This is a genomic window from Virgibacillus sp. Bac332, from assembly GCF_003667785.1.
GTDB lineage: Bacteria > Bacillota > Bacilli > Bacillales > Amphibacillaceae > Virgibacillus > Virgibacillus salarius.
Map to the genome: position 1 here is coordinate 3,113,186 of NZ_CP033046.1, position 57,671 is coordinate 3,170,856.

Genomic DNA, 57,671 nt, shown 5'->3' on the forward strand with positions numbered 1-57,671 from the left:
AATCAAAGCATGCATGAGGTGTCAGAATGAATGAATATACGTTACCAATTCTATTTGGTGTCATCATAGGAACTGTAGCAAGAATACTAATGCTACGTACCGATTATCGTCAATACCCTACATATCTTCATGGAAAGGTAATTCATGTATCATTGGGCTTTATTGCAGCTGCATTAGGGTCGGTAGCTATTCCGGCAATCATGGAGTTGGAATTTACTGCAGTTACATTTTTAACTGTTGCAGCAACCCAGTTTAGAGAAGTAAGAAATATGGAGCGGAATACCTTAACCGAAGTAGATAGTTTTGAATTAGTACCAAGAGGAAAAACATATATTGAAGGGATAGCTATATCATTCGAAAGTAGAAATTACTTAGTTATTATCACTTCCTTTATAAGCACACTTGTTTTTCTTGTATGGAACGTGTACTATGCAATGATTGCAGCAATTGCTTGTTTAATAATAAGCAGAATATTAATGAGTGGATCGACGATAAAGGATATTGTCGACATAAAACATCATCAACTCCATTTTGAAGGAGCCGGTCTCTATGTCGATAACATCTATATTATGAATATCGGGCTTCCAGAAAGACAGGAAGAAATATTGAAGTATGGTATGGGGTTTGTCTTAACCCCTAAGAATATGAATGTCATTACGACAATTGCAAATCTAGGGCAACGACAAGCAATATTACATGATGTATCTGTAACCCTTGGCGTTTTCCGTGATTCCGGCACACCAGCACTTACACCTTTGATTAAAAGGGATTTAGATGATGGTCGAATAGGCGTATTCATTTTGCCACAAATTCGTGAGGTTGATAAGGCAATTAAGGTTATTGGAGCAGTACCAGTATTAGAGAATGCAATTCGCATGCCTTCAGAATCAGGTTCGGTGAAAAAGGGAGGAAATTCATAAATGCAAATTGAAAAGGCGATTTTGGCTGTTATTACTACGAATAGATCAGCTATTGATGGTGGTGCTCCTATTTTCATCTGCAAGAATAGAAAGGAAGCTGAGGATACAGCTGCTAATCTAGAAGCAATCACCGATGGAATTGCCCATGAGCTAAGTGAAGAGTTATTTATTATCGTCAGGCATTAACGATTTTGAATTTCATTGTTAATATGTACTACTTTTGCTATTATAGAAATTGTTCAAAGGTCATAGAGCAGTGACGATAAATATAGAAATAACATTTCAATGATTGCAATATATAATTATCGATACGACAATATCGCTTATTTGGACAATAAAAAATGGTATAACATTAAAATTGAACGTAAAGAGAAAGGATGTTCCTTTCATGAGGAAATCTGTTGTAGCAATTGTAGGAAGACCAAATGTTGGAAAATCAACTATTTTTAATAGATTAGTTGGCGAAAGGATATCCATCGTAGAAGATATTCCTGGAGTAACAAGAGATCGAATTTATGCACAAGTTGAATGGTTAGCAACTACCTTTAACATCATTGATACCGGTGGTATTGAAATGGGAGATGAACCGCTACTTGTTCAGATGTGTCAGCAAGCTGAAATTGCAATTGATGAAGCAGACGTCATTATATTTCTTGTAAATGGACGAGAAGGTATAACTGGTGCAGATGAAGAGGTAGCTAAATTATTATATAAATCAAATAAACCAGTTGTACTTGCGGTAAATAAAATTGATAACCCTGAGATGCGTGAATCAATTTATGAATACTATTCGCTTGGATTTGGCGAGCCTTATCCTATCTCTGGTTCACATGGTCTGGGATTAGGTGATTTATTAGATGCAGTTGTTGACTACTTTCCTGAAAGGGAAGATAACGATGAGGACGAGGACACAATATATTTTAGTTTGATTGGAAGACCAAATGTTGGAAAATCGTCATTAGTAAACGCGTTAGTAAATGAAGAAAGGGTTATTGTTAGTGAGATAGAAGGTACGACGAGAGATGCCATTGATACGAAGCTCCATAAGGATGACCAAGACTTTGTAATTATTGACACTGCCGGTATGCGAAAACGTGGGAAAGTTTATGAAACTACAGAAAAGTACAGTGTTTTGCGGGCATTGAAAGCCATTGAAAGATCTGATGTTGTATTGGTTTTAATTGATGCTGAAACAGGGATCAGAGAACAGGACAAAAAAATTGCCGGCTATGCTCATGAGGCGGGACGGGCTATCGTAATTGTTGTTAATAAATGGGACACGGTTGAGGCAAACGAAAAATCCATGAAAGAATTTGAAGCAAACGTACGGGCTCATTTTCAATATTTGGATTACGCACCAATTGTATTTTTATCCGCAATGACAAAAAAACGTCTACATACGCTTATTCCTGCGATTAAATTGGCTAGTGAGAATCACGCGAAGCGGATCCCGACAAATGTGCTAAACGATGTGATTATGGACGCAATTGCAATGAATCCTACACCAACTTTAAAAGGGAAACGATTAAAAGTTTTATATACTACACAGGTGGCTGTAAAACCACCTAGCTTTGTTGTATTTGTGAATGATCCAGAACTCATGCATTTCTCATATGAACGATTTCTAGAAAATAAAATTAGAGAAGCATTTGGATTTGTTGGAACACCAATTAAGTTATTTGCGAGAAGAAGACAATAGAGGAGGAGAATTTTGTGACGAAGATTGCTGTATTGGGAGCTGGAAGCTGGGGAACAGCTTTAAGTATTGTATTAGCTGATAATGGACATGAGGTAAACTTATGGACGCATCGAAAAGACCAAGCTGCTATAATCAATGAAACAAGAAGAAATGACAAATATTTAGATGTTGAAATTCCAAGCAATATTAAGGCATATGATATATTAACTGAAGCAATAGATGGCGTTACAGCGGTTGTTATAGTAGTACCAACCAAGGCAATTCGAGAAGTTTGTAAGTCATTGAATGATGTGCTTAATCATGATGTAACAATCATCCATGCGTCAAAGGGAATTGAGCCGGTGACGTTAAAACGTGTATCACAAATGATTGCTGAGGAGCTAGAAAATTATAAGGAAGAAGATATTGTTGTATTATCTGGTCCTAGCCACGCTGAGGAGGTTGCTTTACGTCAACCAACAACTGTTACAGTTTCTTCAGTTCAGATGGATAATGCTAAGATTGCGCAAGATTTGTTTATTAATGAATCATTTCGCGTCTATACCAGCCCAGATATTTTAGGGATTGAATTAGGTGGTGCTCTAAAAAATATTATTGCACTTGGTGCAGGTATTTCTGATGGTTTAGGCTATGGAGATAACGCGAAGGCAGCATTAATTACAAGAGGGTTAGCAGAAATTGCGAGATTGGGGACCTCACTAGGAGCAAATCCGTTAAGCTTTTTAGGATTACCAGGGGTTGGCGATTTAATTGTTACCTGTACTAGTGTTCATAGCCGTAATTGGCGAGCAGGCAACCTGTTAGGTAAAGGACATAAATTAGATGATGTGCTTGAACAGATGGGCATGGTAGTTGAAGGAGTTCGTACGGTGAAAGCTGCATATCAATTTGCTGAAGAACAACAGGTAGAGATGCCAATTACGAAGGGAATTTATCAAGTTTTATTTGAAGAGAAGGATCCGAAGGACATTGTAGAGCAGCTTATGAATCGAACGAAAAGAGAGGAAATGGACGATCTAGCTAAATTATTAATGGAGAGGTATTCCTGATAACACGTAAACTCCTTCCTGCATATAATGTGTTGAGTTAACTTAGCAGGGAGGCGAGTACGTGAATAATTTCCAAAAAGGTCTTTTTGACAAAATACAGCAAAAGGCAAATATTAATCCTGATGACGTATACAAAGTTGCTGATTCGGTTAAACATGCTAATTTTAAAGACGAGAAAACAGTTAGAAAGCTAGTTCGTCATTTAAGTAAATTAGCTAATAAGCCTATATCAAAGGAAAAAGAAGATAAAATTGTACAGTCTATTGTCAAAAATGATGTACCAATGGATATGAATTCGTTAAACCAATTATTTAAAAAATAAGCGTACTTGGGCAAGTGAGGATACATTCAGCCGTATACTCGCATAAAATAAATCGCACAAGCATTCATGGATAGAGTTGCTGTGGATAATTATTTAGTCAAACCGAGATGGAGTAAGCCCCCTTCATCTCGGATTTTTATGGTACAAATGAAAATGTCTGTAGCATCGACGAAATATTTTGAATACGTATTTTTTGGACGAGTGTATATGTCTTTGTGTTATAATACGTGTTGCAATGATATTGTTCAGTTTGTTTGTATAGGAGTGGTGTCATGTCGGAATCAATGCTAAAAATGTATATTTCATTTGCAGGTATGGTATTACTGCTAGTAGCAATTGGTCTTATTCTGTTATCTCGATATAAGCTAAAAGGTGTTTTGGCCGGAATAGTTGCAATTTTTGCCTATTTATCATTAATTACCGGTGGCTTAATTATCTTTTACATTGTTTTTAGCGGTCCTACAGTGTAAGGCAAGGAGGCTTTATAGTGAAGTATACATATGGAAAGATGTTAATCGTGTTAGTAGTTACCATCCTACTTACTGGGTGTTTATACCCGCAGAATCAGCTATCCAAAAATCAAGCACCAAATCAAGATCAATTGGAAACGGTTCAATCAGCGGTCGATCAGTTTAAGGAGAAGACACAGGGATTGGTTCCAATAAGAACAAAGGGTAGTGATACACCAATTTTCGAAAAATACTTAGTTGATTTTTCAAAGCTAAAGGAAGAAAATATTTTAACTGAAATTCCTGGTAATGCGTATGAAAATGGTGGGATATATCAGTATACACTAATTACACCTGATAATAACCCACGTGTGAAGTTAATTGATTTACAAGTTACTGAAGCAATACGAAGTATAAATGTTAAGTTAGATATATACCGAAATGAACATATTTATCCGCCGTTTGGTGAAGAAATCGAAGAAGGCGTGTATTCTATTGATTATGAAAAACTAGGTTTAGATAAGTCGCCAACGGTTGTTAGTCCATATTCTAATCAGCATATACCAATCATCATGGATGTAGAGGGTAATCTCTATGTTGACTATCGAATAGACTTAAATAATGCATTAAATAAGTATGAGCATGGTTTTAAACCTGGTGATGATATAAGGTATATACTAGCTGATAACACGCCGTTTGTACCTGTATATTCGTTCCCTTATACAATAAAAAATGGTGAACCAGTATTTCAACTTGAAAATAAATAAAAATATATCATATTAAAACCCTTGTAACATATATTGTTTCAAGGGTTTATTTGTCTTTTCTTTTACGAACAGGTTGAACGTTTATGTTTTTTAATCTTTTGCACATATTTAAGGCATATTTTGATAGGACAACATCATAGACTTGTAATGTCAATTATTCGTAGTTTGTTCGTAATGAAAAAGAACGGAGATCGGGAGGGGATCTTTTGGAAAGAGTTGATATTTTTAAAGATATTTCGAAACGGACGAATGGAGATATTTATCTTGGAATTGTAGGAGCAGTCCGTACAGGAAAATCCACCTTTATTAAGAAATTTATGGAGTTGGTAGTCCTGCCTAACATTGAAGAAGAGAGTGAAAGGGCTCGGGCGCATGATGAATTACCGCAGAGTGCAGCTGGGAAAACCATCATGACAACAGAACCAAAATTTGTTCCCAATCAAGCAGTATCAGTCAATGTGGATGAGGGGCTTGATGTCAATGTGCGCCTAGTCGATTGTGTCGGATATGCGGTTGAAGGAGCGAAAGGATTTGAGGACGAGAACGGTCCGAGAATGATTCATACACCTTGGTATGAAGAACCTATTCCTTTTCATGATGCGGCGGAGATTGGCACGCGTAAGGTTATTCAGGAGCACTCAACAATCGGTGTAGTTGTAACCTCCGATGGATCATTTGGAGAAATAGAACGAAATGATTATGTTGATGCAGAAGCTAGAGTAGTTGATGAGTTAAAGGAAGTTGGAAAACCGTTCATCATGGTTGTAAATTCTCAAAGACCAAGTAGTCAGGAGACAGAGCTGTTACGGCAAGAGCTATCGGATAAATATGATATTCCTGTACTTTCTATGAGTATTGAATCAATGACAGAGCATGATGTTAACAATGTTTTACGTGAGGCGCTTTATGAATTTCCGGTCCTAGAAGTTAATGTTAACTTACCTAGCTGGGTAATGGTTCTTAATGAAGATCATTGGTTAAGAAGAAATTATCAAGACGCCATTCAAGACACAGTTAAAAATATCAAACGATTACGAGATGTAGATCATATTGTTGGAGAATTTTCTGAATTCGAATATATTGATCAGGCTCGTCTGGCTGGAATGGAAATGGGAGAAGGGGTAGCAGAGATTGACTTACATGCTCCTGATCATTTGTATGATGAAGTATTAAAAGAAATTGTTGGTGAAGAAATTAGAGGAAAAGATCACCTCTTGCAGCTGATGCAGGATTTCGCTCATGCCAAACGTGAATATGATCAGGTTTCAGGAGCTTTACAAATGGTCAAGCAAACTGGATATGGCATAGCTGCACCTGCATTAGAAGACATGATTCTGGATGAGCCGGAAATAATAAGACAAGGGTCTAGATTTGGAGTGCGACTAAAGGCAGTAGCGCCCTCCATTCATATGATAAAAGTAGAAGTAGAATCGGAATTCTCCCCAATCATTGGGACCGAGAAACAAAGCGAAGAGCTCGTTCGATATTTAATGCAGGATTTCGAGGAGGACCCTTTATCCATTTGGGAATCAGATATTTTTGGAAGGTCATTAAGCTCTATTGTAAGGGAAGGTATTCAAGCAAAAATAGCACTAATGCCAGAAAATGCAAGATATAAATTAAAAGATACACTTGAACGGATAATTAACGAAGGTTCAGGTGGACTTATAGCGATTATACTGTAGCAGCTGATCAAAGGCTGCTTTTTTATTTGTCTAGGAAATTATGAAATTGGAACCTATGGATAGATATGGGCATGTTGAGCCGTTTCCAGCTCCAGCGCCCAGAAACGATGCGACTTCACGAATCTCATCATCGGCTCCGCAAGCACACCGTGATTCCTTTTTCTCCGTTGACTCGCTCCAGTCGCTAAGTTTCTAATCTGGCGCTTGTGTTCTTTGCCTCATAGGTTGGATTAATGAGAATAGCAAAGCTACATCAGATGGTATAATTATCTCACTTAAATAGACTAATTTATGCTACCTTCTATTTCACTTGGTTATTAGTTATTCTAGCAAAATCGTCAATTTCTAAAAAAAATTTTTTCCAACAGCAGGATATTTCTATTAGGTGTCGTATATCTTTATTAAAGCCGAAATGTATTGCTGGCAATGAATAGAACAGTTTTAATTTTTTTGGTATTAATTACCAATTTTACTGTAAAATCTAGTTAAATCATAAAGAAATAAGTAAAAATTGGGTGCTAACTGTTGAATTTTGCTGCAAACTCGGTTAATATAAGCCTTGTCACTAAAGAAACATGTGACATGAAGTATAAAAACTGGCAAAATGGTGAACAAATGATGATAGTTTCATTTTTGTTCCAATGTCGATTGATGATTAATGGGAGGAGGTGAATGTCATGAACAAAACAGACTTAGTGAATGCTGTAGCTGAAAAAAGCGAACTTTCTAAAAAGGATGCAACTAAAGCGGTTGATGCAGTTTTCGATTCTGTCATGGATTCACTACAAAAAGGTGAAAAAGTACAGTTAATCGGATTTGGTAACTTTGAAGTACGTGAGCGTTCAGCTCGTAAAGGTCGTAATCCTCAAACAGGAGAAGAGATCGAAATTCCAGCAAGTAAAGTTCCTGCATTTAAACCAGGAAAAGCCCTAAAAGATAGCGTAAAATAATATTTTACATAGGGCGAAGGGGCTGGGACAAAACCCAGTAAAATAAAAAGTGGTACTCGCCAATAATTTGGTGAGTACCACTTTTTTGAGATTTATGTACGCAAAAGGGATACCTTCTGGTAAAGTTAAAGTAATCACACCCAAACAGAACCGGAGGTATCCCTTATGTTTAAACATTATACCATGAATCAAGTCATTTTACCTTTAGATTTTGAAATGAAATTACAAGAAAATGATATCGCCTATGCAGTTAACCATATTGTAGAACATATCCCAGAAGAATCATTTGTGGGATTTTTGCGCGAAACAGGTTGTCCTGCATACCATCCTCGAATGATGATGAAGATTATCTTATGTGCCTATACCCAATCTGTTTTTTCTGGCAGAAAAATAGAAGGCTTACTTAAAGATAGTGTACGGATGATGTGGTTAGCACAGGGTTATGAGCCGAGCTATCGTACCATCAATCGATTCCGTGTTCATCCCGAAGTAAAAGAGTTACTACGCCAATGTTTTGTCCTATTTCGCTGTCAACTTGTTGAAGAGAAGGCAATTGAAGAAGAGGCCATTTTTATTGACGGCACGAAATTAGAAGCGAATGCCAATAAGTTCACTTTTGTATGGAAAAAATCCATTGAAAAATACAGCTCCGATTTAGTAGAGAAGTCGAATCAAATGTATGCGGAGCTACTGGAAAAAGAAATTATCCCCGAAATAGAAAGAGAAAGTTCTGATGAAATTTCAACGGAAGAACTCAATGAAGTAGTAAAAAAACTAGATGAAAAAGTGAAGAAATACGATCAAGAAATCGAGGAAAGTGAAAAAGCAAAAGATCGCAAACAACTCCGTTCTATGCGAAAAGAACCCAAGCAATACCGTAAACAATTCCAAGACTATGTAATTCGTAAACAGAAATATCAAAATGATATGGAGATCTTTGGCAACCGCAATAGTTATTCTAAGACGGATCATGATGCCACTTTTATGAGAATGAAAGATGACTATATGAAAAATGGTCAACTTAAGGCGGGTTATAATGTACAAATTGCGACCGAAGGCCAGTACACATTAGCTTATGATGTATTTCCAAATCCTACGGATACTCGCACGTTTATTCCTTTTCTCAATAATATTGAAGAAAGGTACTTCAAGTTACCCAAGTATATTGTCGCTGACGCCGGTTATGGTAGTGAACAAAATTATAGTGAGGTATTACACCGAAATAGAACTCCACTCATTACGTATAATACCTATCGGAAAGAAAAGAAAAAGAAATATAAAGAAAATCTTTTTTATGTGTCAAACTGGGACTATGATTCAGACAACGACTTCTTTACTTGCCCAAACGGAAAGAAGGTACCTTTTCAATATCTATCGAACCGAACAGATAAAGCCGGATTTAAACGAACCTTTCGTGTCTATGAATGCGAAGATTGTTCGGGATGTCCATTACGCGTTCATTGTACCAAAGCAAAAGGAAATCGTAAGATTTTCTACAATGCCCATTGGGAACAGCAAAAAGCATATATAAGAGAGCAGCTTTCAAAAGAAGAAACGGGAGAAATCTATGGAAAACGTAAAATAGATGTAGAACCTGTCTTCGGATTTTTGAAGGCTAATTTGCGTTTCACTCGTATGTCAGTGAGAGGCAAATCGAAAGTGGAAAATGAATTAGGATTCGCCTTTATGGCGGTGAATTTAAGAAAGTACACCGCCTTCAGGCAAAATACAAGCCTAAATTATAACAAAAAAGATTCCAGCTATCATTTTTTGATAACTGGAATCTTTTTTAACTTCATAAGGGCTAATTATGTCCCAGCCCCTTTTTTTCTTGTCTATTTAGTGATAATTGCTTGATTGACATTGTCCCATATATAATTCATTATTTATTAAGAGATTACTAAGGAGGACGCATAATGGATAAAACGAGTGTGACATCAGATTTTTTTGTAATAAAAGCATTAGAAGACGGTGTTAATGTGATTGGTTTAACACGTGGTACAGATACAAGATTCCATCATTCTGAAAAGCTAGATAAAGGGGAGGTAATGATTGCGCAATTTACAGAACATACGTCTGCTGTAAAAGTTCGCGGTAAAGCAATAATTCAAACAAGCCATGGTCAAATTGAAAATGAATAGTTCGTTTTATAACAGAATGCTTGATTAACGATGCTACATAAATTATGCTATAATAGCTAAAGCATGATGAGAATGGATGAAAGGGCTAAGGTGATTTCTTTGAATACATCTGGATTAGACGTAAACAAACTCAAAGCACGCATAGAAGATGAGTTACAGCACACATTTTTAGAAACATATATAAACAAGCCCGTCATCGACGAAGAAAAATTAAGGTTATTGAACGAAATCATAAATGCTACATCACTATCCGAATACCAGAAGGAAAGATATATTGTAACGACAATGCTTGTTCAAGTAGCTTTAGATACACATGATCTTGTTCCAAGTAAAACAGAACAGGATGAAAGTCCAGCTGTGAAACTGCAAAAGCAATTACGTGTTTTAGCTGGCGATTATTATAGTGGACTATACTATTTGCTCTTAGCCGAAATCGATGATTTTGATTTAATCCATCAATTAGCAACAGCAATTAAGGAAATCAATGAATATAAAATGGATCTATATTACCAAGAAGCTTTATCGTTCGAAGAATATATGAAATTAACGAAACGGATAGACGCCTTACTTATTGTGCGTATTGCAGCGTATTTACAGGTTCCTACAGTGGAACAACTTGCGGAAGATTGGTTAATTGTAGGAAATATTGTTGAAGATATAAAACGGTTAAAAAACGGGAAGTCTTCTTCTTTAATTAAAAATTGGGCTAATGGTGACAGTGATTCAACATTGCTTATAAGTTATTTAGATAAGTATTTGCAAAAGAAAATATGTCATGTTAACCAGAAAGTAAAAAATCTTACAAGTAACCAGCAACTAGCTGTGCATATCAGAAAACAATTGACTGAGGTGTTTCATACGAAGACATCTATTGCGGAAAAGGGGTAAAGGTATGTCAGAGCAATCAAAAGAAGAGCGTGTCCATCACGTTTTCGAAAAAGTTTATTCCAAATATGATTCCATGAATTCGATTATTTCATTTCAACGTCACAAGGCATGGCGAAAAGATGTCATGAAGCGAATGAATGTAGAAGCTGGATCTAAAGCTCTAGACATTTGTTGTGGAACGGGAGATTGGTCCTTAGCTATTGCTCAAGAAACTGGTCCTACTGGAGAAGTTTTAGGGCTTGATTTTAGTAAGAATATGTTGTCTGTTGCCGAAGAGAAGAAACAGCAAGCACAAATAAGTCAGCTGCGTTTTATGCAAGGAAATGCAATGGACTTACCATTTGAAGACAATTCTTTTGAATATGTGACCATTGGCTTTGGACTTCGAAATGTGGAGAATTACATGACTGTCTTACAAGAAATGTATCGTGTATTAAAGCCTGGCGGTATAGCAGTATGTTTAGAAACCTCCCAACCTTCCATACCTATTTATCGGCAATTATATTATTTTTATTTTAGTTATATGATGCCATTGATTGGTAAGCTATTTGCAAAAAGCTATAAGGAGTATGCATGGCTACAAGAGTCTGCCAAGGAATTTCCTGGAAAGAAAAAATTAAAGCAAATGTTCTTAGCTGCGGGATTTTCTGAAGTACAGGTTAAAAGTTATACTGGTGGTGTAGCGGCAATGCATATGGCTTTCAAATGATAACTGTTGAATAAGTAAAAAAGGTGACATACATGAAATTAGCTAAAGCTTATGGATATTTAAGAAAAGATTTAGAAGATATAGAAGCAACCATAAATCAAGTCATACAAGCAGATCACTCCGTGTTGCGCGAAGCATCAACAGAATTGCTTAAAGCTGGTGGTAAACGAATACGCCCCGTATTTGTCTTACTATCAGGTCAAGTAGGTACGTATGATCTAACAAAATTGAAGACAGTAGCAGTTTCTTTAGAACTCATTCATATGGCAACGTTAGTCCATGATGATGTTATTGATGATGCAGAAATTCGTCGTGGAAAACCAACGATTAGACAGCTATATGGTAATCGTGTTGCCATGTACACGGGAGATTATATTCTAGCTCGAGCACTAGAAGAGATAACTATGCTACGGGATCCAAAAATTCACCAACTTTTATCCAAGACAATTGTAGAGGTGTGCAGGGGAGAAATAGAACAAATTCGAGACAAGTTTAACTTGAATCAAGACTTACGTAATTATTTACGGAGGATTAAAAGGAAAACGGCATTATTAATTGCTACCAGCTGTAAAATGGGAGCGATAGCTTCAGGTGTTAATGAGAGAGATGCACATCGCCTCTATCAATATGGTTATAATATTGGGATGTCTTATCAAATCATTGATGATATTCTTGATTTTACAGCATCACCAAAACAACTAGGAAAACCAGCTGGAAATGATCTTTTACAAGGAAATCTAACATTACCAGTGTTTTTAGCGATGAAAAATAAAACATTTCATGATAAAATAGAGCATTTATTTAATCATTCAGAGGCGATTAATGAGGAAAAGATTCAAGAAATTGTTCAAGATGTCCGAAATTCAGATGCAATTGAGGAGTCTTATGCATTAAGCAACCGTTATTTAAATAAAGCCTTGCAAAAACTTAGCGAGCTTCCGGATAGCAGATCAAAAAATACGTTGATGGATATTGGAAAATATATTGGGAAGCGACGATCATAATAACCTTGTCCCGTTGTAATTTTTACATAATTTTGATAGAATTTTATCGGTTAGACAAATACAAAATACATAATTGATGAGGTGTGTAGCATGGAAAAAACATTTTTAATGGTTAAACCGGATGGTGTTCAACGTAATTTAGTTGGAGAAATTGTAAATCGCTTTGAATCAAAAGGGTTTAAATTAGTGGGTGCAAAATTAATGGTTATACCAAATGAGTTGGCTGAACAACATTATGGTGAACACAAAGAGCGGCCATTTTTTGGAGAATTAGTAGATTTCATTACTTCCGGCCCAGTCTTTGCCATGGCTTGGGAAGGTGAAAATGTAATCGCAATCGCTCGTGAGATGATGGGTAAAACCAATCCTGTGGACGCAGCTCCTGGAACGATTCGTGGTGACTATGGTATGACAGTAGGTAAAAATGTCATTCACGGTTCAGATTCTCCGGAAAGTGCAGAACGAGAACTCGGACTATTTTTTGAAAAGAAAGAGCTTACTTCCTATACAAAACAGGATAGTGACTGGGTATACTAATGACACACCATTACCTCCGTTACAGACGGAGGTTTTATTATATGATTCTTAATTAGGTGAAAGAGGCGGGAGAAGGTGGAACAAGACTATAAGGAGTTTATTGCCAACGTAAAAAACATGGCAGGCATTGACTTGAATTTATATAAAGAAACACAAATGAAGAGAAGGCTAACCTCATTAAGAAATAAACGAGGATATTCGAGCTTTTCAAAATACTTTACGGCGATGCGAAATGATGAACATCTATTAGAGGAACTACTAGATCGTATAACGATTAATGTTTCGGAGTTCTATCGAAATCCAAAGAGGTGGGAGGTATTAAAAACCTCCATTATTCCTCAGCTTTTGGAAAGGAATTCCCTCACGATTTGGAGTGCTGCTTGTTCAACAGGAGAAGAACCATATAGTGTTGCCATCATGCTTAAGGAGTACTTTCCAAGTATAAACTATCGAATCATTGCTACTGATATCGACAATGCTGTATTAGGAAAAGCAAAACAAGCTGTATATCAAGAACAAGCACTTAAAGAATTACCATCAGGGCTTGTAAATAAATATTTCACGCAAGAACACGGCTTGTACTATGTAAAAGATGAATTAAAAAATTCGATTACTTTTGAAAAACATAATTTATTAGCAGATAGGTATCCAGCAAATGTAGATTTAATTATTTGTAGAAACGTACTGATCTATTTTACCGACCAGGCGAAAGAAATGATTTATCGCAATTTTAGTAGAGCTTTAACGAATAACGGTGTTTTGTTCGTAGGAAGTACAGAGCAGATATTTAGTCCTGATAATTATGATCTGCAATTATTGGATACCTTTTTTTACCAAAAAAAGGACGAAGATAAACTCTTATCGATTTGATAAGAGTTTATTTTTCATTCTTTCTTAGATATTTTATGCTTTTTCTCAAATTTATTTCCAAAAACACAATAAGTTATGATATAGTAATTAGAAAAATTCATAAAGGAGAATGTAATGTGCGCTATTTAACTGCAGGAGAATCGCATGGAAAACAGCTAACGACCATTATAGAAGGCGTACCCGCCCAAATGCCACTGTTAAAAGATGATATAAACAGCTCCCTTTTAAGAAGACAAAAGGGATATGGTAGAGGTAAACGAATGCAAATCGAGAAAGATCTTGTGGAAATTACAAGTGGTGTAAGACATGGATATACACTTGGTTCCCCTTTATCACTCGTTATACATAATGATGATTATAAACATTGGATAGACATTATGGGAGAAGACCCAATCGAAGCTGATACAAAAATCAGAAGAGTGGTTACACGACCAAGACCTGGTCATGCAGATTTAAATGGTGCTTTAAAATATGGACATAGGGATATTCGAAACATTTTAGAGCGTTCCTCAGCTCGTGAAACTGCAGCACGTGTTGCGGCAGGAGCCGTAGCTAAAACGCTGTTAAAGCATCTTGGTATAGAAATTGTAGGTTATGTGAAAGAAATAGCCGGTATTGAAGCAGTGGAGCAAGCGAATTATACTGCAAAAGAACGACAACAGATCTCTGAAGATTCCCCTGTAAGAGTATTAGATAAACAGGTTGAAGAGAATATGATGCATGCTATTGATGTAGCAAAACAAGAAGGAGACTCTATTGGTGGAGTTGTTGAGGTATATGTCGAAGGGATGCCTGCTGGGATTGGTTCATATGTTCATTATGATCGTAAATTAGATAGCAGAATTGCAGGAAGTGTTGTTAGTATTAATGCATTTAAAGGTGTGGAATTTGGAATCGGTTTTGAAGCAGCGAAGCGAAATGGTAGTGATGTGCATGACGAAATAGCTTGGGATCAAGACAAAGGATATTATCGAAAGACAAATCGACTTGGCGGCTTTGAAGGTGGTATGACAACCGGCATGCCAATAATTGTTAAAGGTGTTATGAAGCCTATTCCAACTTTAATGAAGCGACCATTAACAAGTGTCGATATTGAAACAAAAGAGCCATTCAAAGCAACTGTCGAACGCTCAGACGCATGTGCTGTACCTGCGGCAGCGGTTGTTATGGAACATGTTGTAGCTTTTGAATTAGCAAAGGCTCTTACAGAACAATTCTCAAGCGATCAATTTCCACAGTTACAACAAGCTGTTGAAGCGTATCGAGAAGAAATCAGGTGCTTTTAGTATGGAAACAGATGAAATCATCGTCCATTCTAGCTCGCATGACTACCCTATTATTATAGGTGAAGGTATTCGTTATGAAGTACAATCTTTTCTTAAAAAAGATTATACTTCCATATTAATTGTTACGGATGAGCAAGTGGGTAAATTGTATTTAAGGGATGTTCTAAGCGGACTTTCCACGGAGAATGTGTTTCATTCGATCATTCCGTCAGGTGAAAAAACAAAAAGTATCGAGTATTTTTATCAACTTCAAACAGAAGCGATAAGGTATGGTCTTGATCGGGAGTCATTAATGATTGCCTTAGGCGGAGGAGTCATTGGAGATTTGACTGGATTTGTAGCTTCTACATTCATGCGTGGTATTGATTTTGTACAAATACCAACTACTATCTTGGCTCATGATAGTAGTGTAGGTGGAAAAGTAGCTATTAACCATCAAATGGGGAAGAATCTGATTGGCAGCTTTTACCCTCCTAAAAGTGTTATCTATGATGTGGAAACATTGCGGACATTAAATCAAAAAGAGATACGCTCTGGTTATGCAGAGTTAATAAAAGAAGCATTGATCTCTGATGAGTTCACTTTTCGTTCTTTTTTAAAAACGAATTTGCTTGCATTATCTTCAGAGGAACTTCAAGAGCATTTGCGCATAGGTATACAAATAAAGGCTAGGATTGTAGAGTCCGATGAAAAGGAGTCAGGCATTCGCAAATTTTTAAACTTAGGTCATACGCTTGGTCATGCCATTGAAGCTGAATTAGGCTATGGCTCGCTAGCACATGGTGAAGCTGTTGCAATCGGTCTATTATTTTCGCTACATGTAAGTGAAGATCTATTTTCAAGCAATCTACCGTATCAAGCACTTTTCCAATGGCTACAACAAAATAATTACCCACTGAACTTTCAGTATGAGGATATGCAATCAATTATTACGAAAATGAAAAAAGATAAAAAGAACGTGAAAAACATGATTCAGATGATACTTCTTGAAGAAATAGGAAAACCAATTGTAAAAGAAGTAACGGATCAGCAAGTGGAGCATTATTTAAAATCTTTTGTAGGAAAGCTGGTGGCTAAGTGACAAGAGGAGTTAGAGGGGCGACAACGGTTCCAAAAAATGAGGCGACTGTTATTATTGAAAACACAAAAATATTAATAGAGGAAATGGTTAGCAAAAACGGGATCGATCCCTCAGAGGTATCTCATGTTTTTATCTCTGTAACAAAGGATATAACTGCTACGTTTCCTGCAAAAGCACTAAGAAAATTAACTGGATGGACTTATGTACCAGTTATGTGCATGACAGAGATTGATGTTCCAAATAGTTTAAAGCTTTGTATACGTATCATGATGGTTGTAAATACCGATACACCACAACATAAAATTGATCATGTATTTCACAATCAAGCAGTCAACTTACGTCCAGATTTAACAGAAAAGGTAGGAGAGTAAAAGAATGAAAGGTAAAGCGGCACTTGAGTTATTAGAACCATATCAACAAGGTAAACAGATACAGGATATCAAAGATCAATACGGAATAGATCGAATTGTAAAACTATCATCCAATGAAAATCCGTATGGTTATTCGAGTAAAATCGATGCATTTCTATTGGAACATAGACTAGGCTTCGATATGTACCCAGACGGTTACACTGCTGAATTACGCACTGCTCTTGCTCTAAAGTTAAAGGTGGAAGAATCTGAGATTGTTTTTGGAAGTGGTTCTGAAGAGATTGTTCAAATGATTTGTCGCGCGTTTTTATATCCGGGAGTAAATACGGTTATGCCTAAGCCAACTTTTCCACAGTACAAGCATAATGCCGTGATTGAAGGGGCGGAAATAAAAGAAATTCCAACAAAAGGTGGCTATCTTGACTTAGCATCAATACTTGCTGCTGTCGATGATGATACACAGGTTGTTTGGCTTTGTTCACCAAATAATCCCACAGGTAATGCAATGGCAAAACAAGACTTTTATGATTTTATAACAAGGTGCCCTGAGCATGTGCTTGTAGTTCTCGATGAGGCATATTATGAATATTTAGATCCAGTAAGAGACTTAGAAAGTATAAAACAACTGCCCAATTTTAAGAACTTAATTATTTTACGTACGTTTTCAAAGGCATATGGGCTCGCTGGACTACGGATTGGCTATGGCTTAGCAGCTGAGCAAATTATCACTAAATTAAATGTCGTTCGAGGCCCTTTTAATACAACTTCCATTGCCCAGAAATTAGCATTAATTGCATGGAAAGATGGTGAATTTTTAAACCAAACGATATCGAATAACAATCGTGTTAAGCGATCCTTTCAATACTTTTTGGATCAAATTGGTTGGGAATATTATCCATCGGAAACCAATTTTCTGCTCGTTTGCACACCTAAGAGTGGAATAGATTTATTTGAGTATTTAATAAAGCATGGATTTATTGTAAGACCAGGCGAGCTATTAGGTATCCCTAATACGATTCGCTTAACATTAGGGTTAGAAAAGGATATGGAACAGTTACAGCAACTACTTTTAACTTATAACAATGAGGAGACATAATGTGAAACGAAGAATAGTTATAGCAGGTCTTGGCCTGATCGGAGCATCCATAGCAAAAGGATTGGCTAGGGTAGCTGATCATCATATTATTGGTTACGACATCAATACAGCCACTCTAGAATATGCCAAGCAAAACAATATTGTTCATGAAGTAATAACAGAATTCCCTATGGATGCCATCAATGCCGATTATATTATCCTAGCAGCACCTATATCGGAAACAATAGCTTTATTGCAAAAGCTAGATGAAGTACCTTTTCCAAATAGAGTTATTATAAGTGATGTTTCATCAGTCAAGCAATCAGTTATCCATACAGCAAATCAGTTAAAAAATAAGAAGATCGTCTTTATTGGCGGCCATCCAATGGCAGGTTCACATAAAAAAGGAATTGAAGCAGCTAAATCCCATTTATTTGAAAATGCAATCTATGTTTTAACACCTACTGTCAATAGTACAAATAATGAGGTAGAAGAGCTGAAAGAAATATTACTTCCAACCAAAAGTAAATTTATTACGTTAAATGCTGAAGAGCATGACGAGATGACCGGTGTCGTATCCCATTTTCCGCATTTAATTGCATCCTCTTTAGTGCATCAAGCAGAACATTGGGCTAAAACGCATAGCTATCTTCCCAATCTTGCCGCTGGTGGGTTTCGTGATATTACGCGAATAGCTTCAAGTAATCCGACACTTTGGCAGGATATTTTTTATCACAATCGTAAGAAAATGTCACAGCTTTTGGAGGAATGGATAACAGAAATGCAATTTCTCAAAAATCTTGTGGATACTAGCAGTAAAAAAGAAATGATTCAATACTTAGATCGTGCTAAAAATTATCGAGATGGATTGGGTACTTCTGATAAAGGGATTATTCCGTCGTATTATGATTTATATGTCGATATTCGTGATCAGACTGGGGCGTTAGCAGAGGTAACGCAATTGCTTGCCGACGAAAGTATAAGTATCAATAATATACAAATCCTGGAGATCCGTGAAGGTATCATGGGAGCATTGCGGTTAAGTTTTGCTACTCAGCAGTTACAAAAATCAAGTGAACATATTTTAAAACAGCAAGGATATGAAACGATGATTGAAAAGTAATCAGAAGTTAAAGAAAAGGATGTGAGAATGATTGAAGGAGCAAAAACTACTTCCTACTGAAAATCCGCTACGTGGAGAAATAGAGGTACCTGGAGATAAGTCAATCTCTCATCGTTCCGTTATTTTTGGAGCTTTAGCAAATGGAGTGACAAGGGTAAGTCATTTTCTAGATAGTGAAGATTGTATGCGCACAGTTACTGCTTTTCGTGAAATGGGTGTTTCTATTGAAAAGCAAGGAAATTCTTTATTGATTGATGGGAAAGGTCCTGAAGCGTTAATCGAGCCGAAGGAACCTTTATATTTTGGAAACTCTGGTACAACGGCAAGACTCATGATAGGTGTCTTAGCGGGGCTTCCTTTCTTTACAACGGCATACGGTGATGTATCTCTAACAAACAGACCAATGAATCGTGTGGTTGATCCTTTACGATTAATGGGAGCCATTATTGATGGTAGATTAGAAGGGAGTAAACTTCCATTAGCCATAAGAGGAAATGGTTTAACAGGAATTGAGTACCGTTTACCTGTAAAAAGTGCACAAGTCAAATCAGCAGTATTGTTAGCAGGACTACTTGCAGACGGGAAAACAACTGTAGAGGAATCGACGGTTTCGCGAAATCATACAGAAACAATGCTTCAAGCCTTTGGAGCGTCAATACTAATTGAAGGTAGTACCGTTTCACTACAAGGAAAACAACCGCTTACTGCTACCGATATATATGTACCAGGGGACATTTCTTCTGCTGCATTTTTCCTTGTGGCAGCTGCGATTGTTCCAGGAAGTAATGTGACATTACTAAATGTAGGTTTAAACGAGAGCAGGACAGGCATTATAGATGTATTAAAAGCAATGGGAGCGGCTGTCGAAGTGGGAAATATCCATAGAAAAGGTGGAGAATTATTAGGAAATATCTCAATCACTTATCAGGATTTACACGCTACGACTATCGAAGGTGATATGATTCCACGATTAATCGATGAGATACCAGTAATTGCACTACTAGCAACGCAGGCAAAGGGAAGAACAATAATTAAAGATGCGAAAGAACTTCGAGTAAAGGAAACAGATCGAATTAAAGCAGTTACAGAAGTTTTAACAAGCTTAGGAGCTAGGATTGAGGAAAGAGAAGATGGACTAATTGTTGAAGGTAAGTCAAAGCTAACCGGTAATAAAGTAGCATCTTATCACGATCATCGGATGGCTATGATGGCGACCATTGCCTCATTAATAACAGATGGTGAAGTAGTGATTGATGATATCTCCCCGGTTTCAACTTCTTATCCTAGGTTCTTTCAAGATTTACAACAAATGAAGTAAGACGATGTATTTATATATGTGCAGGTAGCTAGACTGTCGAGGAACTTTCTCGGCAGTTATTTTTTGTAAGTTAAGAAAGTATAAAATCAGTGCAATGACTGCGTTAAGCCAAGTAGTTATTTTGAAATGTTAGATGTATATTGGCAATGCTCCGACTAATTACTTCGCTTTCCGTGGGCACGGCCTCAACTAACTTTGCAAAGAAGAACACGTTGCAAAGTGGATTTTCGGCTCGCGCTAATCCCGCAGGAGTCTACGTAATTCGTCTCCGCTATGAGAAGGTGCAACAATTCTTGTCATAAGTAATAGGTTGACTTTTTTTACAATGGGTAAAGTGAAAATCGCTATCCGTGAGTATAAAAGCAGCTGTGTTACTTCATGCTAGCGTTGTAGAGCCTGATAATAGCGAAGGCCGGCCACTTCAACTCCTGTGGGAAATGTTTGACCTGAAGATCCACTTTTTTGAGCGGGTTTTGCTAAAAAAGTTAGCAGAAGGACAAACCCCACGGAAAGGGAAGTGGGCAGCCGGAGTGGTGGTCAAGCAAGCAGTAGCTATTATTCCATAATAGCTACTAGAGAAAGCGTAAATCTGAGCATTTAGTGATAAGGACTGAGCGAATTTTGCTCCGTTTTTCTTATAATAGAAAAGGGATTTCACGCCAAGCTATTGTTCAGTTGGTATACGTTAGTTATCCAACGTGCTATTTTCAGCTGTTTCTTTCCCTCTAGACTACCAGTCGTTTTGAAGCAACTAATTGCTTCAGATGATAAGTGAAATCAAAATAATAGCTAAAGATGAGAAGCTCGCATATGGAGAAATCTCAAGTAAACAAGTGACTATATAGAGGCTTCGTTATGAGAGGAGTACGGTGATATTGGATGTCTGTATCGGTGGTAATATCTCCGAAGTCATGCTTTTATTTTGAACATCATTCCTATTTTCGTTATGATAAAGTGTACTACTAAATTTTCACACACGGATGGAATCATTTGATTTATATATACAAAAGGAGCGTTTAATGTGGAAACAATAATGGAAGCTGTTCATTTAATGGAAGCAAAGCAGAGTGAAAAAGCGATCGAGCTTTTAGAGAATTATCTGCCCATGGCTGATGAGGAAGAGAAATATACGATTGCTGAATTGTACATCCAATGGGGATATCTTCAAGAAGCAAGTGTATTACTACAAGCATTAATACAACAGTTTCCTGCAGAAGGAGAACTAAAGGTAACCTTGGCTGATATTTATATCGAATTGGAAGATGATGAAGCAGCCATACAATTATTAAACGAAATTCAAGAAGATGATCCGGCTTATGTACAGACGTTGATTCAGCTAGCTGATTTATATCAAGCACAGGGTTTATTTGAAGTAGCTGAGCAAAAATTACTGATGGCAAAGAATCGCGATCCTAATGAACCTATTCTGGACTTTGCTTTAGCAGAATTATATTTCTCTACAGGAGATTATCGAAAGGCAACAAATTATTACGAAAAAATTCTTCCTAAAGCAAAGGAAATTGCTAATGTTTCTATCAATGATCGAATTGCAGAGGCTTATGCCGCTTCTGGAGAATATGAACTAGCATTGACCTATTATCAAGATGAAGATAGCGAAAATCCGGATTCTTTATTTAAATATGGATTCACTGCTTATCAAGCGGGAAGAAGCGATATTGCAAGAAAAGCTTGGGAACATGTTATTGAGATTGATACGTATTATCATACTGCATATTATCAATTGGCTAAAGTGTATGAAGAGGAGGGGTTAGTGGAAAAAGCTTATGAAACAGCCCTAAAAGGCATTAAAGTGGATACCTTTAATAAAGAACTCTATTTTATGGCCGGCATGCTTGCCCATAAGCTTGAGAATGATGTGGAGAGTGAAACGCATATTAGGGAAGCCATTGCTATAGATCCTGACTTTAAAGAAGCCATCTTATTTTTGATTGAATTATTAAAAAATAAAGCAGATTTTAAAGGAATTATTGACTTAATTATCGAAATTAAACATACAGGAGCAGATGACCCTCAGTATGAATGGGAGCTTGCCCGTGCATATAATGAAACGGAATCATATGATAATGCATTAAAACACTATAATGCTGCATATACTAACCTTAAAGATGATACTGACTTTCTTAAGGAATATGGTTACTTCTTAACAGAGGAGGGGAGGATGAAAGAGGCAATACCTGTGTTTGAGGCATATCTAACAACGCATCCAATAGATGATGATATTAGTGAGTTCCTTGCTCGGTTGAAGCAATCAGATAGTGAAAAAGAGTTATAGAATGATCTTAGATGAATCGTGAAGGGGGCAAAGTCACTCATGCAAACACCAGTTTCCGTAGAAGATAAAAAGAGTTTTATCCAGTGGTTTTTAAATCATTATCAGTTAAAAAAACGTGAGAGCGTGTGGATACTAAATTATCTAGTGAACCATGATGAGTTACTTACCAACGTCCATTTTGTTAGGGAAGCTAAATTTTGCCCTAGAGGAATTATCATAACAAGTCATTGTTCAGAGGAGACAGCCTTTCGTTTCTACAAAAATCAATTGGTTACAAGTGATGCAGAGAAATCCTTTCATGATATTCGCTTGAATAAGCACGAACCATTGTATTTACAACTAAATTTTAAGAAATCATATCAAAATGCGTTATACATTGCTGTATTAGAAGAGAATCCGTTTATTCCAGATGAATATTTCATTACTCAAAAAGACCAAGAGCTTGCGAAGCAATTATTAGATCAATCGATTTTTGATTTTAAGAAAAAGCAATTGCATAAAAAAATTGATCTTGCGTTGGACGAAATGAATCAGGAAGCTTTTATTAAATTATCGAATGAATTAAAATCGCTTGAAGCAAGTAACCCTCATCAACCTAAATTGCTAAAGCAATAGGTTGATTTTTTTTGTGTTAATAAGATAATATTTACACATAGTGTAATATTTTTGGCAATGCTGTTAAACAATATAGAAAGGCTGATAACTATATGAAATGGAATAAAGCGGATTTAGCTCAATATCTGGAAGCAAAAGAATACATTGATACCATTCTGATACCATTAATTCCATATCAAATGTCTACGGAATCAGAGCTTGAAAAAAATGCATTTCAAAATGAACTAACTACAGTATTAGCTAATGACCTAGAAAAAGAACTTACAGGTAGAGTCATGCTAACTCCTTCTTACTACTATGTTAAGCATGCAACAAAAGAAGAGGAAATAGAAAGATTGCATGGTTGGATAACGGAGATTCAAAAGCAGCCGTTCTCCCATGTATTCTTTCTGACATTAGATGCTTCCTGGAAGAAACACGAACAAGTACTGAAAGGAACCTTACTGTGGCTACCTGGAATGAAATCTGGTGATCTACATTCAGCTGAGATGCATCGATTTGTTCGTGATCAGGTGGATCAAATTAGTGAATTAATCCGGTCTTATTGGTAATGAATAATTAAAAAACTTTTTGTTAACAAATATGAATATTTATTGACCGGACAAACAGTTTGCGCTATCATGGTTAATGTCCTAGTAATCTGATTAAACTATTATTGTCCGTGATCATTGTAAAAGAGGGGGGAAAATCATGAGTGAAAAGAAGCAGCAAGTATCCCGTAGACAGTTTTTAAATTATACGCTTACAGGTGTTGGCGGTTTCATGGCAGCTGGAATGCTTGCACCAATGTTGCGAATGGCAGTTGATCCAGTGTTACAAGAATCTGGTCATGGTGACTTGACGAATGTCAGTCTAGCTGTTGAGGATATTACTACAGAGCCTCAGCGTATTGATTGGAAAGTGAACCAAGTGGATGGCTGGTATGAATCTGAAGTAAACCGATCAGCTTGGGTATTCAAGAATGACAAAGATGAAATTCAAGCCTTTTCCCCAATTTGTAAACACCTAGGTTGTGTTGTATCTTGGGAAGGAAATGACCAATACCCTGATCAGTTCTACTGCCCATGTCATGATGGACGCTATTATAAAGATGGGACAAATGTGCCTGGCACACCACCTTTAAAACCATTGGATGTTTATGAATCAGAAGTTCGAGAAGGTATGTTATTCTTAGGCGACGCAGTACCAAGAGAGGGGGCGTAATCATTTATGCTACAAAAAATTTATGATTGGATAGACGATCGCATAGACATTACGCCAATCTGGCGCGATATTGCAGACCACGAAGTACCTGAACATGTTAACCCAGCACATCATTTTTCTGCATTTGTATATTGTTTTGGAGGGTTAACATTTTTTGTAGTAGTTATTCAGATTCTATCTGGAATGTTTCTAACGATGTATTATGTTCCAGACATTGAAAATGCTTGGAAGTCTGTTTACTATTTACAAACAGAGGTTGCACATGCACAAATTGTTCGTGGAATGCATCACTGGGGCGCTAGTGTTGTTATCGTAATGCTGTTATTACATACGTTGCGAGTGTTTTTCCAAGGAGCTTATAAAAAACCACGTGAACTTAACTGGATCGTTGGAGTTCTCATTTTCTTTATTATGCTTGGACTTGGATTTACTGGATATCTACTACCATGGGATAATAAAGCATATTTTGCAACACAGGTTGGCTTGGAAATTGCCGAACAAGTACCGTTTATTGGTGAGCAATTGAAAACGCTATTAGCTGGTGACGCAAATATCGTTGGTGCACAAACACTAACACGTTTCTTTGCGATTCATGTGTTCTTCCTGCCAGCAGCTTTATTTGGACTATTGGCAGTACACTTTATATTAATACGTAGACAAGGTATTTCAGGACCGCTATAAAAAGGAGGGGAAAGCATTGCATAAGGGTAAAGGTATGAAGTTTGTCGGAGATTCTCGTATCTCTGCTGAAAGAAAACCGAATGTACCAAAAGATTATTCCGAATATCCCGGTAGAACAGAAGCTTTCTGGCCCAACTTTTTATTAAAAGAGTGGTTGGTAGGTGCTGTGTTTTTAGTTGGGTTCTTGTGCTTGACCTTAGCTCATCCATCTCCTTTAGAGGGAATGGCCGATCCAACAAATGCATCCTATATTCCATTGCCGGACTGGTACTTCTTGTTCTTATATGAATTACTCAAATATCAATTCGCTAGTGGAGACTTTATTATTATGGGGATATTGGTCTTACCAGGTATCGCTTTTGGAGCGCTATTACTTGCTCCATTCCTTGATAATGGACCAGGAAGAAGACCTCATCAGCGTCCGGTAGCAGTTGGTATGATGCTATTGGCTCTTGCTTCTGTTATTTGGTTAACGTACGAATCTGCATCTCATGTTGATTGGGAATCACGTGCTGAGGCAAATAAACCAATACCTCCAGGGCAAGAGGTTGCAATAGACACAGAAGATCCAGGATATGCAATTTATGAGAATAGCTGTATGTCCTGTCATGGTGAAGACCTACAGGGTGGTGCAGCTGCTCCAGCATTAATTGGTACAGAACATTCTGCTGAAGAGATTGCTACCATTGCTAAAGATGGTACTGGATCAATGCCTCCTGGTCAATTTGCTGGTACGGATGAAGAATTGCAACAACTTGTTGACTTTATAGTATCGGTAAATGAGCAATCGCAGGAATAAGAATTAATAAAAACACCTTTGCCAATCAGATTGGTGGGGGTGTTTTTTATCATTCTACTCAAATATTCGTGAGTAATGTATTGAATCTCTAGGAAAAGAGGAACGATTTCTTGATAAAATGCATATTATTGGACAAACGCTTTTTAATGCTTTTATTTTTTATCAATTTAGCAGGTACCATTTATGGTTACAAATGGTATGAAAGTCAGTTATCCGTAACCCCTGACATATTTTTAATATTTGTTCCTGACAGTCCCACAGCTAGCTTATTCTTTACGATCTTTCTTTTATTTTTTATGTTCAACAGGCATGTACCGTATGTAGAGGCACTGGGTATCATTACGTTATTTAAGTATGGTATATGGGCGGTAGTAATGAATTTACTTACACTAGCTGTTGATGGTTCGCTAAATTGGCAAGGATATATGCTTATTACTTCGCATGGTGCAATGGCAATCCAAGGGTTATTATATGCCCCCTATTATCAAATAAAGCTTCGTCATATTGCCGTAGCAGCAGTGTGGACATTACATAATGACATTATTGATTATGTATTTGAAATGATGCCGGTATACGGATCGCTCACCGAATATATGAACGAAATTGGTTATTTTACATTTTGGTTGAGTATTGTATCCATTTTCATTGCTTATTATCTGACGATACGTAAAAAAGAACACGATAATTAACGGCCCACCAACTGCAAAAATATCACTGTTATATAATATTATCCCGTATCATACATTAGTGTTAGAAGCTAAATATGGGGTGATCGCTATGATAAAAAACAAACTGGGTTCGGTTATTACATGCATATTAGTGATCATAGGGATGATTGGTTATTTTCATATACAGCCTATCATGATTGAAGCAAGCGTGCTCGTGCAAGCAAAGGAACCACCAAAGCAAAACGGGGACCTTCTTCCGCTGATTTGGACAGTTATAATTGTTGGTGGATGTATTGGGATTACATTAACCTACGTTAGTTGGAGAAAATATAAAGGTGAATCAAGGAAAAAAGCTAAAAAAGATAAAATAGTTGACTAACTACCTATTTTTGACTAAAATTGACCTTAACAAGGAGGAATGCAAACATGTTAGGTGGCTTTGGCGGTTACCTCATTTATCTAGCTTTACTATTGATAATCCCAATTTGGGCACAATCAAAGGTTAAGAATACCTATAAAAAATATTCTAAAAAAGCAACATCATCGTATATGACTGGTGCACAAGTTGCTCGTAAAATTTTGGACGAAAATGGATTATATCATGTAACAATCGAAGAAACTAAAGGTACATTGTCGGATCATTATGATCCGAGAAAAAAGGTTGTTCGACTTTCTACTGGAAACTATCACAGTCAATCCATGGCTGCTTCCGCTGTGGCAGCACATGAGGTTGGACATGCTATTCAAGATGCAGAAGACTATGCCTTCCTAAGATTTAGAAGTGCATTGGTACCTGTAGCAAGTTTTGGATCAAATATATCCTTCTTTCTTATTCTTGCAGGTATACTCCTTAACATGGGAGGATTATTCCTATTTGGTATCATTTTCATGTCAGCAGCAGTGCTATTTCAGCTCGTAACGTTGCCTGTTGAATTTGATGCATCGAATCGTGCGATGGCTCAGCTTGTATCTTCGGGTGTAATTCGAAATAACGAAGAACGTGAAACAAAGAAAGTGCTAAATGCAGCGGCATTAACTTATGTTGCAGCGGCACTAGTAGCAGTTGCTGAATTAGTGCGGTTTATCTTGATGTATGTTGCATCAAATAATGATTAGTAAGAATGAAGAAGGGGTTATTTTAACAGCCCATTAAATAAAAGAAACACTGACCATAGTGTATGAACATCACGGTCCGTGTTTCTTTTTGATTGTTTAGGAAATTATAAAGTTAACCGATGCGGATCAAGATGGGCGTATTGAGCCGCTTCCAGCTTCAGCGCCCAGAACCCTCCTTTATGTTGAGTAAGGTATGAAGAGGTAGACAATTATCTCGAATTAAGTTCTAATTCGATTGTTGTACCCTCTTAAAGAAATGGTTTTGCTTTTATTCCTGTATAGGATTTTTGTTTTCGTCTAATGTAAAGCCTTCCCCGAGTACATCGTGGACGGTGCTAACAGCAACAAATGCATGTGGATCAACGCTATTAATGATATTTTTTAAGCGTACAATTTCGTTTCTTGCTACGACACAGTATAATACGTCACGTTTGTCACCTGAGAAGCTCCCTCTCCCCTCTAATACAGTAACACCTCGATCCATATCTTTCAGTATTTTGGCAGCAATATCATTACTTTGACTGGAGATGATGGTAGCCCCTTTTGCTGAATATGCCCCTTCCTGTAGGAAGTCAATGACTCTGGCACCGATATACACAGCTAACAATGTATACATCCCTTGCTTTAAGTCTAATATTGCAAATACAGAAGTCATGATGACGATAAAATCAAAGAGAAACATGGTTCTCCCCATGCTCCATCCAACATATTTATTAACGAGCCTTGCAATAATATCGACACCACCAGTGGTACCGCCAAACCGGAAAATAATTCCTAAACCTACCCCGATAAATACCCCTGCAAAGAGCGCGACTAGAGTCATGTCTGATTCAAGATGCAAATCAAATGGATTGATTTGGAATATACTTAGAAACAGTGATACCGCTCCAGTCCCAATTATGCTATATATAAATGAATTTCGTCCTAGAAACTTCCAGCCGATTAAAAATAGTGGAATGTTTAAAATTATATTTGTAATCGCTGGATCCCATTTCCAAAGGAAATATAGCAATAGCGTAATTCCAGTAAATCCGCCTTCACCTAGATTGTGCTGCATATTAAAGTGAACAATACCAAAAGAAAATATGGCGGATCCTAATAAAATAAATAGTATATTTTTTACTTTTAATCCAAATATCAAACGAAAACCTCCTACTTTCTAACGATGTCCATTCCTATTAACAGTATAGACAAACTATCTATAAAGAACAATTCTATTTTTTTAGGAAGTTTTAAAAAGTTCCATAATGGAAGGGTTATGAATTAAATATTTGTCAAAACAACGTGGATTAGCTACGATAATAGTAGCAAATATGAATATAGGGGGAGATTTCCATTACTATAACCAATTACTCTACAAAAGAGATACAAGAACGAGTTGATAACTATATCAGCCAATTTAAAGAAGGTTATTTCTCTCCATTAAGTTTAATGGCTAGATTGACGGAAGAAGTTGGAGAACTAGCAAGAGAAGTAAATCATTATTATGGCGAAAAGCCTAAAAAGCCTTCCGAACAGGAAAGGACAGTAGAGGAAGAATTAGGTGATATTATTTTTGTGCTTTCTTGTTTCGCTAACTCATTGGATATAGACTTATCGGAAGCATTTCATTCATCGATAACTAAAATTGAATCACGCGATAAACATAGATGGACCAGAAAAGACTAGTTATACATAAAAGGAGAATGTCACATGGCAATTAACGTTGTAATAGCAGGCCCAAGAGGAAAAATGGGTTCAGAAGCAGTCAAAATGGTAGAAAAGGAAACTGAATTTCGTCTCGTAGCATGTATTGATCGTAAACATGGAGGAAAAACGTTACAAGAGGTAGTTCCTCATTTTTCCATCGACGTTCCGATATATGAGGATGCTGAGACTTGCTTTAATGAGAATAATGAGGTAGATGTACTGGTTGATTTGACTGTTCCTGAAGCAGGTTACCAGCACACAAAAATTGCTCTAGCACACCATGTACGTCCTGTAGTCGGGACGACCGGTTTCTCCGAATTACAAATAGAGGAGCTAAGCTCCATTTCAAATTCTCAAAATGTCGGCTGTTTGATTGCGCCAAACTTTGCAATCGGAGCTGTCTTAATGATGAAGTTTGCAAAAATGGCTGCTACATATTTTCCTGACGTGGACATTATTGAGAAGCATCATGATAACAAACTAGATGCTCCTTCTGGAACAGCCATTAAGACAGCTGAATTAATCCGAGAAACAAGAACAGCTAAAAAGCAAGGGCATCCAAACGAAAAAGAAACATTGCCTGGTGCAAGAGGCGCTGATATAGATGGGATTAAGATCCATAGTGTACGTTTACCTGGTCTGGTTGCACATCAAGAAGTAATATTTGGAAGCGATGGGCAAACACTTACCATAAAACATGACTCTATGGATCGTGCTTCCTTTATGGAAGGAGTTAAACTTGGAATTAACAAGGTAATGGAAGAGCGACGGCTTATATATGGTTTGGAAAATATATTATAGGGTGGGAATTGTATGAAAATGAACATTGCATTAATTGCTCATGATAAAAAGAAGAAAGATATCATTAATTTTAGTATTGCCTATCAGCATACGTTAAAGAAGCATAACTTATATGCAACTGGTACAACAGGAAAGATGGTAGCTGAGGCAACGGGTCTTGATGTGAATTTATTTCAATCAGGACCACTAGGTGGAGATCAACAAATTGGAGCAATGATAGCAAATGATAAAATGGATATGATCATCTTTCTTAGAGATCCATTAACAGCTCAGCCACATGAGCCTGATGTTAGTGCCTTGATGCGATTATGCGATGTTTATTACATCCCACTGGCTACTAACATTGCAGCAGCAGAAATCTTTGTCAGGGGCCTTGACAATGGCGATTTCCAATGGAGGGAGATCGTAAAAGAAAAGAAGGAAAAGGATAATCGCAAATGAGGAAAATAGGCATTACTTGTTATCCTAGTGTTGGCGGATCAGGTATAATCGCTACTGAATTAGGTATGCTTTTAGCAGAAAGAGGGAATGAAGTACATTTTATTACATCAAGCTTGCCATTTCGATTAAATCGAATTAATCCTCGAATATATTTTCATGAGGTAGAATTAAATCATTATCCAGTTTTTCAATACCCACCATATGATTTAGCGCTGGCAGCAAAAATGGCAGAGGTTATTAACAGAGAGAAGCTTGATATCTTACATGTTCATTATGCAATGCCCCACGCCATAAGTGCGCTTTTAGCGAAGGATATCGCAGAACATGATGTGAAGATTGTAACAACACTACACGGAACTGATATAACTGTATTAGCAATCGATGATATATTTAAAAACATGATTAAGCATGGAATTGAAAAGTCAGATGCCGTAACCGCGGTTTCACATTATTTAGCTGATCATACTGCAGATTTATTACATGTTAATAAAGAAATAGAAGTAATCTATAATTTTGTAAATGAAAAGCAGTATTATCGTAAAGAGATGCCAATCATCAAGGAGCAGTATGGGATAGCCCCAGAAGAAAAAGTGGTTGTGCATATTTCTAATTTTCGTAAAGTAAAACGGCTTCCAGATGTCATACAAACGTTTCAGCTAATCCAAGAAAATATACCAAGCAAACTTCTACTTATTGGTGATGGACCAGAGTATGGTACTGCTTCAGCCTTAGCTGAAGAGCTAGGTTTAGATGAAAAAGTATTATTTTTAGGGAAACAAAAGAACATTAATGAATTATTATCGATTTGCGATTTAAAGCTGCTGCTTTCTGAAAAGGAAAGCTTTGGACTAGTATTACTAGAGGCGATGGCTTGCGGAGTTCCTTGTATCGGGACGAATATCGGTGGAATACCAGAAGTAATACAGCATGGAGAAACTGGCTATATTACTGAGCTTGGTGATACAAAACAAGCAGCAACTTATGCGATAAAGATATTATCCAATCAAGAACAACATCAACGGTTCGCTGCGAATGCACTTGAAATGGTTCATACGCAATTTCATTCTAAAGAAATCGTTGAACATTATGAACGATTATATGATAAAGTATTAGATACTCCGTAGAAATGGTGATCGATATGTATAATGAATCTTTCCAAAAAGCAATAAAAGTAATTGAACGAATTGAGGGCTATCATCATCAGGCTTTTTTTGTTGGTGGATGTGTCAGGGACTATTTATTAAATCGACCAGTAGGAGATATAGATATTGCAACATCAGCAACACCCGAGTTTTTACAAGAGATCTTTCATAACGTTATACCAGTAGGTATTGAGCATGGAACTGTTATTGTCCGCTTTGAAAAAGAATCTTTTGAGGTAACCACATTTCGAGTGGATGGATCGTATTCCGATCAGAGACATCCTGACTCGGTTACATATATCGACAAAATTGATAAGGATTTAGCAAGAAGGGATTTTACGATAAACGCTTTAGCCATGAGTCGTCATGGCGCCATAATTGATTTATTTCAGGGCAAGCAGGACCTTGAAAATAGAATTATTCGCACAGTAGGGAATGGAAGAGAGCGATTTATGGAAGATCCGTTACGAATAATTCGGGCATTACGATTTAGTAGTCAGCTTGGCTTTAAAATTGATGAAACGACACTAAAGCATATGAAACAAGTGAAGCAGCAGATTGGTAATTTAGCGATTGAAAGGATTACCAATGAATTCACGAAATTTTTTGCAGGAAATTATATTTCGCAAGGTTGCACGTATTTGAGAGATACCGGTGTTTATAAATATCTTCCTGTATTTAAGGATCATGAGCAGCTATTTCATGACGTTGCTTCTATTAAGCAACCTCTATATTCGTTTGGTGAGGTAATGGCTGTTTGCCATTTATTAAAGCCATCACTTAACATATCGATGTGGACAAAAGCATGGAAATGTTCAAACAAAGTGAAGAACGAAGCAATTCAACTGTCGATGCACATAGATACATGGAAAAAATTAGGGGTATCACCGCTGCTGGTATATCAGCTTCCTGAATATTTATATGAGTCATTCGTGAGAGTGGCGAGTGTAGTCGATCCAACAAGTCCGATTCAACTCACGGATTTATGGGGAATTTACGAAACACTGCCGATTAAATCAAGAACAGAACTAGCAGTGAACGGAAATGATATCATACGTTTATTTCCTAGTTACAAAAAGGGGCCATGGATTAACGATCTATTAAATAACCTTGAGAAACAAATTGTTTTACATGGTTTACCTAATCAATACGAAACGATAAAGGAGTGGATAAAATGGAATCCACCCGAAATAAGTTAATAAAATTATTAGCTGAACATACGGAGGATTATATTTCTGGACAGATGCTTTCAGAAAAACTAAATATCTCACGAAGCGCTATCTGGAAACATATGAAGGAACTAGAGCGAGATGGTTACCAAATAGAAGCAAAATCAAAGGTGGGCTACCGAATTATCGGTTTTCCCGAAAGGATAACTGAAAATACGATACAATGGGGACTTAAGACGAAATGGCTTGGAAAAAAAGTAATTCATAGGGAAGTAACGAATTCAACCCAAGTTGTTGCACATCAAGAAGCCAAGGAGAACAAAGGACATGGTACCGTCGTTATTGCTGATGAGCAAAAAATCGGTAGGGGAAGAATGAGCCGAGCTTGGCATTCCAAAAGAGGCAGCGGCATGTGGTTAAGTATGATTTTACGGCCAGAGTTACCGCCATATCTTGCTCCGCAATTAACATTATTAACTGCAGTAGCATTAGCTGATACAATAAGTGACATGACAGGTACAGAACCTTTGATCAAATGGCCCAATGATATATTATTTGCCAATCAAAAGAAATGTGCTGGCATATTGACCGAGATGCAGGCAGAACAAGATAAAATTCAATACGTAGTAATCGGTGTTGGTCTAAACGTTAATCAGCAATTATCAGATTGGCCAGAAGAAATCCAAGAAAGAGCCACTTCATTACAAATTGAAACGAATCAATCATGGTCTATTCAGTCAATTATTCAAGAATTTTTATGTACGTTTGAAAAGACGTATGATATGTATATGAAAAAGGGCTTTGTTGAGATAAAGAAAAAATGGGAAGCTTACGGCTTTAAAATAGGTGAATGGATAACGATTTACACATTACAGGAGAAGAAGAAAGCAATATTTGCAGGGATTGCATCTGATGGGGCGTTATTAATCAGAAATGAGTCTGGTAAAGTAGAACGCTTGTATTCTGGGGAAATTGATTGGTTTAATAAAAAAGCGTAATTTACCGTTAAAAGTGAAGCTCATTTTATATTGACCACAAACGAAATCCTGTTATGATAAATACGATAAAACGAATTGATGTACTGGTTGCTAGAAGTGAGGTGAAAAGATGGAAAGATATGTTGTAATTGACTTAGAAACAACTGGTAACGCTCCAGGTAAAGAGGATAAGATTATCGAAGCGGGTCTTGTAATTATCGAAAATAATACAATCATTGATAGCTATTCCACCTTACTAAATCCAGGAAAGGAAATTCCATTATTTATTACAAATTTAACAGGAATCTCTGACAAAGATGTAGAGGATGCTCCTTTATTTGAAGAAAGAGCCGATGAAATAACACGTTTGTTTGAAGACAGCTATTTAATCGCACACAATGTTCCTTTCGACCTAGGTTTTTTAAATACTGAATTAGAAAACTGTGGTAGGAATAAATTAACAACCCCGATACTTGATACTGTTGAACTAGCAAGAATCTTATTTCCGAGATCTCCAAGCTTTAAATTAAGCCAGTTGTCTGAATACCTTAAGTTGCAGCATAATGAGCCACATCGTGCATTATCAGATGCATATGTAACAGCAAAGCTGTTTTTAAGATTAAAGGAGAAATTAGAATCTTTACCTTATGAAACAATAGAACAGCTGTTGAAAATAGAGAAAACATTAAAATCAGATGTATATCAATTACTTCACTCTAGACAGCAGGCTTTACTTTTTTCTTCTGAGGATATATCTGGTATAGAAACATATCGGGGACTCGCTTATCGTCAAACGGAACCACAGTCTGACCAAGTTCGCACGCTTGATTTATCGTTTGGTGAGTACTTGGATCATATATACGAAGAAAATGGAGCAATGGAAAAGCAAATAAATAACTATGAAAAGCGCATCGGTCAACGTGAGATGTCAGAAACAATTTTTGATGCCTTTCAGAGTCACCAACACGCATTCATAGAGGCAGAGACAGGTACGGGAAAGTCGCTCGCATACCTTATTCCTACAATATATGAAGCAATCAAAGACCAGAAACGGATTGTCATAAGTACGTTTACTACTCAGCTACAATCACAATTATTAGAAGAAGAATTACCGATGGTAAATAAATTAGTTAATTTCCCATTACATGCGACTTTACTGAAAGGGAAGTCCCATTACATTAGCTTGGAAAAATTGGAACATGAATTACGTGATTCTCAACAGGACAATTACGATATTGCCTTAACAAAAGCGATAATACTTGTGTGGTTGACAGAGACCGTAACAGGGGATATAGATGAAATTCAACTTCCATCCAGTGGCTACCTCTTCTTTCGACGTATATCTGCTGATACGGAAGAAAATGTTGATCCGACTTCACCTTGGTTTGCTAGATCGTATTATCAGAAGGCGCGTAAAAGAGCTCAGCGTGCAGATATTGTTATTACAAATCATGCTTTACTATGCACGGATATGTTTAATGAATATCAGTTACTCCCAAGTTATGATAAAGCAATAATTGATGAGGCACATCATTTGGAGGATACGGCATCAAGACATTATGGACTTAAGCTAGATTATATTCACATGCAGTATATGTTGAATCAGTTAGGAAAAACAGAAGATAACAAGCTCCTAACGAATCTAATTAATACGTACCAAATAAATCATGATCAGCTTCCATTAGAAAAATGGGATTATATTATTGAGGAAGCTAAATATGAAACAGATGATTTATTTCGTCATTTATTTCAATATGTAGTAGGTCAACATAAGTCAAACAAGACTTTAAGTGATATTGGAAGAACACAATATCGATTCTCTCATGAAAAGGAACATCCTGAGAAATGGGATGCCATTAAGGAAATGGTTAATCGTTTACTATTTTATCTGCGTGATTTAATCCACGGATTAGCTGTTATGGTACATTACTTAGAAAAGAAAGAAGAGATCGAAAGACAGGATAAAGAGCGTATCCAATTACATACAGAGCAGCTGCAAAGCTATATTGATCGACTTGAAGAGCTTTTCCTTGTCGAAGAAACAAGCGAGCAAGTAAAGTGGATAGAAATTGAAGCTTATGGAGCAAAGAATGCAGTTTATTTATATAGTGAGCCAACAAATGTTGCCGGTTTACTAGCAAAAGATTTCTTTGCTAGTAAAGAAAGTATTATTTTAACAAGTGCTACATTGACCATGAATCAATCCTTTCAATTTATTCAGGATAGATTAGGTATTAGTGCTGACAGGTTAATTACAAAACAAATTGAATCGCCCTTTTCTTATAAAGATCAAGTTCAATTAATGGTTCCGAACGATTTTCCAGATATCAAATATGGAAATATCGATGAATTTATATATGCTACATGTGAATCAATTATTTCATTGGCAGAAATAACAGCAGGAAGGATGCTAGTACTGTTTACTTCTTACGATATGTTAAAGCGGGCTCATGCCCTTTTGAAGGAAACATTAGACCTAAGTAGTTATGCCTTAATTGCTCAAGGAATCTCAAGTGGTAGCCGAGCCAGATTAAAGAAAAATTTCCAGACCTTTAATCAAGCCATTCTATTAGGAACAAGTTCCTTCTGGGAGGGTGTGGATATTCCAGGTGAAGATTTATCGTGTTTAATGATCGTGCGATTGCCATTTCAACCCCCAGATCATCCAGTACACGAAGCTAAATCCGCCTATTTAAAAGAACAAGGAAAAAATCCGTTTATGGAATTTTCTTTACCTAATGCCGTCATTCGATTTAAACAGGGGTTCGGCAGATTAATTCGCTCTTCTAGTGATAGAGGAATTGTATTTGTATGTGATGCACGAATGGTTAAGGCGCGCTACGGCAAATATTTTATCGACTCTATTCCACCTGTTCCATTATCTGTTGATTCTACTCAGAAGCTCATGGAAAAAGCCAAGAATTGGTTTTAGTGGTGAAGCCATAAAACGTGAAATGTGCATGTACAAAAAAGACTGATGCTCGAGGCAAGAGCATCAGTAATAAAGAAGTGGTATGGGTGAGAAAAATTTTGCTAAAAACAATAAAAACAAAACACAACTTGCTATAAGCTTGTTATACTATACGTATGTGTTTGAGTTTATTTTATTTCAGCATATATATAGGTTTCACTTAGCTTGCGAAAGTATGATTAACAATTTTTTGATAAAAAGGGTATTTTACTGGAGGGATAAGATGGATAATAAAATAGAAACATTATCAACAGTTAAGCTCCAATATTCATCAGATCTTTATAAAATAGTTGATAGTTTAAATAGAACATTAAAAGAGCAGGATTTAATGTTCGGTCTAGCATTGGATGATAACGATGAGGATCAGGCAATCTTCACGATTTACCGGACCTAAATGGTTAAAATGGAGCTTACTGATTAGCATAATTATCCTAATTTCCTGTTTTATTTATATGATATTTCTATATGTCGATTTAAAAGAAAGTAAAACCGCAGGCTATGCTGAAACAGAAAGACAATTATTAAAGGCGAACGCCCTTACAGAAGTAACAGCCATCAAAACATTCAATGGAGAAAAGGCCTATCATGTCGTGTTTGGAAAAGATGGTAAGGAAGAAAAAATTATTTTCTATCCGCTTGAAGGAAAAAAGAAAAATTTGACGACGATTAATCAATCGGAAATTATAGCAGAAGATGCTATAATAGATGATTGGAAACAGCAGTGTAATCAATGTGAATTTGTAAAAATAACACCGGCACTTGTAAATGAAAATGCTCTTTGGGAACTTACTTATAAAGATCAATCTGGTCGATATGTGTTGGATTATTTATCGATCTATGATGGGTCTAGGTATGAGCAGTATCGTTTAAAACGAATGTTTAATTAAAAGGAATGCTAACATAGAAAGGTGATATTAGTGGAACTAGCAAATCGAGTAAAAACCTTAACACCATCCTCAACCTTAGCAATAACAGCAAAAGCCAAAGAATTAAAAAAGCAAGGTCATGATGTCATTGCTCTAGGAGCGGGTGAGCCTGATTTTAATACACCAGAATTCATTTTAAATGCTGCACAAAACGCAATGCGTGAAGGAATGACTAAATATACGCCATCGGGTGGAATAGTGGAGCTAAAACAAGCGATCGTATCTAAATTTAAAGCAGATAATTACCTGGATTATTCGACCGATCAAATTATTGTCACAACAGGTGCAAAACACGCACTTTATACATTATTTCAAGTATTGCTAAATGAAGGGGACGAAGTAATAATACCTGCCCCATACTGGGTTAGCTATCCAGAACAGGTTAAGTTAGCAGGTGGCAGTCCGGTATTTTTGACAGCAAGTGAAGAAAACGGATTTAAATTGACACCAGCACAACTTGAAAATGCGATAACTGATAAAACGAAAGCTGTAATTATAAACTCACCTAGTAATCCAACAGGTATGATGTATACAGAGGAAGAACTTAAGCAAATAGGAGAAGTTTGTTTAAGGCATGATATACTTATCGTTTCAGATGAAATTTATGAGAAGCTGATTTACTCAGGGGATCCACATATTTCAATTGCTCAACTTTCTAGCGATTTGCAGGAACAGACTGTTGTTATAAATGGGGTATCCAAGTCACATGCTATGACGGGCTGGAGAATTGGATATGCAGCTGGACCCATTGCTATCATAAAGGCAATGACAAGTTTAGCTTCACACTCAACATCAAATCCTACATCTATTGCGCAATATGCAGCTCTTGCAGCATATCAGATGGACGGGGAACCTGTCGAAGGGATGAAGCAGGTATTTGCCGAACGCCTAGAAAAACTCTATGAACTCTTACTTGAAATACCAGGTGTTACCTGTATTAAACCGAAGGGAGCCTTCTATCTGTTTCCAAATGTAGAAGAAGCATCAAGAAATAATGGATTTGCTTCTGTGGATGAATGGGTAAGTGCTTTGTTAGAAGAGGAAAAAGTTGCACTTGTACCAGGCTCTGGGTTCGGCTCACCAAATAATGTGCGTCTATCCTATGCCACATCAATGGAAGCTTTAATAGAGGCAGCTACACGAATAAAACGATTTGTATTAAAGCACCAATCTTAATCGTATCAGGAGGTAATTTTTTTGAAAATAACTATTTCACAAGCACCAGCACACAATGATCAAACAGTTACCATGGGAGCATGGCTCGCCAATAAGCGTTCAAGTGGAAAGATTGCCTTTTTGCAACTACGTGATGGTACTGGTTTTATACAAGGAGTAGTCGTTAAAAATGATGTCAGTGAAGAAACCTTTCAACTGGCTAAAAATTTAACCCAAGAATCCTCTGTTTACATAACTGGTAAAATTGTTGAGGACACCCGCTCTCCGTTTGGTTATGAAATGCAAGTAAGTGATATTGAATTAATACATGAGTCCATTGATTTTCCAATAACTCCTAAGGAGCATGGAACTGAGTTTTTAATGGATCATCGTCATTTATGGCTACGCTCTAAAAAACAACATGCTGTAATGAAAATACGAAATGAAATTATTCGCGCAACGTATCAATTCTTTAATGAGAACGGATATGTAAAAATTGATCCTCCTATTCTAACAGGTTCTTCCGCTGAAGGAACAACGGAATTATTTCACACAAAATACTTTGACGAGGAAGCCTATTTGTCACAAAGTGGTCAGCTATATATGGAAGCAGCTGCTATGGCTTTTGGTAAAGTATTCTCCTTTGGTCCTACTTTTCGAGCAGAAAAATCGAAAACACGCAGACATTTGATTGAGTTCTGGATGATTGAACCAGAAATGGCTTTTGTTGACCATCAAGAAAGTCTTGAAATTCAAGAGAATTACGTGAGCTTTGTTGTGCAAAGTGTTTTAGAAAATTGTAAGCTAGAATTACAGGTATTAGAAAGAGATACTGAAAAATTAGAAAAGGTAAAAGCACCATTCCCACGAATCTCTTATGATGATGCGATTGATCTTTTAAAAGACAAAGGATTTACGGATATTGAATGGGGAGAAGACTTTGGTGCACCTCATGAAACTGCGATTGCTGAAAGCTTTGATAAGCCAGTATTTATCACAAATTACCCAGCAGAGATTAAAGCATTCTACATGAAGCCTGACCCTAATCGTTCGGATGTTGTTTTATGTGCAGATCTTATTGCTCCTGAGGGATATGGAGAAATTATAGGTGGTTCGCAACGTATTGATGATTTAGAGCTTATGAAAGAGCGCTATGAACAGCATGACTTAACAGGCGAAGCCTATAAATGGTATCTAGAGCTAAGGCAATACGGTAGTGTTCCTCACTCAGGTTTTGGTCTAGGATTAGAAAGGACAGTCGCTTGGATATCTGGTGTAGATCATGTACGTGAAACAATTCCTTTTCCAAGATTACTTAACCGGCTTTATCCATAAATGAGGATTTTTTTAGTGACTAGCTATCAGCTTTTTTATCGCTAATTCCAATATATAGTCGGTTTAAAAGGAACAAACCTTAAACGTATAAGCGTTTATGAACCGCTGCTGTTTTTTGAGGTTGGGGTTTTTACAGCCCATTAACCTGTAATAAAATCCCTTGTCTTTTAGAGCAAGGGATTTTATTATTTTAACAACATGCTATACTTTTAATGAGGTGCTATGATGACGAAGCAAATTTCCATTCAAGATATATTGTTAAACCAAATACAGATTCCTGTAGAATTATTCTTAGCATATAAGGATTTAGGGCTCAATGAAAAGGAAGTAATGCTCTTATTACAGATTCAACGATTCTTACAGGATAGGGTTGATTTTCCTACACCTGATCAGTTAGCTGCTTATGTTACAATGGATGAAAAGGAATGTGCACATTTATTACGGGCACTGATTCAAAAGGATATGCTAGCTATTAAGCAGCAGGAAAGGGAAGGGGAGAAACTAAGTGAAGCTTATTGTTTAACCCCGCTTTGGAATAAATTATTTTCATCGGATATACAACAACAGGAAGCGTCTACTGACGGAACAATATTTATCTTATTTGAACAAGAATTTGGCCGTCCGCTTTCACCGTTTGAAATAGAGACGATAAATGCGTGGCTTGATCAAGATCATATTTCACCTGCTTTAATTAAAGCAGGATTAAGAGAATCTGTGTTGATGGGCAAGCTTAATTTTAAATATATTGACAGAATTCTAAGAGAATGGAAGAAAAAAGGAATCCATACAGTGGAGCAAGCTAGAAATGCAAGTAAGCAATTCCATTCTTCGCAAACAGGAACAAATCAGCCTACCAAAAAAAGAGATACCTCATTTTATTATAATTGGCTAGAAGGAGAAGACTAAGCAGATGCTGAATAAAAAACAGATTAGATTTTGTTTAGATGAAATGAAAAAAATGTTTCCTTATGCTGAATGTGAACTGGAGCATGAAAATCCTTTTGAGTTGGTTATAGCAGTACTTTTATCCGCACAGTGTACGGATACATTAGTAAATAAAGTAACGAAAGAATTATTTAAGAAATATAAAACACCAGAGGATTATCTTGCAGTGCCTTTAGAGGAGCTGCAGAACGATATTAAGTCAATTGGTTTATATCGGAATAAGGCAAAAAATATCCGTAAACTATGTACCGTTCTTTTGGAGGAATATGGTGGTATTGTTCCAAAATCAAAAACAGAGCTTGTTAAATTAGCTGGAGTTGGTAGAAAAACGGCAAATGTGGTAGCATCTGTTGCATTCGGTGAGCCTGCAATAGCTGTGGATACGCATGTTGAGCGTGTATCAAAGCGTCTAGGTATTTGTAGATGGAAGGATACGGTCATAGAAGTAGAAGAAACATTGATGCGGAAAGTGCCAAAAGAGGAATGGAGCGAAACACATCATCGCATGATATTTTTTGGCAGGTATCATTGTAAAGCAAGAAATCCAAACTGTCCAGAATGTCCACTGTTAGAGGTGTGTAGAGAAGGGCAAAAGCGGATGCGCACTGCTTCCCAAAAGTCATAAAATGACTAAGGATATCCTTTTTGTTTATCTAATTAAAATGGAGATCGCCTATGATTGAAACTTAACTCGGGTACGGAATTCAACCTCCTCGACATCTTCATTTACGGCTTTTGAAAAGACTCGAAGTCTGTGCAGACTTGATAAAGTTAAAACTGTATTCAGGGTATTGTCGATTTCCTAACTTACCCAAAAGATTTTAAGAGGTAATTTCAATTAAATACAAACCAAAAAACACCGACCATGATTTTTGAACATCATGGTCGGTGTTTTGTTTAATGGACTTTTGAGACTACCTCTTTATTATTATTGTTCTTCATCATCTGAATTTCCACCGTCGGTATCGCCGCCTTGTTGTTAACTTTGACCGTCTTCAGGTTCTCCATTATCTCCACCAGGTTCTTCAGGTTCTCCAGGGTCTTCAGGTTCTCCATCGTCTCCACCAGCAGATTCTTCAGGTTCTTTAGGTTTTTCAGGTTCATCAGATCCACCAGGGTCACCGTTATCTTCTCCCGTTTCATCCGCAGGAACTGTCACGGTTGTATGTTGACTTTGTCCGCGGACTCCTTCGTTATTACCCTTTTTACCAACTGGTGTTACCGTGATGGTATAGCTTTGACCAGGCTGTGCTCCATCAATTTTAAGACCGTTTGCTTCAACTGTCTTCGTTTGTCCGTTTACTGATACCTCGAAGCTGGCAGGCGGACCATTATAGTTCCACGAAACATCAATTTCTGAATTTGCCTCATTGTAAGCGGCTGATAATCCCTCAACAGCTGGAATTCCTTCTTCCTCTTCTTCGCCTGGAATTTTTACTTTCGTGGTTTTCGGTTCACTCTTCATTGATTCATCGTCATTACTGATCGCCACGACCTGAATAGTATAATTAGCGTCTGGCTCTACCTCTTTAATCACCATAGAGGTATCTTCTGTCGTAGAGAGTGTTTGCATTTTTCCATCGTTCATTTGTAATCCGACTTCAAATGATACATCTGCATCGGATTTATAATCCCATGAAACATCAATCGTGTTACTTTCTTCGTTAAAGGTAGCCTTCAATCCACTTACTGCATCTAATTTATCGAACTTCTCGGAGGTGCTGCTTGGCTCTGTTCCTTTTACGAATAGCTCCGTCAAAATAGAGGATGAAGGTGTAAATTCACTCGGCTTCGCCGCAGGATTTGATCCTTTTTCAACCTTTGCTTCTACCACAGAATTTGGCTTAACAAAGTCTTTCGTCTCCACGTCTTTTGACAGTTCCGTCATAATGTTTTTGAATAGGGCATGCGGGATTTTCGTATGACCGCTAGGAATTACATCACGGTGTCCATTCTCATCCGTATAACCACCTGTCCATACGGATATCGTGTAATTCGTTGTATAGCCAGTAAACCATGAATCGGGGCTACCAGATTTATCTTCAAGATTGGTTGTTCCCGTCTTTCCTGCTACTGGTAAGCCAGAGATATTTGCAAGTTTACCAGTACCTTCTGTAATAGCAGATTTAAGCATATCTGTCATCATATATGCTGTGTAATCTGACATAACAGGCTCGGCCTTTGGTTTTAAATCAATGGTTCTTCCATCAGGAAATTCTACTTTGGTTACTGCATATGGTTCATTATACAATCCCTCATTACCAAATGCTCGGAATGCACCAGCTAGTTGTACTGGGGTAACATATGTTTGCGTTCCACCAATAGCATCTGTGATTGTAATTTTATCTTCATGGAAATTAATTCCAAGTCCTTCAGCAAATTTTTTGGAATTTTCATACCCAACCTCTTCTAGTGTTTTTACTGCCGGTACGTTTAACGATTGGTTCAAAGCATGGCGTGCTGTCATCCAGCCAGCGTATTGTCTGTTCCAATTTCGTACCGTTGCTCCTTTTGTTCCAGCTATTTCATATGGCTTATCATCGTTTATTTGATGGTATGTCGACATTTTATTATATTCTATTGCTGGACCATAGGCTATAATTGGTTTAAATGTTGAACCAGGCTGCTGTTCCGTTAAGGCGAAGTTGAATTCCTTTTTCCCTTCGCTATTTCGTCGTCCGCCAATAGCACGTATCGCACCATTCTTAGTATCCAGAACGGCCAGGCCTGCCTGCATTTCATCATCCGGATAAGGGATTGGATTATCTTCACTATCTGTTAATAAATATTCAACATGCTCCTGGGCACTTGTATCAAGTGTTGTATGAATCGTTAATCCATCTGTATTAATATCTGCACCATCTACTTTTTCTCTAACTTCTTCTTCCACCTTCTGTAAAAAGGCATCATAAGGAGCAGAATCAGGACGAGAGTCTGTTAGCAGAGAAGAAATTTCCACTTCTCTAGCTTCATCGGCTTCTTTTTGTGAAATTTTTCCATGGCGCACCATCAATTTTAATACGGTATCCATTCTTTTCTTCGTTAGGTCTGGGTTATTGAATGGATCGTATGCTGTAGGTCGCTGTGGTAAGCCAGCTAAAATGGCAGCCTCAGGAAGTGTTAATTCACTTAAATCTTTTTTCCCGAAGTATGTCTCAGCAGCTTTAGCAACGCCATATGCACCACTACCGTAATAGATCTTATTTAAATACATCTCTAAGATCTCTTCTTTGGAGTATTCACGCTCCAGTTTTAATGCTAGCCATTGTTCTTGTACTTTTAAACTAATCTTTTTCTCAGGCGATAGGAAGGATTTCTCTACAACCTGCTGTGTAATGGTACTTGCACCTTCTGATCCAAAACCATTTGTTATATTGGCTACAATGGCACCACCAATACGTCTTAAATCGATTCCACCATGTTCAAAGAATCGAGCATCCTCCGTTGCTGTAACAGCATCAATTAATATTTTCGGCAATTCATCATAGCTTATTTTCGTTCTTTGCTTATCTCCAAGACTTGCAAATACTTCGTCATCCTTATCAAGAATTTGTGATGCTAATGGATCGGATAATTTTGCATCATCTATATCTGGCGCTGTAGCGATCCAATATGCAGCTGTCGCACCAGCGCCTAGTCCCATTACAACAAATATAATTAATAAGGACAGTACAATTTTTTTCCACATCGGTTTTTTCTTTGATTTTTTCTGTTTTCTTCTCGCTGTACGAGATTGGCTATTTTCTGCCATCACTTCATTCCTCCGTCTCTAAAAATAAAGCTCATCAATGATAGCTAAATAATCAATTCTTGCTTTATATTGAAAAGGGATGATATATCCTTCTTCCTGAATGGTTTCATAGGCAATCGATTTTTTGCCACCATTTAATTTGACGTTCCAGTGCAAAAAAAGTTTCTCTGCAGGTAAAAAAAATGTTTCGTCATGTGCAGCAAATCGGATAATAATAAAACTAATTCCTCCATGGTCAACTACAGCCTTCATATGATCTATTTGATGTTCATGTATATTAGCTAGCGGAAACAAGGTTTTATTTTTAGTCTCTTTCGCTTCGAAATCAATATACCTATACCTATAGACCCCATTATAGTCAGTTGTTGATGCTTGTTTGAAATATGCTTCTGTAATAACTGCTGCACTTCGTTTTGGATAGTTTACCTTTACAATCTGTACTGGTGTTGGTTTTTTATAGATAACTGCTTTATTTGCTTTTACATAAAAAGTGTTCGTCTCATTAATATCTTCTTCTAATGTCATCCCTCGATTACTAAATATATTTGTGTTTTTTTTAGCGTCTTTTGGACGACTGATATTTTTTCTCTGCCCATTTGGGTAATTCATTTGTTGGTTCCTCCTTGCATAATACCATATCATATAAGAAAAAAAATACCATTTAAATAGTACGCATAAATATTACAGAATCGTGCATAGTTAAAACAAACTGTTGAAGGAAGGATGAAGATGTATCCAACGAAAGAACTTCAATCCTATGTCCATTATATAACAAATTCAACTAAATCACGAAATAGAGATAATATTAGCCGCACAACTGCTTATTTTAACTATTATTTGCAATTTCCAGAAATAAAATGGTCATACTTAGCAAGTCTTGTGTCTAGAAATGCAGGGTATAATATGACAGATCTATTGTTACCTCCTTATCGATTTATACTGGGTGATAAGGAGAGAGAGCGATTATTTATGACTTATGAACGCGCAAATTGGTTAATTTTCTCTGATGCATATCCGCAATTACTAATTTACCAGCTTTCAAAGCAACTGCGAGAGCCTGTATTTCAGTTATTAAAGGTTTTCCATGTGTCGGATTTTATGATAAAAGAATGGCATTATTTTTGGAAGTTCTCTGATGAAGATCGATTACTTCGAGCATTAATTATAAACGAACAGAATGTAATACATGGGCCAGTAATTGAACAATCATTTTTTAAAAAACGTGTTTTTCACAAGCTACCATACGTACTACAAAATCTACTTTTAATGAACGCAGTACTGTTACCAACAAAATCAACGAATTTGTATGGTGCCTATGTACAAAACTTCACAAGTTTAACCAATCGGATTAATCTCGGAAAAAAACTGGCATCAATATTATTTACCCCATCTGTGTATAATGAAACATTGGCATTTGCTATAGATTGCGAACATACCGGTTCAAGATATGATTATGAGCGTTACTTAGATCTCTCCTTCCAAGCGTCTCCATTCCTACGAATGGTATACCCTATTATTTCACATCAAGATAAGATTCGAACAGATTGGTATAAATCGGGGGGTGTCAAAAAGAAATGGACAAAGAATGTTGCTACTCCAACAAAAAGTGATATTGGCTTAACTTTCTATAAAAAACGTCAGCTTTTGTATGCTTATTACTTTATTCGGTCTGTGTTTAGTAGGCAGGAATTATAACGAAAGGAGAGGGGGGTTATACAAAATTGAATCGAGGTTCATTTGGTATGTTTTTGATTTCATTGGCGGAAAGCGGTATGTACTGTTGTGCAGTGAATAATGCATTTGAAAAAAACGAACTTATCAAAGGGCTGTCCAAAGGTATTTTTGACCTCTAGGACAGCCCTTTGATTTATTTACGTAGATGGTCGGTTAGGACCATCTAATTTCTTATCGCCCTTTTTTAGGGATTTTGACCGAATAGATTCAGTTTTTGTTTGGTTTTTCTTATTTTGTTTCATGTGAACTCCTCCTTCAATTATTAGTTTGTCAAAAACACATAAATTAATGAGTTTTATCACCTGTTTTGTAAGCTTCGTTCTAGTTTTGTCGAACAGGAAGGATTGAATGGCTCTAAACCGAATACTAGTAGTAATAACTTAACCAAGGGAGGAGATTATATGTCATTTGCTATCAGGAATCTCCATACAGCTAATCCAGGTGCCGATCGGAAATCGGTTGAATTATCATTGCAACAGTTATCAGATCAGGTACGTTGGCTGGATCAAAAGCTTATGATGAAGGTTGAAAATGAAATATCTGATCAATTTCAGGATAGAATGAATGAAATGAATGCACTAAAAACGACTTTAAAGAGAGTGGAGGGGAATTATTAAAAAAAACATGTCCATTATGTTAAAATAATCCTAATAGCAAACTTTGTTAAAGGCGGATATTCAACATGGACATAAAGAAACAAACAGAATTATTAAAAGAGCATGTAGTTCGATTAAAGGATAAATATGAGCAAAACGATCCTCCTGAAAATCGAAAAGATAAAGCTTTGTTTTTAAAGGTTAAAGAAGAAACAACGCCTATTTATGAGATGTTACAACAATGGGAAACGGGCACGCTGCGAATGGTAAAAGAAAGGAAGCTAACTATTCATCCTCAACAGGTGGCTTCTACAAAAGAAAATATGGAACTGCTACTCATGCATAGTTACTATATAGATGTGAGAAGAAAAAGATACATGGAATTAAACCATTCCATTCTCTATATTTTTGACCAAATTATTAGAGAGTTGGAGCTGGGGCATAACTAAAAAGTTCCATTTAAAAGACGAACTATTTGGTGGTTCATTTTTTTCTTAGTCTAGAAAATTTAGCCCAGGGGGATAAATATGGGCATGTTGAGCCACGTCCAGCCTCAGTACCGAGAAATGGAGGCGACTTCACGAATCGCTCTACGCTAAGTCATCATCGGCTCGCAAGCACACCATGATTCTTTTATCTCCATTGACTCGCCCCAGTTGCTACGTTCTAAACGAGCGCTCGCACTTTTGTTCTGTTCCGAGCCTCTTTACAATCATTTGATTTTTACTTATAATAACCTTCCATACTGTGGAGAAGGGGATAAATAATGACTGCTAAATATGAATTAGTGAAAAAAGCCATTCGTATAAGGGATAACGCTTATGTTCCTTATTCCAACTTTCCTGTAGGAGCAGTTTTAAAAGCAAAATCAGGAAAGCTATATACAGGATGTAATATTGAAAATGCCGCGTATCCAGTGTCGTGTTGCGCTGAGCGTGTCGCCATATTTAAAGCAATCGCTGAAGGGGAGAAGGAGTTCACGGAAATGGCTGTTGCAGCTGACACAGATCGGCCAGTTCCTCCTTGTGGATCTTGCCGTCAAGTGATGAGTGAATTCTTTACAGCAGATATGAAGATTCATTTAACCAACCTAAAAGAGGACACTAAAACAGTTACGATGGAAGAACTTTTACCTTTTTCCTTTCAGCCATCTGATCTAAATAAAGAGACGTAAAGGGCGAGGGTTTGCCTTTTTAGAGAACCTCATTGAAAACGTAGATTATTGATAATATTTGCTCTATTTCTTTGTTCATAAAAAGGGCTGCTCAAAGTCGTTTAGACTTATGAGGCAGCTCCATTTTTTGTAGTCTAGGAAATTATAAAAATTGAGCATGAGGATAAATATAGACGTGTTGAGCCGTGTCCAGTCCCAGCGTCCAGAAACTAGGCTACTTCATGAATTGCTCTATGATAAGTCATCATCGGCACGCAAGCTCACCGTGATTCCTTTATCTCCGTTGACTCGCTCCAGTCGCTACGTTTCTAATCGGACATTTGCGCTTTTGTTCTACGTTAAGAAAGTATAAAATCAGTGCAATGACTACGTTAAGCCAAGTAGTTATTTTGAAATGTTAGATGTATATTGGCAATGCTCCGACTAATTACTTCGCTTTCCGTGGGCACGGCCTCAACTAACTTTGCAAAGAAGAACACGTTGCAAAGTGGATTTTCGGCTCGCGCTAATCCCGCAGGAGTCTACGTAATTCGTCTCCGCTATGCGAAGGTGCAACAATTCTTGTCATAAGTAATAGGTTGACTTTTTTTACAATGGGTAAAGTGAAAATCGCTATCCGTGAGTATAAAAGCAGCTGTGTTACTTCATGCTAGCGTTGTAGAGCCTGATAATAGCGAAGGCCGGCCACTTCAACTCCTGTGGGAAATGTTTGACCTGAAGATCCACTTTTTTGAGCGGGTTTTGCTAAAAAAGTTAGCTGAAGGACAAACCCCACGGAAAGGGAAGTGGGTAGCCGGAGTGGTGGTCAAGCAGTTGATATTATTCCATAATAGCTACTAGAGGAAGCGTAAATCTGAGCATTTAGTGATAAGGACTGAGCGAATTTTGCTCAGTTTTTTTATTTAGCATTATCATATGTTCTTTTCGGACAGGGAATGGATCTTCTCCGTTTTATCTGGAAGAAGTAAGCTCACAGCTATTCCAAAAAATAATGCAATAAAAAATGTCGTGAATTTTGAAGTGATGATACTTTCTAAAGGTGTGCTTATCCATAATATAGTGGATACTAATCCAGCAAGAACTGTCGCTACCACACCAGCACTAGAATATCGCTCCCAAAAAAATGTAAGGAGGATGGCGGGGGAGAGTGTACAGCCTACTCCTGCCCAGGCCCAGCTGACAACTAGATACAATAGAGATTCTGATACAAGCGCGATCACCATGCCGATTAAACCGAAGAATACAATAGAAATACGAGAAATCCAGAGAAGTTGTTTTTCTGTAAAATTCATTCCCAATGTTTTATGGATAATATCTTCACTAACTGAACTTGTCACAACCATTAATTGCGAATCGGCAGTTGTAATAATGGCAGCCAATACCCCAGCTAAAAGCAAGCCAGCTATCCAAGGCGGAAATAATTCAAGAATCATCGTTGGTAAAATAATTTCTGCATCATGAAATGAGCCTTGATCATAGATGGCTATAGCTGTTATTCCAATCATAAATGCTCCACCATACGCTAATAATGTCCAAATAATTGCAACAATACTTCCTTGTCTTGCTTCTTTATTATTTTTTAATGCCATAAATCGTGCACTTAATTGAGGCTGACCACCTAAGAAGCCAAAGAACCATGAAAAATTGTTAAAAAATAACACACCAATCGCAAAGCCAGTCAGACCACCAAACCAAGAGTTATACGAATCTCCAGCTTGTATCAGGGAAGCGTTTATCGATAAATCGTTTGCTTGTATATAAATTAATGATGCAATAGGAAGCGCAACTAATGTAATAACCATCATTATACTTTGGATCATATCTGTCCAAACTACAGATATAAACCCGCCAGCAAATGCAATAATGATGATAACAATTGTAGCTAATAGAATACCTGCTGTTGGAGGTAAGCCAAATGTTGTAAATAACATTTTTCCAGCTCCAGCCATCTGTGCTCCAACATAAAACATAAGAAACCCAGCAATTAAGATACTCGTTAACCAGCGAATTATTTTCGCCTTTTCCCCAAACCTTACCGCTAAATAATCTGGTAAAGTTAACACATTATACTTATCTGTTTCTGACATAAATGTTTTGGCTAAAAATAGCCAAGCAAATATTATTCCGATTGCTATACCAACTGCTACCCAAATTCCGGATAGGCCAGTCATAAAAACAAACCCTGTATAACCTAATAACAACCAAGCAGATTCACCTGTTGCCCTTTCAGAAAAGGCAAGTGTCCAACCAGGTAATTTTTTTCCTCCTAATAGAAAATCAGAGTGAGACTTACTTCGTTTGCTGAAATAATAGCCAATTGCTAAGATCAACATACAATAAACGACAAATTCAACAATGATGATATTCATAATTCCTCCTATAGAGAGTTTTTTACTCTAGGTTAGCTGCTGACCAACTCCTTTCTTGAGAGCCTGCCGATAGACCAATTGCGATACAACTACGTCAAATAAAGCCATACCTGTAGATTTAAAAAGGATGCTTTTATCAGGGGAACGAGACACTTCTTCATTTGACATAACCAGCTTCGACATGGATATGATGGAGTCTTTTGGTAGGTAGCCTTTTTCTAGTGGATATTGTACATCCCCCGACTCGATAATAGCGTCTTCCGTATCAATATAAAGGCGGTCCGCTAATTGATACAATACTTCTGGAAATTCTCGCATGGTTGGTTGAAAGGAACCAATACCGATAATAAGCTTGTTTGTTAATAAGTCGGGGTCATTAGGAAGAACAGGTGAATTCGAAGTAGTTGAGCAAATAATGATATGAGCAAATGTAATTGCTTCTTCAATTGTAGAAGTCATATGGATATGGATGTTTGCAGGGATCCATGCTTTGAGCTTTTCACTAAAGGCTGGTAATTTATCCGTCGTTCGATTGTACAAATAAATATCCTTAATCGGCCGCTCCGTGCATGCTGCAATAGCTTGATACAGCCCTTGTACACCTGTTCCAATTATTGCCAGTTTGTTATCATCCACATTTGCCAGATGTCTAATGGCTGAGCCACCAATTGCACCTGTTCGAATTCCTGTTATAAACGACCCATCTAAAAGCGCTTGACATTCGCCAGTTTCACGACTAGTTAAAATTACAAGTCCTTGTAAGGTAGGATGGCTCGTGTTATTTGGAAAAGATGTAATCAACTTTGTACCTATTGATTCATTAGTTAGGCAAGGCATTAGCAATAAAGTATTTGTTTCATCCTGTAGTTGCATTCGAGTGGGCATGTGAAATGCTCCAGAGCCGTAGAGCTTGTATGCGTTATCAATTGCATGAATAACTTGCTTCATGGATACAGCTTCTTTTATAGCCGATTCATTTAAAAATAACATGTAATGACCTCCATTCGTTTACGTTGTTAAACGATAGCACCCTCAATAAGCAATTCCTTTTCTTGAAATCGTTCAAATCTTAATGGATGAAGGTTCAAGGACTCATATTTACCTAATCGGATCAACTCGGATAACCCTTTACCTACAGCAGGAGCCTGCTGCATTCCATGACCACTGAAGCCACATGCGGTATAATATCCATTTAATTTAGGGTGCTCACCGATAATCGCATTTTGGTCGATCGTATTAAAGCTGTACATCCCTGCCCATCCACTACGAATCTTTGCACATTCAAAATTAGAAATTCGATGACCTAGCACGGGCCATAATTGTTCTAAAAAGAAGGAGCGTCTCCACGAAAAATCAATACCTGGCTTTACTTGCTCTGAATAACCTGAAATCAATTGTTTTCCTTCGTGACGGAAATAAACGCCTGTTGGATCTACAGTTAGAGGAAGGTTATTATGTAAGGGTTCTTCGATATCGAACTGAATAATTTGACGTTTTAAAGGTACGATTGGTAAAGGTAGCGCTATTTTCTCACTTAGCGCAGCAGCCCATGGGCCAGCGCAATTAATAACAATTGGAGCATAGTAGCTTTCTCCATTCGCTAATTGTATTCCGGTGACACAATCATTGTCTTTTAGAATAGTGTCAACCTCTTCATATATATACGTAGCACCTAGATGCTTGGCCTTTTTAGCATAGCCTTGCATAACAGAGTATGGGTCAAGGTAGCCATCTTCCTCACAGTACAGCCCACCCTGTAAATCGGATATAGTTAATTCTGGAATGATAGTTAGCAGCTCTTGTGGTGTTAAAAAGTCGGAAGGAACACCAAATTGTCGCTGTCGTTCACATTGCTTTTTTAACTGGTTTACATTTTCGTCTTTGGCGAGAAACAAGTATCCTCGCTGTTTAAAATCGATCTCAGCAGTTTCTCCATGAATTGCCATGTCGGTTGGAAACGTTTTATATTTTTGTAAGCTATATCTGCTTATTTGAATATTAATAGACGTAGTAAATAATTGTCTGATACCACCAGCACTTCTAGGGGTAGAAGAAAATTCATACATCGGGTCTTTTTCTAATACAATAATTGCTCCATCGTAACCGTCATTTAATAAATTGTAGGCAACGCTTGAGCCAATTACACCGCCACCAATAATGATAATATCTGCTTTCTTACGCACGAAAATCACCTCAAGTTATATGTGGAATGATTATAACTAGTTATAACCTAAGCTAGACTGGAAAATCTATGTCAAAACTATACAAAATTTCTTAGAGAAATAATTATTTTAAATAATCAAAATTATGATAAAATATTAGAAAATACCCATATAAAAGGAAGAAAAGTAGATGGAACGTTTTGTACAATTTGCACAACGAACAGTGAAAGCGGTTTCAAAAATTTCGCCTTTTCCCATTAGCTTAAGTGATAAGAGAGGATATATTATTGGGGATACAAATGCTGAACGAATTGGAACATTACATACTCCCTCAATAGAAGTTATTAAAGAGAATCGAACCATCTTATTTGATAATGACAAAATTTCTAGTATGACGAATGTTTTACCTGGTGTAGCAGTTCCATTACATTTAGATTCTCAAACCATTGGAGTGCTAGGTATCATCGGAAATCCGTTGGAGGTTAAACCATATGCAGAGCTTATTAAGAAGTATGTGGAGATGATATGGCAAGAAACAATTCATACGCATATAGAGGACTTAGAAGCAAAAACGTTAGAGTCATTTGTGCAATATATCTTGTTAGATGGAAACCGACATAAAGAAAGAGTCGCCCACTATTGCAAGGTATTGCAGATAGAGGAAGGAATACAGCGCCTTTGTATTGTAATCAATATCGGAGATTCGTTACTTAAAAGTATACAGATGGATAAGCGACAGGCCTATTCCTTAGACTATTTGAAGAAAGAAATATTAGCGTGTATTCGAAAAACATATAATAACGACTTACATCATATTTGTACGTTTTTAAATCCAGAAAAAATTATTTTATTAAAACCGATTACGGATGACACCGTTTTTCATCAGTTTATGGCAGAATTTAAAAACAAAAGCGTACTGCTCATTAAAAGGTTGCATGATTATAATATTCATACTGTTTCCATTGCTGCTGGATATAAATATGATGCTCTTCACCTCTTGTATCAATCCTATCACGAGGCAGAGGTGCTTGTGGAATTTGCAAGTAGGCTATCTATAGAACCGGCCATCTATTCTTATTATGATTGGAATGTACTTATGCAACTTATTCCGTATCAGCTTAATTCTCAAATACAGTCGAAGTTAAACGGGCGAGTAGAACCGTTTTTTGCACATGACGATTTTATGGAGCTTAGTTATAACTTTATTGTATACTGTGATAGCAATTTAAATATAAGTAGGGCAGCAAAGTCTCTTTTTATACATCGTAATACCTTAATTTATCGTCTGAAAAAAATAGAATCAATAACCATGCTTGATTTAGGTTGTTTTGAACAGTGTATGTTACTTTATATAATTATAAAAATGAAGGAATAGCATGAGAATAAATCTGAATAATGCATTCATTTTTCAGGTTGACAATTTAATGCTATAATAAGTAGAAAGAAATGGCATAAAAATAAATAGAATTAATAAAATGTTAAATGAAATGGAAATGGATACGAACAAATTAACATGTAGACATGATGAGGTGATACTGTGAGTACGAATCGAGTACAATTAAGTAGTAAAGATATTTTAGAAAAAGATTTTAAGACAGCAATGCGGGGCTATAATCAAGAGGAAGTTGATGAATTTTTAGATTTAATTATTCAGGATTATGATGCTTTTAAGCAAGAGTTAGAAAGGCTTCAACAAGAGAATGATAGGTTAAAAAAATCATCAACCGTGGAACAGCCACCCAAAACACGCTCTGCACATCCTAATCCTAATCCGCAAGTAAATTATGATGTTTTAAAACGATTGTCAAACTTGGAGAAGGCTGTTTTCGGAAAGAAATTCGCTGAGACAGAGAGTTAATAAGTTAAGGCAGTTGAAAAGCAAAAGCTAAATGAAAGTCATAGGGAAACTTGATTAAATCTAGTACTTATGGTATAGTAATTTGAGGAAATAAATTAAATACTCATGTGATCGCTGTATAATATATACAGAGGAAAGTCCATGCTCACACAAACTGCGATGTTTGTAGTGTTCGTGCTTGACGAATTCATAAGTCAAGGTAACCATTTGGTTAACGGCAGGATAGCTACCTACGTCTATTAGATATGGAAGCTAGCCTTGAAAGTGCCACAGTGACGTAGCTGATTTGGAAACATTTCAGGTGGAACGAGGTAAACCCCACGAGTGAGCAACCCAAATAATGGTAGGGGCACTCTTTAGTAGGGAAATGAACCGAAAAAGGGACAAGTATAAACTTGTAGATAGATGATTACAACCGGCGTACGAGGTTGACCACCGATGGTAGTACAATGGAACAGAACATGGCTTATCGAGTATTTAATTGGTCTATGACGAGGAAATAAACCTTTCTGATTCCCTTTTGGGTTATTGGAAAGGTTTTTTATTTTCAGTAGCGTTCATAAACCGTATGTAGATATGATAAACTATGGAAAACATGATACTGATAGGAAAGGAATTAATTATATATGCAAACTGTAACATTAATTGCAACAGCAGCTATGGGATTAGAAGCAGTTGTGGCTAAAGAGGTAAATGCATTAGGCTATGAAACACACGTAGAGAACGGAAAGGTTATTTTTGAAGCGCCTATCTCTGCTATTCCTCGTTGTAATTTATGGCTACGCTCCGCTGATCGGGTTAAATTACAGGTAGGTACTTTTAAAGCTAGCTCCTTTGAGGAGTTATTTGAAGGTACCAAGTCATTGCCTTGGGAGAAATATATTGCAGAGGACGGACAAGTTCCAGTAATCGGAAAATCGGTTAAGTCTAAGCTGTATAGTGTTCCCGATTGTCAGGCCATAACAAAAAAAGCAATCGTTGAACGGTTAAAATTAAAGTATGGAATTGTTTCTAAATTCCTGAGTCTGGTGCTATGTTTAAAGTTGAGATTGCTCTTTTGAAGGATGAAGCTACTCTGACGATTGATACTTCTGGCACAGGATTACATAAAAGAGGATATCGAGTAGGGCAGGGGGATGCCCCTTTAAAGGAAACCCTTGCTGCATCTTTAATTATGCTAACTAACTGGCATGCAGATGAAACATTAATAGATCCCTTTTGTGGGTCAGGAACGATTGCTATTGAAGCTGCGTTAATGGGTCAGAATATTGCACCTGGCTTTAACCGTGAGTTTGCTTCAGAAGAATGGAGCTTCATAAAAAGAAAGCATTGGGAGGATGCTTTTCAAGAAGCAGAAGATAAAGCAAACTATGATCAAAAGTTAGAAATTATCGGCTCTGACATTGATCATAAAATGATAGACATTGCAAAGCAAAATGCGATGGAATCAGGATTAGGAGACTTGATAACATGGAAGCAGATGCAAGTAAAGGATTTAACGATTCGCAAGCATAATGGTTATCTTATTGGCAATCCTCCATATGGACAAAGGCTTGGTGATTATAAGCATGCTGCAAAAATTGCTAATGATTTAGGCTCTGTTATGAAACATCATGAAAGCTGGAGCATTTATATACTAACCGCTTACGAAAACTTTGAAAAAGCATTTGGTCAAAGAGCGACGAAGAAACGAAAGTTATTTAATGGATATATCCGAACAGATTATTATCAATATTTTGGTAAAAAGGTGAGGGAGGATTTGGAATGACAACTATAAATACCGTAGAGAAAGACTTTAGACATTACTTACGTGAAATAAGTGCTTATAATGAGTCATTGATGCTAATTCATTGGGATATGCGTACCAAAATACCTAATCATGGTGTCGAACAACGTTCTGAAGTTGCTGGTTTTCTGGGAGAAAAGATTCATAAGCTGGAAACTTCTGATAAAATGAAACATTTTATTGATGCTTTAAAAAAGGATACGACTGATCCAATATTAAAAAGGACAGTTGAGGTTTGTGAGGAAAATTATGAAAGAAATCGTAAAATACCTCATGAACTGTATAGAGAATTTATTATGACGCAATCCAAATCTGAAGCCGTCTGGCAAGAAGCTAGGCAAAACGATGATTTCCAATTGTTTCAACCATATTTAGAGAAACTAGTCGATTATAATAAACAATTTGCTACTTATTGGGGATATGAGCATAATATCTATGATGCATTACTACATAACTTCGAGCCTGGGGTAACAACAACGATGTTAGATGAGGTTTTTCCTGCATTGCGCACATCGTTAGTATCTCTATTGGATCAAATCAAAGCAAGTCCTGTAAAGCCTGACACCGATGTTTTGCAAGCACATTTTCCTAAAAATGATCAGGAAGCCTTTACCAAAATAATTTTAAAGCAAATGGGCTATGATTTTCAATCTGGTCGATTAGACGAAACCATTCATCCCTTTGCAATTGCGCTCAATCGAAATGATGTACGAATTACTACAAGATACGATGAAAACGATTTTAGAATGGCGATCTTTGGGACTATTCATGAAGGCGGACATGCATTATACGAACAAAATATTGCAGAAAGTTTAATGAATACACCGCTTGCAACAGGAACGTCAATGGGAATTCATGAATCACAATCATTATTTTGGGAAAACTTTATAGCAAGGAGTCATACATTTTGGGAAGCTAATTATCAAGAGTTTCAATCATATGCCCCCCAGCACTTTAGGGATGTAGAGTTGGACCAATTCTTTCGTGCAGTAAATGAAGTGAAGCCCTCATTCATACGCATTGAAGCAGATGAATTAACCTATTCACTTCATATCATGGTACGTTACGAGC

General features: G+C 36.9%; 59 protein-coding genes, 1 other RNA gene and 2 pseudogenes (1 of these 62 cut by a window edge). 55 read left to right on the forward strand and 7 right to left on the reverse strand.

Features of this window, described 5'->3' with window-relative positions; translation table 11 throughout:
- Nucleotides 1-26: 26 nt before the first annotated feature.
- The 32 genes and pseudogenes from D9782_RS14830 to D9782_RS14985 all read left to right on the forward strand — a co-directional run bounded on the left by D9782_RS14830 (nt 27) and on the right by D9782_RS14985 (nt 27,619).
- A complete protein-coding gene (locus D9782_RS14830; protein ID WP_026681028.1) occupies nt 27-920 on the forward strand; it encodes a YIEGIA family protein in 894 nt (297 codons plus the stop codon).
- A complete protein-coding gene (locus tag D9782_RS14835) occupies nt 921-1,106 on the forward strand; it encodes a capping complex subunit for YIEGIA (RefSeq protein WP_026681027.1) in 186 nt (61 codons plus the stop codon).
- 202 nt (nt 1,107-1,308) lie between these two features.
- A complete protein-coding gene (gene der / locus D9782_RS14840; RefSeq protein WP_121605087.1) occupies nt 1,309-2,619 on the forward strand; it encodes a ribosome biogenesis GTPase Der in 1,311 nt (436 codons plus the stop codon).
- Nucleotides 2,620-2,633: 14 nt separating this feature from the next.
- Nucleotides 2,634-3,668: an NAD(P)H-dependent glycerol-3-phosphate dehydrogenase gene (locus tag D9782_RS14845; protein ID WP_121605088.1), complete on the forward strand. Its 1,035-nt coding sequence runs from the start codon at nt 2,634-2,636 to the stop codon at nt 3,666-3,668.
- Between the two features lie 61 nt (nt 3,669-3,729).
- Nucleotides 3,730-3,990, forward strand: coding sequence for a stage VI sporulation protein F (locus D9782_RS14850; protein ID WP_026681024.1), 261 nt, complete (start codon nt 3,730-3,732; stop codon nt 3,988-3,990).
- Nucleotides 3,991-4,262: 272 nt separating this feature from the next.
- Complete coding sequence (locus D9782_RS14855; protein ID WP_026681023.1) at nt 4,263-4,460, forward strand: DUF2768 domain-containing protein; 198 nt, start codon at nt 4,263-4,265, stop codon at nt 4,458-4,460.
- 17 nt (nt 4,461-4,477) lie between these two features.
- Nucleotides 4,478-5,206, forward strand: coding sequence for a hypothetical protein (locus D9782_RS14860; RefSeq protein WP_026681022.1), 729 nt, complete (start codon nt 4,478-4,480; stop codon nt 5,204-5,206).
- A 206-nt stretch (nt 5,207-5,412) separates the two neighbouring features.
- Nucleotides 5,413-6,891, forward strand: a complete 1,479-nt coding sequence (gene spoIVA / locus D9782_RS14865) for a stage IV sporulation protein A (protein WP_026681021.1) — start codon at nt 5,413-5,415, stop codon at nt 6,889-6,891.
- 677 nt (nt 6,892-7,568) lie between these two features.
- On the forward strand, nt 7,569-7,841 hold the full coding sequence (locus tag D9782_RS14870; RefSeq protein WP_021291258.1) for an HU family DNA-binding protein: 273 nt from the start codon (nt 7,569-7,571) through the stop codon (nt 7,839-7,841).
- 165 nt (nt 7,842-8,006) lie between these two features.
- Nucleotides 8,007-9,698 carry an IS1182 family transposase gene (locus D9782_RS14875; protein ID WP_121605089.1) on the forward strand — a complete coding sequence of 564 codons (1,692 nt, stop codon included), beginning with the start codon at nt 8,007-8,009 and terminating at the stop codon, nt 9,696-9,698.
- Between the two features lie 59 nt (nt 9,699-9,757).
- The gene (gene mtrB / locus D9782_RS14880; protein WP_026681019.1) at nt 9,758-9,982 is read left to right on the forward strand and encodes a trp RNA-binding attenuation protein MtrB; all 225 of its coding nucleotides are present in this window, start codon (nt 9,758-9,760) and stop codon (nt 9,980-9,982) included.
- Nucleotides 9,983-10,045: 63 nt separating this feature from the next.
- Nucleotides 10,046-10,870, forward strand: a complete 825-nt coding sequence (locus D9782_RS14885) for a heptaprenyl diphosphate synthase component 1 (RefSeq protein ID WP_080668666.1) — start codon at nt 10,046-10,048, stop codon at nt 10,868-10,870.
- 4 nt (nt 10,871-10,874) lie between these two features.
- Nucleotides 10,875-11,579: a demethylmenaquinone methyltransferase gene (locus D9782_RS14890; protein WP_026681018.1), complete on the forward strand. Its 705-nt coding sequence runs from the start codon at nt 10,875-10,877 to the stop codon at nt 11,577-11,579.
- Between the two features lie 32 nt (nt 11,580-11,611).
- Nucleotides 11,612-12,583: a heptaprenyl diphosphate synthase component II gene (hepT, locus tag D9782_RS14895; RefSeq protein ID WP_121605090.1), complete on the forward strand. Its 972-nt coding sequence runs from the start codon at nt 11,612-11,614 to the stop codon at nt 12,581-12,583.
- Nucleotides 12,584-12,673: 90 nt separating this feature from the next.
- The gene (ndk, locus tag D9782_RS14900; RefSeq protein WP_026681016.1) at nt 12,674-13,120 is read left to right on the forward strand and encodes a nucleoside-diphosphate kinase; all 447 of its coding nucleotides are present in this window, start codon (nt 12,674-12,676) and stop codon (nt 13,118-13,120) included.
- Nucleotides 13,121-13,195: 75 nt separating this feature from the next.
- Nucleotides 13,196-13,990 carry a CheR family methyltransferase gene (locus D9782_RS14905; RefSeq protein ID WP_026681015.1) on the forward strand — a complete coding sequence of 265 codons (795 nt, stop codon included), beginning with the start codon at nt 13,196-13,198 and terminating at the stop codon, nt 13,988-13,990.
- 116 nt (nt 13,991-14,106) lie between these two features.
- The gene (gene aroC, locus D9782_RS14910; protein WP_026681014.1) at nt 14,107-15,276 is read left to right on the forward strand and encodes a chorismate synthase; all 1,170 of its coding nucleotides are present in this window, start codon (nt 14,107-14,109) and stop codon (nt 15,274-15,276) included.
- 1 nt (nt 15,277) lies between these two features.
- Nucleotides 15,278-16,357, forward strand: a complete 1,080-nt coding sequence (aroB, locus tag D9782_RS14915) for a 3-dehydroquinate synthase (protein ID WP_121605091.1) — start codon at nt 15,278-15,280, stop codon at nt 16,355-16,357.
- Nucleotides 16,354-16,728, forward strand: coding sequence for a chorismate mutase (gene aroH / locus D9782_RS14920; RefSeq protein WP_026681012.1), 375 nt, complete (start codon nt 16,354-16,356; stop codon nt 16,726-16,728). Before aroB ends, aroH begins: the two co-directional genes overlap by 4 nt.
- 4 nt (nt 16,729-16,732) lie before the next feature.
- Nucleotides 16,733-17,824: a histidinol-phosphate transaminase gene (gene hisC / locus D9782_RS14925; RefSeq protein WP_026681011.1), complete on the forward strand. Its 1,092-nt coding sequence runs from the start codon at nt 16,733-16,735 to the stop codon at nt 17,822-17,824.
- A gap of 1 nt (nt 17,825) precedes the next feature.
- Nucleotides 17,826-18,926 (forward strand): prephenate dehydrogenase, encoded by a 1,101-nt coding sequence (locus D9782_RS14930; RefSeq protein WP_026681010.1) that lies wholly within the window; start codon nt 17,826-17,828, stop codon nt 18,924-18,926.
- Between the two features lie 31 nt (nt 18,927-18,957).
- Nucleotides 18,958-20,244 (forward strand): 3-phosphoshikimate 1-carboxyvinyltransferase, encoded by a 1,287-nt coding sequence (gene aroA / locus D9782_RS14935; protein WP_026681009.1) that lies wholly within the window; start codon nt 18,958-18,960, stop codon nt 20,242-20,244.
- 350 nt (nt 20,245-20,594) lie between these two features.
- Nucleotides 20,595-20,810: a hypothetical protein gene (locus D9782_RS14940; RefSeq protein WP_121603973.1), complete on the forward strand. Its 216-nt coding sequence runs from the start codon at nt 20,595-20,597 to the stop codon at nt 20,808-20,810.
- A 455-nt stretch (nt 20,811-21,265) separates the two neighbouring features.
- Complete coding sequence (locus D9782_RS14945; protein WP_121605092.1) at nt 21,266-22,537, forward strand: tetratricopeptide repeat protein; 1,272 nt, start codon at nt 21,266-21,268, stop codon at nt 22,535-22,537.
- A gap of 39 nt (nt 22,538-22,576) precedes the next feature.
- Nucleotides 22,577-23,152, forward strand: a complete 576-nt coding sequence (locus D9782_RS14950) for a ReoY family proteolytic degradation factor (protein WP_026681007.1) — start codon at nt 22,577-22,579, stop codon at nt 23,150-23,152.
- 92 nt (nt 23,153-23,244) lie between these two features.
- The gene (locus D9782_RS14955) at nt 23,245-23,703 is read left to right on the forward strand and encodes a DUF2487 family protein (RefSeq protein ID WP_026681006.1); all 459 of its coding nucleotides are present in this window, start codon (nt 23,245-23,247) and stop codon (nt 23,701-23,703) included.
- Between the two features lie 139 nt (nt 23,704-23,842).
- Nucleotides 23,843-24,355: a QcrA and Rieske domain-containing protein gene (locus D9782_RS14960; protein ID WP_026681005.1), complete on the forward strand. Its 513-nt coding sequence runs from the start codon at nt 23,843-23,845 to the stop codon at nt 24,353-24,355.
- 6 nt (nt 24,356-24,361) lie between these two features.
- Entirely contained in the window at nt 24,362-25,036 is a 675-nt protein-coding gene (qcrB, locus tag D9782_RS14965; protein WP_026681004.1) for a menaquinol-cytochrome c reductase cytochrome b subunit, read from the forward strand.
- A 16-nt stretch (nt 25,037-25,052) separates the two neighbouring features.
- On the forward strand, nt 25,053-25,835 hold the full coding sequence (locus tag D9782_RS14970; protein ID WP_026681003.1) for a menaquinol-cytochrome c reductase cytochrome b/c subunit: 783 nt from the start codon (nt 25,053-25,055) through the stop codon (nt 25,833-25,835).
- Nucleotides 25,836-25,945: 110 nt separating this feature from the next.
- Nucleotides 25,946-26,524 (forward strand): lipoprotein heptaprenylglyceryl N-acetyltransferase LhaT, encoded by a 579-nt coding sequence (locus D9782_RS14975; protein ID WP_121605093.1) that lies wholly within the window; start codon nt 25,946-25,948, stop codon nt 26,522-26,524.
- Between the two features lie 238 nt (nt 26,525-26,762).
- A pseudogene (locus tag D9782_RS23615) lies at nt 26,763-26,882 on the forward strand (sporulation protein YpjB); the annotation flags it as partial.
- 47 nt (nt 26,883-26,929) lie between these two features.
- On the forward strand, nt 26,930-27,619 hold the full coding sequence (locus D9782_RS14985; protein ID WP_026681000.1) for a zinc metallopeptidase: 690 nt from the start codon (nt 26,930-26,932) through the stop codon (nt 27,617-27,619).
- 268 nt (nt 27,620-27,887) lie between these two features.
- Here the strand turns inward: D9782_RS14985 and D9782_RS14990 are convergent, their stop codons facing one another.
- Nucleotides 27,888-28,760 (reverse strand): YitT family protein, encoded by an 873-nt coding sequence (locus D9782_RS14990; RefSeq protein ID WP_205601734.1) that lies wholly within the window; start codon nt 28,758-28,760, stop codon nt 27,888-27,890.
- Between the two features lie 200 nt (nt 28,761-28,960).
- On the opposite strand from D9782_RS14990, the gene D9782_RS14995 reads away from it, so the two are divergent.
- The 13 genes from D9782_RS14995 (at nt 28,961) to nth (ending at nt 41,795) form a co-directional block, all read left to right on the forward strand.
- Nucleotides 28,961-29,287 carry a nucleotide pyrophosphohydrolase gene (locus tag D9782_RS14995; protein ID WP_026680998.1) on the forward strand — a complete coding sequence of 109 codons (327 nt, stop codon included), beginning with the start codon at nt 28,961-28,963 and terminating at the stop codon, nt 29,285-29,287.
- A gap of 24 nt (nt 29,288-29,311) precedes the next feature.
- Nucleotides 29,312-30,109: a 4-hydroxy-tetrahydrodipicolinate reductase gene (dapB, locus tag D9782_RS15000; protein WP_026680997.1), complete on the forward strand. Its 798-nt coding sequence runs from the start codon at nt 29,312-29,314 to the stop codon at nt 30,107-30,109.
- Nucleotides 30,110-30,127: 18 nt separating this feature from the next.
- On the forward strand, nt 30,128-30,550 hold the full coding sequence (mgsA, locus tag D9782_RS15005; protein ID WP_121605893.1) for a methylglyoxal synthase: 423 nt from the start codon (nt 30,128-30,130) through the stop codon (nt 30,548-30,550).
- Entirely contained in the window at nt 30,547-31,674 is a 1,128-nt protein-coding gene (bshA, locus tag D9782_RS15010) for an N-acetyl-alpha-D-glucosaminyl L-malate synthase BshA (RefSeq protein WP_121605094.1), read from the forward strand. Before mgsA ends, bshA begins: the two co-directional genes overlap by 4 nt.
- Nucleotides 31,675-31,688: 14 nt before the next feature.
- Nucleotides 31,689-32,891: a CCA tRNA nucleotidyltransferase gene (locus tag D9782_RS15015; protein ID WP_121605095.1), complete on the forward strand. Its 1,203-nt coding sequence runs from the start codon at nt 31,689-31,691 to the stop codon at nt 32,889-32,891.
- Nucleotides 32,867-33,859, forward strand: coding sequence for a biotin--[acetyl-CoA-carboxylase] ligase (locus D9782_RS15020; protein WP_026680993.1), 993 nt, complete (start codon nt 32,867-32,869; stop codon nt 33,857-33,859). Before D9782_RS15015 ends, D9782_RS15020 begins: the two co-directional genes overlap by 25 nt.
- Nucleotides 33,860-33,968: 109 nt before the next feature.
- Entirely contained in the window at nt 33,969-36,770 is a 2,802-nt protein-coding gene (gene dinG, locus D9782_RS15025; RefSeq protein ID WP_121605096.1) for an ATP-dependent DNA helicase DinG, read from the forward strand.
- Between the two features lie 262 nt (nt 36,771-37,032).
- On the forward strand, nt 37,033-37,203 hold the full coding sequence (locus D9782_RS15030; protein WP_080668675.1) for a YpmA family protein: 171 nt from the start codon (nt 37,033-37,035) through the stop codon (nt 37,201-37,203).
- 58 nt (nt 37,204-37,261) lie between these two features.
- Entirely contained in the window at nt 37,262-37,696 is a 435-nt protein-coding gene (locus D9782_RS15035) for a cell wall elongation regulator TseB-like domain-containing protein (protein ID WP_226983511.1), read from the forward strand.
- 30 nt (nt 37,697-37,726) lie between these two features.
- Nucleotides 37,727-38,911 carry a pyridoxal phosphate-dependent aminotransferase gene (locus D9782_RS15040; protein ID WP_121605097.1) on the forward strand — a complete coding sequence of 395 codons (1,185 nt, stop codon included), beginning with the start codon at nt 37,727-37,729 and terminating at the stop codon, nt 38,909-38,911.
- A gap of 21 nt (nt 38,912-38,932) precedes the next feature.
- The gene (gene asnS, locus D9782_RS15045; protein WP_121605098.1) at nt 38,933-40,225 is read left to right on the forward strand and encodes an asparagine--tRNA ligase; all 1,293 of its coding nucleotides are present in this window, start codon (nt 38,933-38,935) and stop codon (nt 40,223-40,225) included.
- A 225-nt stretch (nt 40,226-40,450) separates the two neighbouring features.
- A complete protein-coding gene (locus D9782_RS15050; RefSeq protein WP_205601735.1) occupies nt 40,451-41,131 on the forward strand; it encodes a DnaD domain-containing protein in 681 nt (226 codons plus the stop codon).
- A gap of 4 nt (nt 41,132-41,135) precedes the next feature.
- Complete coding sequence (gene nth, locus D9782_RS15055) at nt 41,136-41,795, forward strand: endonuclease III (protein ID WP_121605100.1); 660 nt, start codon at nt 41,136-41,138, stop codon at nt 41,793-41,795.
- A 354-nt stretch (nt 41,796-42,149) separates the two neighbouring features.
- Here the strand turns inward: nth and D9782_RS15060 are convergent, their stop codons facing one another.
- Entirely contained in the window at nt 42,150-44,921 is a 2,772-nt protein-coding gene (locus D9782_RS15060) for a PBP1A family penicillin-binding protein (RefSeq protein WP_121605101.1), read from the reverse strand.
- Nucleotides 44,922-44,939: 18 nt separating this feature from the next.
- Nucleotides 44,940-45,530 carry a Holliday junction resolvase RecU gene (gene recU / locus D9782_RS15065; protein ID WP_026680985.1) on the reverse strand — a complete coding sequence of 197 codons (591 nt, stop codon included), beginning with the start codon at nt 45,528-45,530 and terminating at the stop codon, nt 44,940-44,942.
- Between the two features lie 120 nt (nt 45,531-45,650).
- Here recU and D9782_RS15070 point away from each other — a divergent pair, with 120 nt between their 5' ends.
- Nucleotides 45,651-46,616, forward strand: a complete 966-nt coding sequence (locus D9782_RS15070) for a DUF2515 family protein (protein ID WP_026680984.1) — start codon at nt 45,651-45,653, stop codon at nt 46,614-46,616.
- A gap of 176 nt (nt 46,617-46,792) precedes the next feature.
- Here the strand turns inward: D9782_RS15070 and D9782_RS23345 are convergent, their stop codons facing one another.
- Complete coding sequence (locus D9782_RS23345) at nt 46,793-46,897, reverse strand: spore protein (RefSeq protein ID WP_200862547.1); 105 nt, start codon at nt 46,895-46,897, stop codon at nt 46,793-46,795.
- Nucleotides 46,898-47,056: 159 nt separating this feature from the next.
- On the opposite strand from D9782_RS23345, the gene D9782_RS15075 reads away from it, so the two are divergent.
- The 4 genes from D9782_RS15075 to D9782_RS15090 all read left to right on the forward strand — a co-directional run bounded on the left by D9782_RS15075 (nt 47,057) and on the right by D9782_RS15090 (nt 49,265).
- Nucleotides 47,057-47,272, forward strand: a complete 216-nt coding sequence (locus tag D9782_RS15075) for a hypothetical protein (RefSeq protein WP_026680983.1) — start codon at nt 47,057-47,059, stop codon at nt 47,270-47,272.
- Between the two features lie 65 nt (nt 47,273-47,337).
- The gene (locus D9782_RS15080; protein WP_026680982.1) at nt 47,338-47,700 is read left to right on the forward strand and encodes a DUF1798 family protein; all 363 of its coding nucleotides are present in this window, start codon (nt 47,338-47,340) and stop codon (nt 47,698-47,700) included.
- Between the two features lie 317 nt (nt 47,701-48,017).
- The gene (locus D9782_RS15085; RefSeq protein ID WP_026680981.1) at nt 48,018-48,425 is read left to right on the forward strand and encodes a cytidine deaminase; all 408 of its coding nucleotides are present in this window, start codon (nt 48,018-48,020) and stop codon (nt 48,423-48,425) included.
- A 618-nt stretch (nt 48,426-49,043) separates the two neighbouring features.
- A complete protein-coding gene (locus D9782_RS15090; protein ID WP_121605102.1) occupies nt 49,044-49,265 on the forward strand; it encodes a hypothetical protein in 222 nt (73 codons plus the stop codon).
- Between the two features lie 71 nt (nt 49,266-49,336).
- On the opposite strand, the gene D9782_RS15095 is transcribed toward D9782_RS15090, so the two are convergent.
- The 3 genes from D9782_RS15095 to D9782_RS15105 are packed head-to-tail and all read right to left on the reverse strand — an operon-like array spanning nt 49,337 to nt 52,977.
- Nucleotides 49,337-50,794, reverse strand: coding sequence for a sodium/proline symporter (locus tag D9782_RS15095; protein ID WP_121605103.1), 1,458 nt, complete (start codon nt 50,792-50,794; stop codon nt 49,337-49,339).
- A gap of 27 nt (nt 50,795-50,821) precedes the next feature.
- The gene (locus tag D9782_RS15100; protein ID WP_026681938.1) at nt 50,822-51,784 is read right to left on the reverse strand and encodes an ornithine cyclodeaminase family protein; all 963 of its coding nucleotides are present in this window, start codon (nt 51,782-51,784) and stop codon (nt 50,822-50,824) included.
- A gap of 26 nt (nt 51,785-51,810) precedes the next feature.
- Entirely contained in the window at nt 51,811-52,977 is a 1,167-nt protein-coding gene (locus D9782_RS15105; RefSeq protein WP_026681939.1) for an NAD(P)/FAD-dependent oxidoreductase, read from the reverse strand.
- Nucleotides 52,978-53,146: 169 nt separating this feature from the next.
- Here D9782_RS15105 and D9782_RS15110 point away from each other — a divergent pair, with 169 nt between their 5' ends.
- The 5 genes and pseudogenes from D9782_RS15110 to D9782_RS15130 form a co-directional block, all read left to right on the forward strand.
- Entirely contained in the window at nt 53,147-54,331 is a 1,185-nt protein-coding gene (locus D9782_RS15110) for a CdaR family transcriptional regulator (RefSeq protein WP_026681940.1), read from the forward strand.
- A 162-nt stretch (nt 54,332-54,493) separates the two neighbouring features.
- Nucleotides 54,494-54,814 carry a cell division regulator GpsB gene (gene gpsB, locus D9782_RS15115; protein WP_121605104.1) on the forward strand — a complete coding sequence of 107 codons (321 nt, stop codon included), beginning with the start codon at nt 54,494-54,496 and terminating at the stop codon, nt 54,812-54,814.
- A 99-nt stretch (nt 54,815-54,913) separates the two neighbouring features.
- Nucleotides 54,914-55,288: RNase P RNA component class B (gene rnpB, locus D9782_RS15120), an RNA gene on the forward strand.
- A gap of 152 nt (nt 55,289-55,440) precedes the next feature.
- Nucleotides 55,441-56,582, forward strand: a pseudogene (locus D9782_RS15125) (class I SAM-dependent RNA methyltransferase).
- Nucleotides 56,579-57,671: the 5' portion of a carboxypeptidase M32 gene (locus tag D9782_RS15130; protein WP_121605105.1), read on the forward strand. Its footprint extends 410 nt past the window's final position; the window shows 1,093 of its 1,503 coding nt (coding positions 1-1,093); it begins with the start codon at nt 56,579-56,581; the stop codon falls past the right edge of the window. The pseudogene D9782_RS15125 and the gene D9782_RS15130 overlap by 4 nt, the downstream one beginning before the upstream one ends.

Excerpts from the sequence above, each read along its gene's own strand:
- D9782_RS14830 (WP_026681028.1), top strand. The coding sequence starts at position 27 with ATGAATGAATATACGTTACCAATTCTATTTGGTGTCATCATAGGAACT.
- D9782_RS14835 (WP_026681027.1), top strand. The coding sequence starts at position 921 with ATGCAAATTGAAAAGGCGATTTTGGCTGTTATTACTACGAATAGATCA.
- der (WP_121605087.1), top strand. The coding sequence starts at position 1,309 with ATGAGGAAATCTGTTGTAGCAATTGTAGGAAGACCAAATGTTGGAAAA.
- D9782_RS14855 (WP_026681023.1), top strand. The coding sequence starts at position 4,263 with ATGTCGGAATCAATGCTAAAAATGTATATTTCATTTGCAGGTATGGTA.
- D9782_RS14870 (WP_021291258.1), top strand. The coding sequence starts at position 7,569 with ATGAACAAAACAGACTTAGTGAATGCTGTAGCTGAAAAAAGCGAACTT.
- D9782_RS14875 (WP_121605089.1), top strand. The coding sequence starts at position 8,007 with ATGTTTAAACATTATACCATGAATCAAGTCATTTTACCTTTAGATTTT.
- mtrB (WP_026681019.1), top strand. The coding sequence starts at position 9,758 with ATGGATAAAACGAGTGTGACATCAGATTTTTTTGTAATAAAAGCATTA.
- D9782_RS14885 (WP_080668666.1), top strand. The coding sequence starts at position 10,046 with ATGATGAGAATGGATGAAAGGGCTAAGGTGATTTCTTTGAATACATCT.
- D9782_RS14890 (WP_026681018.1), top strand. The coding sequence starts at position 10,875 with ATGTCAGAGCAATCAAAAGAAGAGCGTGTCCATCACGTTTTCGAAAAA.
- hepT (WP_121605090.1), top strand. The coding sequence starts at position 11,612 with ATGAAATTAGCTAAAGCTTATGGATATTTAAGAAAAGATTTAGAAGAT.
- ndk (WP_026681016.1), top strand. The coding sequence starts at position 12,674 with ATGGAAAAAACATTTTTAATGGTTAAACCGGATGGTGTTCAACGTAAT.
- aroB (WP_121605091.1), top strand. The coding sequence starts at position 15,278 with ATGGAAACAGATGAAATCATCGTCCATTCTAGCTCGCATGACTACCCT.
- hisC (WP_026681011.1), top strand. The coding sequence starts at position 16,733 with ATGAAAGGTAAAGCGGCACTTGAGTTATTAGAACCATATCAACAAGGT.
- D9782_RS14950 (WP_026681007.1), top strand. The coding sequence starts at position 22,577 with ATGCAAACACCAGTTTCCGTAGAAGATAAAAAGAGTTTTATCCAGTGG.
- D9782_RS14955 (WP_026681006.1), top strand. The coding sequence starts at position 23,245 with ATGAAATGGAATAAAGCGGATTTAGCTCAATATCTGGAAGCAAAAGAA.
- D9782_RS14960 (WP_026681005.1), top strand. The coding sequence starts at position 23,843 with ATGAGTGAAAAGAAGCAGCAAGTATCCCGTAGACAGTTTTTAAATTAT.
- qcrB (WP_026681004.1), top strand. The coding sequence starts at position 24,362 with ATGCTACAAAAAATTTATGATTGGATAGACGATCGCATAGACATTACG.
- D9782_RS14985 (WP_026681000.1), top strand. The coding sequence starts at position 26,930 with ATGTTAGGTGGCTTTGGCGGTTACCTCATTTATCTAGCTTTACTATTG.
- dapB (WP_026680997.1), top strand. The coding sequence starts at position 29,312 with ATGGCAATTAACGTTGTAATAGCAGGCCCAAGAGGAAAAATGGGTTCA.
- mgsA (WP_121605893.1), top strand. The coding sequence starts at position 30,128 with ATGAACATTGCATTAATTGCTCATGATAAAAAGAAGAAAGATATCATT.
- bshA (WP_121605094.1), top strand. The coding sequence starts at position 30,547 with ATGAGGAAAATAGGCATTACTTGTTATCCTAGTGTTGGCGGATCAGGT.
- D9782_RS15015 (WP_121605095.1), top strand. The coding sequence starts at position 31,689 with ATGTATAATGAATCTTTCCAAAAAGCAATAAAAGTAATTGAACGAATT.
- D9782_RS15020 (WP_026680993.1), top strand. The coding sequence starts at position 32,867 with ATGGAATCCACCCGAAATAAGTTAATAAAATTATTAGCTGAACATACG.
- dinG (WP_121605096.1), top strand. The coding sequence starts at position 33,969 with ATGGAAAGATATGTTGTAATTGACTTAGAAACAACTGGTAACGCTCCA.
- D9782_RS15030 (WP_080668675.1), top strand. The coding sequence starts at position 37,033 with ATGGATAATAAAATAGAAACATTATCAACAGTTAAGCTCCAATATTCA.
- D9782_RS15035 (WP_226983511.1), top strand. The coding sequence starts at position 37,262 with ATGATATTTCTATATGTCGATTTAAAAGAAAGTAAAACCGCAGGCTAT.
- D9782_RS15050 (WP_205601735.1), top strand. The coding sequence starts at position 40,451 with ATGACGAAGCAAATTTCCATTCAAGATATATTGTTAAACCAAATACAG.
- nth (WP_121605100.1), top strand. The coding sequence starts at position 41,136 with ATGCTGAATAAAAAACAGATTAGATTTTGTTTAGATGAAATGAAAAAA.
- D9782_RS15060 (WP_121605101.1), bottom strand. The coding sequence starts at position 44,921 with ATGGCAGAAAATAGCCAATCTCGTACAGCGAGAAGAAAACAGAAAAAA.
- recU (WP_026680985.1), bottom strand. The coding sequence starts at position 45,530 with ATGAATTACCCAAATGGGCAGAGAAAAAATATCAGTCGTCCAAAAGAC.
- D9782_RS15070 (WP_026680984.1), top strand. The coding sequence starts at position 45,651 with ATGTATCCAACGAAAGAACTTCAATCCTATGTCCATTATATAACAAAT.
- D9782_RS23345 (WP_200862547.1), bottom strand. The coding sequence starts at position 46,897 with ATGAAACAAAATAAGAAAAACCAAACAAAAACTGAATCTATTCGGTCA.
- D9782_RS15075 (WP_026680983.1), top strand. The coding sequence starts at position 47,057 with ATGTCATTTGCTATCAGGAATCTCCATACAGCTAATCCAGGTGCCGAT.
- D9782_RS15080 (WP_026680982.1), top strand. The coding sequence starts at position 47,338 with ATGGACATAAAGAAACAAACAGAATTATTAAAAGAGCATGTAGTTCGA.
- D9782_RS15085 (WP_026680981.1), top strand. The coding sequence starts at position 48,018 with ATGACTGCTAAATATGAATTAGTGAAAAAAGCCATTCGTATAAGGGAT.
- D9782_RS15095 (WP_121605103.1), bottom strand. The coding sequence starts at position 50,794 with ATGAATATCATCATTGTTGAATTTGTCGTTTATTGTATGTTGATCTTA.
- D9782_RS15100 (WP_026681938.1), bottom strand. The coding sequence starts at position 51,784 with ATGTTATTTTTAAATGAATCGGCTATAAAAGAAGCTGTATCCATGAAG.
- D9782_RS15110 (WP_026681940.1), top strand. The coding sequence starts at position 53,147 with ATGGAACGTTTTGTACAATTTGCACAACGAACAGTGAAAGCGGTTTCA.